This window comes from Paenibacillus plantarum, from assembly GCF_013141695.1.
In the GTDB taxonomy this organism is placed as follows: domain Bacteria; phylum Bacillota; class Bacilli; order Paenibacillales; family NBRC-103111; genus Paenibacillus_E; species Paenibacillus_E plantarum.
Genome location: NZ_WHNY01000069.1, coordinates 1 through 56,285, shown reverse-complemented (window position 1 = coordinate 56,285; position 56,285 = coordinate 1). Strand labels below are relative to the sequence as shown.

At 47.0% G+C, this 56,285-nt stretch carries 48 protein-coding genes and 6 tRNA genes; 39 read left to right on the top strand and 15 right to left on the bottom strand.

Features of this window, described 5'->3' with window-relative positions; translation table 11 throughout:
- Positions 1-25: 25 nt before the first annotated feature.
- From GC096_RS26600 to GC096_RS26560, 9 genes are all read left to right on the top strand, one after another.
- Positions 26-102: transfer RNA gene (locus tag GC096_RS26600), tRNA-Met, on the top strand.
- Positions 103-109: 7 nt separating this feature from the next.
- Positions 110-185 (top strand) — tRNA-Lys (locus GC096_RS26595).
- 20 nt (positions 186-205) lie between these two features.
- A tRNA-Leu gene (locus GC096_RS26590) sits at positions 206-285 on the top strand.
- A 43-nt stretch (positions 286-328) separates the two neighbouring features.
- Positions 329-403 (top strand) — tRNA-Gly (locus GC096_RS26585).
- A gap of 10 nt (positions 404-413) precedes the next feature.
- Positions 414-490 (top strand) — tRNA-Arg (locus tag GC096_RS26580).
- An 18-nt stretch (positions 491-508) separates the two neighbouring features.
- Positions 509-582 (top strand) — tRNA-Pro (locus GC096_RS26575).
- A gap of 130 nt (positions 583-712) precedes the next feature.
- Complete coding sequence (locus tag GC096_RS26570; RefSeq protein ID WP_171634420.1) at positions 713-1,912, top strand: MFS transporter; 1,200 nt, start codon at positions 713-715, stop codon at positions 1,910-1,912.
- 68 nt (positions 1,913-1,980) lie between these two features.
- A complete protein-coding gene (locus tag GC096_RS26565) occupies positions 1,981-2,859 on the top strand; it encodes an aldo/keto reductase (RefSeq protein ID WP_171634419.1) in 879 nt (292 codons plus the stop codon).
- Between the two features lie 122 nt (positions 2,860-2,981).
- The gene (locus tag GC096_RS26560) at positions 2,982-4,991 is read left to right on the top strand and encodes a transglycosylase domain-containing protein (RefSeq protein ID WP_216626271.1); all 2,010 of its coding nucleotides are present in this window, start codon (positions 2,982-2,984) and stop codon (positions 4,989-4,991) included.
- 555 nt (positions 4,992-5,546) lie between these two features.
- On the opposite strand, the gene GC096_RS26555 is transcribed toward GC096_RS26560, so the two are convergent.
- On the bottom strand, positions 5,547-6,401 hold the full coding sequence (locus GC096_RS26555) for a hypothetical protein (RefSeq protein ID WP_171634417.1): 855 nt from the start codon (positions 6,399-6,401) through the stop codon (positions 5,547-5,549).
- A gap of 83 nt (positions 6,402-6,484) precedes the next feature.
- Positions 6,485-7,399, bottom strand: a complete 915-nt coding sequence (gene hprK, locus GC096_RS26550; RefSeq protein WP_171634416.1) for an HPr(Ser) kinase/phosphatase — start codon at positions 7,397-7,399, stop codon at positions 6,485-6,487.
- 202 nt (positions 7,400-7,601) lie between these two features.
- Here hprK and GC096_RS26545 point away from each other — a divergent pair, with 202 nt between their 5' ends.
- The gene (locus tag GC096_RS26545) at positions 7,602-7,898 is read left to right on the top strand and encodes a zinc ribbon domain-containing protein (RefSeq protein ID WP_246302980.1); all 297 of its coding nucleotides are present in this window, start codon (positions 7,602-7,604) and stop codon (positions 7,896-7,898) included.
- 95 nt (positions 7,899-7,993) lie between these two features.
- Here the strand turns inward: GC096_RS26545 and GC096_RS26540 are convergent, their stop codons facing one another.
- The 4 genes from GC096_RS26540 to GC096_RS26525 form a co-directional block, all read right to left on the bottom strand.
- Positions 7,994-8,164 (bottom strand): hypothetical protein, encoded by a 171-nt coding sequence (locus tag GC096_RS26540; RefSeq protein WP_155993910.1) that lies wholly within the window; start codon positions 8,162-8,164, stop codon positions 7,994-7,996.
- A 161-nt stretch (positions 8,165-8,325) separates the two neighbouring features.
- A complete protein-coding gene (locus tag GC096_RS26535; protein ID WP_171634414.1) occupies positions 8,326-9,708 on the bottom strand; it encodes a DUF4129 domain-containing protein in 1,383 nt (460 codons plus the stop codon).
- The gene (locus GC096_RS26530; protein ID WP_171634413.1) at positions 9,689-10,822 is read right to left on the bottom strand and encodes a DUF58 domain-containing protein; all 1,134 of its coding nucleotides are present in this window, start codon (positions 10,820-10,822) and stop codon (positions 9,689-9,691) included. Before GC096_RS26530 ends, GC096_RS26535 begins: the two co-directional genes overlap by 20 nt.
- A 7-nt stretch (positions 10,823-10,829) precedes the next feature.
- Positions 10,830-11,786: an AAA family ATPase gene (locus GC096_RS26525; protein ID WP_171634411.1), complete on the bottom strand. Its 957-nt coding sequence runs from the start codon at positions 11,784-11,786 to the stop codon at positions 10,830-10,832.
- 490 nt (positions 11,787-12,276) lie between these two features.
- On the opposite strand from GC096_RS26525, the gene GC096_RS26520 reads away from it, so the two are divergent.
- The 10 genes from GC096_RS26520 to GC096_RS26475 all read left to right on the top strand — a co-directional run bounded on the left by GC096_RS26520 (position 12,277) and on the right by GC096_RS26475 (position 26,864).
- Positions 12,277-13,935, top strand: coding sequence for a response regulator (locus GC096_RS26520; protein WP_171634410.1), 1,659 nt, complete (start codon positions 12,277-12,279; stop codon positions 13,933-13,935).
- Between the two features lie 69 nt (positions 13,936-14,004).
- Complete coding sequence (locus GC096_RS26515) at positions 14,005-15,759, top strand: sensor histidine kinase family protein (protein WP_171634426.1); 1,755 nt, start codon at positions 14,005-14,007, stop codon at positions 15,757-15,759.
- Positions 15,756-16,724, top strand: coding sequence for a substrate-binding domain-containing protein (locus tag GC096_RS26510; RefSeq protein WP_171634408.1), 969 nt, complete (start codon positions 15,756-15,758; stop codon positions 16,722-16,724). The genes GC096_RS26515 and GC096_RS26510 overlap by 4 nt, the downstream gene beginning before the upstream one ends.
- Before the next feature lie 232 nt (positions 16,725-16,956).
- Positions 16,957-18,033: a galactose ABC transporter substrate-binding protein gene (locus GC096_RS26505; RefSeq protein WP_216626270.1), complete on the top strand. Its 1,077-nt coding sequence runs from the start codon at positions 16,957-16,959 to the stop codon at positions 18,031-18,033.
- Between the two features lie 242 nt (positions 18,034-18,275).
- Positions 18,276-19,793, top strand: a complete 1,518-nt coding sequence (locus GC096_RS26500; protein ID WP_171634407.1) for a sugar ABC transporter ATP-binding protein — start codon at positions 18,276-18,278, stop codon at positions 19,791-19,793.
- A gap of 18 nt (positions 19,794-19,811) precedes the next feature.
- Positions 19,812-20,843: a galactose/methyl galactoside ABC transporter permease MglC gene (gene mglC, locus GC096_RS26495; RefSeq protein ID WP_171634405.1), complete on the top strand. Its 1,032-nt coding sequence runs from the start codon at positions 19,812-19,814 to the stop codon at positions 20,841-20,843.
- Between the two features lie 83 nt (positions 20,844-20,926).
- On the top strand, positions 20,927-22,660 hold the full coding sequence (locus tag GC096_RS26490) for a methyl-accepting chemotaxis protein (RefSeq protein ID WP_171634404.1): 1,734 nt from the start codon (positions 20,927-20,929) through the stop codon (positions 22,658-22,660).
- A 590-nt stretch (positions 22,661-23,250) separates the two neighbouring features.
- Positions 23,251-23,991: a hypothetical protein gene (locus tag GC096_RS26485; protein WP_171634424.1), complete on the top strand. Its 741-nt coding sequence runs from the start codon at positions 23,251-23,253 to the stop codon at positions 23,989-23,991.
- A gap of 16 nt (positions 23,992-24,007) precedes the next feature.
- Positions 24,008-25,693 carry a vWA domain-containing protein gene (locus GC096_RS26480; protein ID WP_171634402.1) on the top strand — a complete coding sequence of 562 codons (1,686 nt, stop codon included), beginning with the start codon at positions 24,008-24,010 and terminating at the stop codon, positions 25,691-25,693.
- 31 nt (positions 25,694-25,724) lie between these two features.
- Entirely contained in the window at positions 25,725-26,864 is a 1,140-nt protein-coding gene (locus GC096_RS26475) for a toxic anion resistance protein (protein ID WP_171634401.1), read from the top strand.
- A gap of 280 nt (positions 26,865-27,144) precedes the next feature.
- Here GC096_RS26475 and GC096_RS26470 read toward each other — a convergent pair whose 3' ends face one another.
- Genes GC096_RS26470 through GC096_RS26455 form a run of 4 tightly spaced genes read right to left on the bottom strand, consistent with a single transcriptional unit; the run spans position 27,145 to position 31,083 of the window.
- Complete coding sequence (locus tag GC096_RS26470; RefSeq protein WP_028557558.1) at positions 27,145-27,609, bottom strand: RidA family protein; 465 nt, start codon at positions 27,607-27,609, stop codon at positions 27,145-27,147.
- Between the two features lie 48 nt (positions 27,610-27,657).
- Positions 27,658-29,262, bottom strand: a complete 1,605-nt coding sequence (locus tag GC096_RS26465) for an N-acyl-D-amino-acid deacylase family protein (RefSeq protein ID WP_171634399.1) — start codon at positions 29,260-29,262, stop codon at positions 27,658-27,660.
- A gap of 46 nt (positions 29,263-29,308) precedes the next feature.
- Positions 29,309-30,418: an alanine racemase gene (locus GC096_RS26460; RefSeq protein ID WP_171634397.1), complete on the bottom strand. Its 1,110-nt coding sequence runs from the start codon at positions 30,416-30,418 to the stop codon at positions 29,309-29,311.
- Positions 30,415-31,083: a helix-turn-helix transcriptional regulator gene (locus GC096_RS26455; RefSeq protein ID WP_171634395.1), complete on the bottom strand. Its 669-nt coding sequence runs from the start codon at positions 31,081-31,083 to the stop codon at positions 30,415-30,417. The genes GC096_RS26460 and GC096_RS26455 overlap by 4 nt, the downstream gene beginning before the upstream one ends.
- A 202-nt stretch (positions 31,084-31,285) precedes the next feature.
- Between GC096_RS26455 and GC096_RS26450 the strand changes: the two genes are divergently transcribed.
- The 5 genes from GC096_RS26450 (at position 31,286) to GC096_RS26430 (ending at position 37,970) form a co-directional block, all read left to right on the top strand.
- Positions 31,286-33,082 (top strand): cache domain-containing sensor histidine kinase, encoded by a 1,797-nt coding sequence (locus tag GC096_RS26450; protein WP_171634394.1) that lies wholly within the window; start codon positions 31,286-31,288, stop codon positions 33,080-33,082.
- On the top strand, positions 33,079-34,635 hold the full coding sequence (locus GC096_RS26445; protein WP_171634392.1) for a response regulator: 1,557 nt from the start codon (positions 33,079-33,081) through the stop codon (positions 34,633-34,635). Before GC096_RS26450 ends, GC096_RS26445 begins: the two co-directional genes overlap by 4 nt.
- 132 nt (positions 34,636-34,767) lie before the next feature.
- Positions 34,768-36,114: an extracellular solute-binding protein gene (locus tag GC096_RS26440; protein WP_171634391.1), complete on the top strand. Its 1,347-nt coding sequence runs from the start codon at positions 34,768-34,770 to the stop codon at positions 36,112-36,114.
- Positions 36,115-36,188: 74 nt separating this feature from the next.
- Complete coding sequence (locus tag GC096_RS26435; RefSeq protein ID WP_171634389.1) at positions 36,189-37,064, top strand: carbohydrate ABC transporter permease; 876 nt, start codon at positions 36,189-36,191, stop codon at positions 37,062-37,064.
- 51 nt (positions 37,065-37,115) lie between these two features.
- Complete coding sequence (locus tag GC096_RS26430) at positions 37,116-37,970, top strand: carbohydrate ABC transporter permease (RefSeq protein ID WP_376769525.1); 855 nt, start codon at positions 37,116-37,118, stop codon at positions 37,968-37,970.
- A 486-nt stretch (positions 37,971-38,456) separates the two neighbouring features.
- Here the strand turns inward: GC096_RS26430 and GC096_RS26425 are convergent, their stop codons facing one another.
- Complete coding sequence (locus GC096_RS26425) at positions 38,457-39,311, bottom strand: SDR family oxidoreductase (RefSeq protein WP_171634387.1); 855 nt, start codon at positions 39,309-39,311, stop codon at positions 38,457-38,459.
- Positions 39,312-39,666: 355 nt separating this feature from the next.
- Between GC096_RS26425 and GC096_RS26420 the strand changes: the two genes are divergently transcribed.
- Positions 39,667-40,122, top strand: a complete 456-nt coding sequence (locus GC096_RS26420) for a GNAT family N-acetyltransferase (protein WP_171634386.1) — start codon at positions 39,667-39,669, stop codon at positions 40,120-40,122.
- An 85-nt stretch (positions 40,123-40,207) separates the two neighbouring features.
- On the opposite strand, the gene GC096_RS26415 is transcribed toward GC096_RS26420, so the two are convergent.
- A complete protein-coding gene (locus GC096_RS26415; protein WP_171634385.1) occupies positions 40,208-41,005 on the bottom strand; it encodes a Cof-type HAD-IIB family hydrolase in 798 nt (265 codons plus the stop codon).
- Between the two features lie 117 nt (positions 41,006-41,122).
- On the opposite strand from GC096_RS26415, the gene GC096_RS26410 reads away from it, so the two are divergent.
- From GC096_RS26410 to GC096_RS26370, 9 genes are all read left to right on the top strand, one after another.
- On the top strand, positions 41,123-41,818 hold the full coding sequence (locus GC096_RS26410) for a DNA alkylation repair protein (protein WP_171634383.1): 696 nt from the start codon (positions 41,123-41,125) through the stop codon (positions 41,816-41,818).
- 87 nt (positions 41,819-41,905) lie between these two features.
- Positions 41,906-42,916: an ABC transporter substrate-binding protein gene (locus GC096_RS26405; RefSeq protein WP_312886348.1), complete on the top strand. Its 1,011-nt coding sequence runs from the start codon at positions 41,906-41,908 to the stop codon at positions 42,914-42,916.
- A gap of 14 nt (positions 42,917-42,930) precedes the next feature.
- Complete coding sequence (locus GC096_RS26400) at positions 42,931-43,971, top strand: FecCD family ABC transporter permease (protein WP_171634382.1); 1,041 nt, start codon at positions 42,931-42,933, stop codon at positions 43,969-43,971.
- Between the two features lie 12 nt (positions 43,972-43,983).
- The gene (locus GC096_RS26395) at positions 43,984-45,012 is read left to right on the top strand and encodes a FecCD family ABC transporter permease (RefSeq protein ID WP_171634421.1); all 1,029 of its coding nucleotides are present in this window, start codon (positions 43,984-43,986) and stop codon (positions 45,010-45,012) included.
- Between the two features lie 237 nt (positions 45,013-45,249).
- Positions 45,250-46,287 (top strand): adenosine deaminase, encoded by a 1,038-nt coding sequence (add, locus tag GC096_RS26390; RefSeq protein ID WP_171634380.1) that lies wholly within the window; start codon positions 45,250-45,252, stop codon positions 46,285-46,287.
- 117 nt (positions 46,288-46,404) lie between these two features.
- Complete coding sequence (locus GC096_RS26385; protein ID WP_171634379.1) at positions 46,405-46,860, top strand: NUDIX hydrolase; 456 nt, start codon at positions 46,405-46,407, stop codon at positions 46,858-46,860.
- 15 nt (positions 46,861-46,875) lie between these two features.
- Entirely contained in the window at positions 46,876-47,319 is a 444-nt protein-coding gene (locus tag GC096_RS26380) for a hypothetical protein (RefSeq protein ID WP_171634378.1), read from the top strand.
- Between the two features lie 46 nt (positions 47,320-47,365).
- Positions 47,366-48,346: an NPCBM/NEW2 domain-containing protein gene (locus GC096_RS26375; RefSeq protein ID WP_171634376.1), complete on the top strand. Its 981-nt coding sequence runs from the start codon at positions 47,366-47,368 to the stop codon at positions 48,344-48,346.
- Between the two features lie 292 nt (positions 48,347-48,638).
- Complete coding sequence (locus tag GC096_RS26370) at positions 48,639-49,397, top strand: (S)-benzoin forming benzil reductase (RefSeq protein ID WP_171634375.1); 759 nt, start codon at positions 48,639-48,641, stop codon at positions 49,395-49,397.
- 29 nt (positions 49,398-49,426) lie between these two features.
- Here the strand turns inward: GC096_RS26370 and mscL are convergent, their stop codons facing one another.
- Complete coding sequence (gene mscL / locus GC096_RS26365) at positions 49,427-49,891, bottom strand: large conductance mechanosensitive channel protein MscL (protein ID WP_171634373.1); 465 nt, start codon at positions 49,889-49,891, stop codon at positions 49,427-49,429.
- A gap of 125 nt (positions 49,892-50,016) precedes the next feature.
- Positions 50,017-51,135 (bottom strand): histidinol-phosphate transaminase, encoded by a 1,119-nt coding sequence (gene hisC / locus GC096_RS26360; RefSeq protein WP_171634372.1) that lies wholly within the window; start codon positions 51,133-51,135, stop codon positions 50,017-50,019.
- A gap of 159 nt (positions 51,136-51,294) precedes the next feature.
- Between hisC and GC096_RS26355 the strand changes: the two genes are divergently transcribed.
- Positions 51,295-53,979, top strand: a complete 2,685-nt coding sequence (locus GC096_RS26355; protein ID WP_246302981.1) for a response regulator — start codon at positions 51,295-51,297, stop codon at positions 53,977-53,979.
- A gap of 56 nt (positions 53,980-54,035) precedes the next feature.
- Here the strand turns inward: GC096_RS26355 and GC096_RS26350 are convergent, their stop codons facing one another.
- Complete coding sequence (locus GC096_RS26350; protein WP_171634369.1) at positions 54,036-54,314, bottom strand: hypothetical protein; 279 nt, start codon at positions 54,312-54,314, stop codon at positions 54,036-54,038.
- Positions 54,315-54,468: 154 nt separating this feature from the next.
- Here GC096_RS26350 and GC096_RS26345 point away from each other — a divergent pair, with 154 nt between their 5' ends.
- The 3 genes from GC096_RS26345 (at position 54,469) to GC096_RS26335 (ending at position 55,973) form a co-directional block, all read left to right on the top strand.
- Positions 54,469-54,690, top strand: a complete 222-nt coding sequence (locus tag GC096_RS26345) for a hypothetical protein (RefSeq protein ID WP_171634368.1) — start codon at positions 54,469-54,471, stop codon at positions 54,688-54,690.
- 67 nt (positions 54,691-54,757) lie between these two features.
- A complete protein-coding gene (locus GC096_RS26340; RefSeq protein ID WP_171634366.1) occupies positions 54,758-55,150 on the top strand; it encodes a VOC family protein in 393 nt (130 codons plus the stop codon).
- A gap of 70 nt (positions 55,151-55,220) precedes the next feature.
- Complete coding sequence (locus GC096_RS26335; RefSeq protein ID WP_171634365.1) at positions 55,221-55,973, top strand: YwmB family TATA-box binding protein; 753 nt, start codon at positions 55,221-55,223, stop codon at positions 55,971-55,973.
- Positions 55,974-56,285 lie beyond the last annotated feature (312 nt).

Genomic DNA, 56,285 nt, shown 5'->3' with positions numbered 1-56,285 from the left:
CCCTAACGGGAGCTTATATGAATGACGCGGGGTGGAGCAGCCCGGTAGCTCGTCGGGCTCATAACCCGAAGGCCGCAGGTTCAAATCCTGCCCCCGCAACCAATTTTTTGAGTCATTAGCTCAGTTGGTAGAGCACCTGACTTTTAATCAGGGTGTCGTAGGTTCGAATCCTACATGACTCACCACTTGCCTTATTTACCAGCATGCGCGTATGGCGGAATTGGCAGACGCACTAGACTTAGGATCTAGCGGGCGACCGTGGGGGTTCAAGTCCCTCTACGCGCATCAAACATCCCCAAGTCGTATCTTACGGCTTGGGGATCCCTATGCGGAAGTGGCTCAGCGGTAGAGCATCGCCTTGCCAAGGCGAGGGTCGCGGGTTCGATCCCCGTCTTCCGCTCCATTTTTCTTAAGCGCCCTTAGCTCAGCTGGATAGAGTATTTGACTACGAATCAAAAGGTCGGGAGTTCGAATCTCTCAGGGCGCGCCATTTTTATCATAATCGTATCGGGACGTAGCTCAGCTTGGTAGAGCACCTGCTTTGGGAGCAGGGGGTCGCATGTTCAAATCGTGTCGTCCCGATCAAGAAAGAAAGCATAGACTGTCAGCTTCATGCTGATGATGTCTATGCTTTTTTTGTGCATCAGCGTCTACTAATAACTGGGATTCAAGTTGGTGTTGGTGTATAGTAGACAGGGAGGAGGGCTACAAGATGGAACTACGCTGGAGACGGAATCTATTTATTTTATGGATTGGGGCATTCTTTTGCGCGATGGCGTACACACTCTCGATCCCGTTTATCCCTATTTTTTTACAAGAAGACTTGGGTATACATAGTGGTTTAGAGGCATGGTCGGGGATCACGTTCTCGGTGAGCTTTCTCGCAAGTGCAGTGATCGCACCTTTTTGGGGCTCTCTAGCTGACAAATATGGCAGGAAACCGATGCTGCTTCGTTCAGGACTGAGCTTAAGTGCCGTCTATTTTCTAAACTATTTCGTGAATGATCCGTATACGTTTATTGTTGTTCGTGTTCTGCAGGGACTTATGGCGGGCTATATCCCCGCATCGATGGCGTTAGTTAGTACGAATACACCAGAGAAGCATGTTGGTTATGCCTTAAGTGTCATGTCAACGGCGACAGCAGCTGGGAGCATCCTAGGCCCATTGTTTGGGGGCATGCTTAGCCACTGGGTAGGGACAAGAGAATGTTTCTTGGCATCTGGATTCGTCGTACTCATTTCTGCTGTGATCGCCGTAGTCGGCGTGAAGGAAGTGCATCACAAGAAGGCAGGCGCACGCCCGAGTGTGCTTCAGGATATTAAGCAAGCGACTGCCAATAAGCAGTTATTATCCATTTTTGGATTAACCGTATTAGTGGCAACTTCGGTGATGATTTTAGAACCGCTTTTAACGATTTATGTCGTCCAAATCGGAGGAAGCGCGAAGGGGGCATCACTGAGCTCGGGTATTATTTTCTCGGCTGCAGGTGTAGCAACCGTCATCATGGGATCAAGATGGGGCATTATCGGGCAGCGAATCGGCTATGACAAGACACTGCTCATTGGCTTAATTGGCGGCGGTATTGGGAACCTGCTGCAGTTGGCTGCGCATAATTTGATCGCTTTTGGTGTGCTTCGTTTCAGTTATGGGTTATTTTTTGCTGCAGTCTATCCGGCACTGAGCGCACTTATTGTGAAAGCTTCCGATGCTGACTTCCGAGGGAGAGCGATGAGTCTTAACCAAACATCGAATCAATTAGGGATGATGATCGGTCCCTTGATAGGCGGATTCCTAGGTGGTCTAGTAGGGATTCATTCTGTATTTTTATTAACAGGATGTGCGTTACTAGTAGCAGCCGGGGTATTACATCTCAATGTGAGGAAGCAAATGAAACAAATATCTGCGGACTGAGGTTTTAATGCGATTAGATTTGTAAATAAAGAGATACATACTCGATTACAGAAGGAGCAAATCTAAGGATGTTGAAGAGAACAGTAGGCCGTTTGAACAGGGAAACCTCTGTGTTGATGTTTGGTGCAGCTAGTCTTGGTCAGGTTACGCAGCAGGAGGCTGATGCCTCGATCGCGTTCGCGCTGGCACATGGCGTAGATCATTTTGATACAGCGGCGAGCTATGGAGACGCAGAAGTGCGGATGGGCCCGACGATAAGCCGGGTGCGGAATGATATCTTTTTAGCTACCAAAACAGGGCAAAGAACGAAAAAGGAAGCAAAGGAAGAAATCTATCGCTCCTTGGAGAGAATGAAGGTAGATTCCGTCGACCTGTTACAACTGCATGCGGTTGGATCGATGGAGGAATTGGACCGCTGCACGGCCAAAGGCGGGTCGCTGGAAGCGGCATTAGAAGCGCAAAGCGAAGGTATTGTGAAGGACATCGGGATCACAGGTCACGGGCATGAGGCACCGGCGGTTCATTTGGAAGCGCTCAAGAGGTTCCCTTTTGCCACCATACTCTTCCCACTGAACTACTACATGTATGGCTTACCGGACTATCGTGAGGCTGTAGATGCACTGATGGAAGAAGCGAACAAGCAGCAGACGGCGATTCGGGTGATCAAAGCGATTGCTAAGGCACCTTGGATCGAAGGGGCGGAGCGTCCATATGCGACGTGGTATGAACCTTTTGATCAGCAGGAAATTATCGATGCCTGTGTGCACTTCGTGTTGTCGTTCCCAAGTGTATGCGGTTTTGCGAGTGCGGGGGATGTGCATTTATTTCCCAAAATCGTGGATGCTGTAGAGCGCTATGGTACGATGAGCAAGGAAGACATGGAGCGGATTTTGAGAGGGATTAGCGGGTATGCAAGTGTTTTTGGCGCGCCGACGTCGATTGCTTAATGTGATAAACCTTCACCCTATCATTGATGGGTTGAAGGTTTTTTTGTGTCTTCCTGCACGCATACGACACTTAATGGAGCTATCATACGAATAGCTATGAGGTACGTTAGGGGGAATGTAATATGTTGAAAATAAAAGGTTTATCGCGGCGCTTTTGGCAAGTTAGTGTTGGCGTAGTCCTAGTCATGGGTGTGGGGATGGCGTTAATGAGCACTTTGTATATAAAAGGACTTGATGTATCGCTGTTGAATCAGCCGCTACCAGAGGCATCCGTAGTGCTTGATAAGAATGGTCAAGTCGCTTCCCAGTTGTCGGCGTCAAAGATCGATGCTGTGCCGTTTAAGGACATCCCACAGGTGCTGGTTGATGCGATTGTCGCGGTGGAGGATCGACGTTTCTTCGAGCATAAAGGGGTAGACATGAAGTCCATCTTCCGCGCTGTTGGCCGGGATGTGCTCAAAGGCAGCTATTCGGAAGGTGCCAGTACCATTACGCAGCAATTAGCTCGGAATCTATTCTTAACAGCGGATAAAACGGTAGGTCGTAAATTGCGGGAAGCGGCGTATGCGATCAAAATAGAGACGAGCTATAGTAAGAATGATATTCTGGAAATGTATCTGAACAAGATTTATTTCGGTGAGGGCAGTTGGGGGGTACAGGGGGCTGCGAAAACATATTTTAATAAAAATGTGACAGACCTCACCTTGCCAGAAGCTGCGGTGTTAGCGGCATTACCGAAGGCACCTAGTCATTACTCGCCTTTTCAAAATGAAGAACAAGCGCTGGAAAGAAGGAATACGGTTCTCAAGTTGATGCTAAAGGAAGGTAAAATAACTCAGCAAGAATACGAGAAAGCCGATGCTTCAGCACTTGGAGCCGTGAAGACGGTCAATACGGACGAGGCCAAAGGGAGAAATCGGGCGTATGTGGATGCTGTGATTGATGAGGCTGTAACTCTCTACGGTTTTACAGAAGAACAATTGCTTACAGGCGGTTTGCGTATTACGACAGAGCTGGATCCAACGGTACAGAAAGCAGTAATTGATGTGGTTAACAATGACAGTCTGTTCCCTGAAAGCAAGCCAGATCAGCTCATTCAGAGTGGTGCTGTTATAGTCGACCAGAAAACAGGTGGTGTTAGAGCGCTAGCTGGTGGACGCGGGGAAGGCGTATTTCGGGGCTTCAGTCATGCCACCCAGTTGAGGAGACAGCCAGGATCGGCTTTTAAGCCAGTCGCTGTGTATGGCCCTGCTCTGGAGTTAGGCTACAAGCCGTCAACCATTCTGTTTGATGGACCGCTGAATATCGAGGGCTATCAGCCGCAAGATTGGGATCACCAGTCAAGGGGACAAGTATCGATGCAAGAGGCCATTACTTCATCCTGGAATGTACCCGCAGTTTGGCTTTTACATGAGATAGGCATCGACAATGGCTTGAAGTTTGCGAAGTCTTTGGGGATAAGTCTACCGGCACAAGACCGGCAGTTGGGCATCGCGCTTGGCGGGCTCTCTGAGGGGGTATCTCCGCTGCAGATGGCGCAGGCGTTTAGTGCTTTTGCAGCGAAGGGAGTCTTAAACCCGGCACATCTGATTGCCAAAATCGAGACAAATGATGGACACCTGCTTGTTCAAGCGAAAGCAAAGGGGCAGTCGGTGATGCGCGCTGAAACGGCCAACACGATGACGGCGATGCTGCAGACAGCAGTAGCGCAGGGGACAGGAAAGAATGCAGCTATGAATCGTCCCGTAGCTGGGAAATCAGGTACGACACAGCTGCCGGATACGAAGGAGTTCGAGGGGATCGGCAGCGGAAGTGCCAAGGATGCTTGGTTCGTTGGCTATACGCCGGAGTTGACGGCAGCGGTATGGGTTGGTTATGACCGAACGGATGCGACGCATTATTTAACAACCTCGGGTGGGGCCGTGCCTGCCGTATTATTTCGTGAGATGCTCAGTCGTGCGTTAGCTCAAGCACCTGTTGTAGCTTTTGATATTCCGATGAGTGTCGACCGACCTCAGAAGGAGATTCAGACTGATCAGTCTCATTCCGCAGAACCGCCAGGGAAGCCTGAGAAGGAGCCGCACAAGCAAATGGAACAAGGACACGGACATGGGAAAGAGAAAAAGAAATAAATGTAGTACGGCCTGATGACGTGTGGCAAGCTGTTGCTAGTGGAGAGGGAGAGGGAGAGGGAGTAAAAGTAAGAGTAAGAGTAAGAGTAAGAGTAAGAGTAAGAGTAAGAGTAAGAGTAGAGTAGAGTAGAGTAGAGTAGAGTAGAGTAGAAAAGAAAAAAATGCATTACGGAGTCAGAATGGTGAGTTGGTTGGGAGTTTCGTCAATCTGCTGTGCTTGAGGCGAATAGATGGGTTATCTACAGTTAAATTCTGAAATATTTCGATCAAACGCAGAATAGATGGAGAAGCTACAGTTAATTTTAAACATATAACCCGATCTGAAAAAAAGAGGCAGTTTTACCTACATGTTTTACAGTTAAATCGAGATTTCGAGGTAATTTCGTATAAATAGCTGTATCTTTTCCAGTTAGTACAAATGTGCCGGGCGCTTGTCTCCCAAAACTTACGAACTCAACCGTTCATCTGGCGATTAGGTGCACCTGAAAAAACCAGTTAACATCCGTAAAGTCGGGCGTTAACTGGTTTTTAACTGTGGTTGACAATCATTGAAGATTAGTCATGTTTATTGTTGTTACCGGGCTTTTTATCATTACTTTTTTCTTTTTGAGGTTTCTTAACATCTTTCTTGTCGTCTTTCTTGTCATCTTCTTTGTCATCAGCATGAACGTTTAGATGAACATTCAATTTGCCAGCTTCTAGATTGTATTGTTTGGCGAGCTGCTGGCTCACGGTCTCCCGAGCACCTGGTGCGGATAAGTCAACAGAACCAAGTAGTTTGGAGATCCAAGCTTGGGCTTGCGATCCTGTGAGATGAATTCTGCCGGCTTGTGGAGACTGGATACTCAGATCATACTGAGAACCTTGAGCTCCTTTGGTTTGTTTCAAATGAAAGTTGAAATGCTGCCCATCTACACTAATATCTACGTCCTTCAGGTCAGAACGGCTACCTGATGGGGAAGCTTCTGGCTTGTTTTCCACCTTCGTAGGAGTGGCTGTTGGCCCCACTGTTGGGCTGGGAGCTGCCAAATCAGGTACAGGGGATACGCTCGGAACAGGAGATACAGGCTGTGCGGATTCAGTAGCGATCGCGGTTTCTGAAGATCCTTTTACATAGGCGGCCTGTTTCTTGTTATTCAGAATGACTTCAATCTCACTCCCAGTCTTCAAATCGCTTAGCTGAGCTTTCTCGTCATTCAGGTACACCCAGACGGATGAAGCCAACGGGACAGTTTGATCACCAGTATCCGTATGTAAAGTAATTGAATCTGCCGTCAGGGTCGTAAGCTTACCTTGGATGGATGTAGACGTTGTCTCGCTGGATGAAGTTGCCGCATAGGCGGTCCAACCACAGAGCATCAAGGTAGCTATGACAATAGCCATAATCGTTATTTTCTTTCTTTTGTGCATTCTAAACACCTCCGCTACAGCTTTCGAGCCGAAGGGAGGTTTTAGGACGGTATACGTAAAACTACAAAGTGAAAGACATGGGACTAATCGGTATCAGATTGCAGGCGTTGCATGAATTCTTCTGCTGCACTGTATCCTTGTTGGCGCAGATACCAGCTATTGGCGGCAGCTTCGATAAGACCGGCTACATCACGTCCAGGCTGGAGTTGGATCTCGATATGGGGAATAGAAATGTCCATATAGTCGGTGAAGGTAGGCTCTAACTCTAAATCATTGTTAAGAGCGTGTTCCTGCCACTTGGTCAGCTCGATATCGAGCACGATGCGTGTTTCATCTTGAAAGGCTTTGCGGCCATAAAGCCGTGAGACATTGATGAGTCCAACGCTGCGCAGTGCGAGGAATTCCTTCGTTTTGCCATTGTGCGTGCCAAGCAGCGTTTCCGGGCTGATCTTCTTGAGAACGACGATATCATCGGCGACTAGGCGATGCCCTCTGCGGATCAGCGTGTGGGCTGTTTCGCTCTTGCCAACACCGGATTTGCCGCGCAGCAGGATGCCGATTCCTGATACATTGACGCAGACCCCGTGGACGGCGATCTCCTGAGCCAATGATTTGCTCAAAAATAAATCAACCAAGTCCTGGAATTTGCTCGTAGGAGCGCTCGTGCGGAGAAGGGGGATTCGTTCTTCTTCGCAGTATTTCTTTAAGTATTTCAAGCCTTCTTGGTTTCTCGTTACGACGAAACAAGGCGGGTGATATTTGACGATATTACCGATGTGCAAATTTCTTTCATTTTCGCTAAGTTTATGCAGGTAGGTGATTTCTTTACGACCTAGTAGCTGCACATGCGCTTGTGGGAAATATTCAAAATAGCCGACAAATTCTAGACCAGGGCGGTGTGCCTTCGTTTTGGTTATAGGACGGTGGAGCTCCGAATGGCCAGCGAGAATTTCGAGCGAAAAGCGTTCAACTAAATCTTTCACAGTGACGGACTTCAAACGGGAGATCCTCCTTCGAGTTGATCGGTAATCAAGTAAACCTAGCGTAAAGATAAGCTTTTGATGATAGGCCTATCTATCTGTCTTTATTAAATTCTCTTTCACCTAGTAACAATCCTTTATTGAAAGCGCTTGAACATGGGATACATAAGCACTTCTTGCCAATCCGAAGCTTTTCGTTACTTTTGGAAGGTATATTGGTATGATGAAAGAAAAGGCTTTAAAGGGGATTAATGAAATGGATGTTGCTTATAAGAACTGCCAGAGCTGTGGAATGCCTCTCGCTCGTGATGAACAAGGCGGCGGTACGGAGAAATCGGGTAATAAGAGCAAGATGTACTGTAGTCATTGCTATCAGGATGGGGCGTTTACGATGCCTGATCTAACGGTTGAAGAGATGAGAGAACTAGTTAAAGGGAAATTAGTGGAGTTTGGCTTCCCGAGATTTCTAACGGGGCTATTTACGAGAAATATCCCTAAACTGAAAAGGTGGTCCTAGACGGAGAAGAAACAAATAACGCTCTGCACCTCGAGGTGTAGAGCGTTTTATAGTTAATCTCTTTACTTAAATCACCTCTCTGTATGTAAAAGCAGCTATCTGTGAAAGCCGCATTTTTTGGCAAGTGTTGGCCATGTCGAGAGGAACATGCTTTCCCACCTGTCTTCAGGTAACACGAGGATCCATCTGGCGATTTGATCCAAGCCCATTTCATAAAGCGTGTGAAGCACTTCTTCTTTTTCTGATCCGGTTTTTAATGCTAACATCTCAAAACCACCTCAATCGGTTGTATTCAAACAATTATGTATATGCGAAGTTTTGAAAATATGTGACGGTTATTTTCAAAATGCTCGTTCGCAAGCCTAGAAAGTAGATTGTTCTTTGTACCAATTGGAAATAAAAGGGTGTGAAATGGAGTAGGCTTGTCTCATTTCAAATGACTCCGAACGCTCGGATCAAGCGTTTGGAGCACCCGAGCTAGCTCCTCGTCTGTGACTGTTTCTCGTCCGTATCTCACACGATTATAAGCTGTGGTAAGCGCATCAACCGAAGCTTCTGCAAGCTGTGTTTGATGCGTGAGCTCCCAGCCTGTTTCGTTGGGGGTTAACGCGCGCTTGAAGGTATAACCGCTCCTGCTCGCCTGCCCAATCAACACGCGGTACAGATAGCGGATACGCTCCTGATTGTTAGGTAGCTGTGACCAAGACGGCTCGCGATTGGATGTTGACCACAGTTTCGAACTTGCTTTACGCCACCATAGGTTAGGAAGCTCTCTCCAATCGAGAAGGGCTTCTTTCTCGTCGGTATAACCGTCAGTTGTATCACCTTGCTCACGACGCAGCGATCGCTTCCAAAAGCGCCGTATGAAGGCGAGAAGCGCTGGTGCAACCTTCATCAAGATCAGATAGAGGCAGCCGAGGATAAGTGCAATGACTAACACATAGCCTACAATTTGCACAAGATATTGCATGAGAATCCCAAACCAACCTGGCTCATGCGGTGCGGCTGGCGGAAGTTCCATTGGAGGCGGCGCTGAAGGGCTGGCTTCAGGAACAGCAGGTGGTTCTTCGGATGACATCAATCCCAGCAGCCAAGCTAGGGTGCCATGCAGAAGGCGCATAAGGGCTTGCTTGACTTGCTGAAAGTAACCGACGGCAGCGATAACCGCAATAAAGCCGATTAACCATATGCGACTGGAACGTTTCACGGTTTGAGACAGCGACGAGGCTGCAGCGCGATCATTCCCTGCTAAGGTAGCGACAAGAAGCTGTGAGCGATTCGTTATAAAGAAGAAAAGGATCAGCGTAGCGAATCCGAGCCCGTTTAAGGCTATTTTGTATGGATGCATAAGTTCCACTCGAGTCATAATGGGTACACCAATGAAGTACATTACACCAGAGATTACGAAGACACCGGGTGGATAAAGGGAGAGCCCCCCATCTTTGGTATACCGAATCCCCCGATAGACGAGGAGTGCACCAATTGCCGCACATAAAGCAACGTGTAAGGGTTCCATTTGGAACACATAGGATAATCCGTAACCTGCAGCAACACAGACAAGGAACTCGTACCCTTTGCGAGAGAGCCATTTCAACTGTCCAACATAAGCACCAATCAAGAAGCAGAGCAGCAGTTGGATGCAAGTTAGAGAAAGTACACTATCGAACACATAAACTTGAGATAACGTAACTAGTGGAGCAAAGATTACCAGTTCGACGAAGCCGAATAAAAGTGCAAGACCGCATACCCGTAGAAAGAAGGATAAACGAGAAGGTGGAGAATTCGTTGGATTAAGCAAGGGCTTGAGCATCGGATGGAGCCGCCTCCTTATCACTGAGGTCAAGAAGATTATGCTGTAAAGGGACAAGGAAGACGGAATGTCCGGATGCTTCAAGTCGTTCGATGCTGCGTGCCATCCCCTCAGAAACGAAGGCGGTCAGCAGGATGATATCCAGCGCCTCACCTTCTACCTCGATGCCATAATCGAGAAAATCTTCACAGGAACGGGCACAAGAGATCGCAAGCTTCGCCATCGTTTGAAAAAGGTGTTCCAACTGCCCCCAGCCGCCTTCAGGCGCACAGTACACGGGAGCACCGGGTTCATTTAGCAGCCAACCGTTATAGCCAAAACCGACAGGAACACCTCGGCTAATGGCATGTTCGGCTAACGTTGCTGCGTAGGAGAGGGCTTTTTCGACTAGTTCAGGGTCGGTTACCGCATCCCACATCGTTTCGGTGACTTGACTGTTAACGACGATAAGTAATCGGGGATCAGCCGTGAATTCTCGGTTGTACACCTGAAGCCGCTGGCTGCGCGCCGTTGCTTTCCAATGAATGCTATTCATCGTATCGCCATAGCGGTATTCTCTTGCACCGGAAACGAGAAATGGATCAGGCATGATCCAGCGCTGAACCGTCACATCGCCTTGCCACCGACTAGACAAGAGTGGAATATCATCGCGATTCACGAGACGCGGGTAAACTAGAAGCTCTACGTGTATACGATGCGTGGTAGAAGCAGCCTGCAAACCGACGAAATCACCCATCGTTGCAGCGATGGTTTCCAGCTTGTACCAGCCGCGTTTGGCTGTATGCACACCATGGCGCCGCACGATGCGGGTATAGGGCATGAGGCTGAATAGACTGCGGTGATTTTGAAAAAGGGAGCCGCTGCTCACTTCCAGATTATTCATTTGCGTGAAGAGAAGTCCGGCATGAATCGTTGACTCCAGGCGCAGCCAGGGAATCGGTGCAAGCTTACGATTCACGATGGTTTCAATCATGAGAATATCATCGCCGACATGGCAATGTGTCGTATTAAAGGTTCGTTCAATGCGAAGTCCGCGAAACCCCCAGCGGGCGAAAAACTGAAACTGGAGAAAGAAGAGAGCGGCAGCGATAATGACAATCCAGCTTATGCTCATCCGTCCGTTACCCCATTTTCACTTCCGTAGGAACGGGGGTCATGGCCAGTATGTTCGTCAGCAGCGCATGTACCTGCTGATCCTGTTGGCGCGAGCGCGTGCGCAGCAGTACGCGGTGCGCCCAGACGGGCGCGACCAGCGCCTTGACGTCGTCCGGCAGCACGTAATCGCGGCCGCGCAGCGCCGCATACACTTGCGCCGCTTTCATCAAGGCGCGCACACCGCGCGGGCTGACGCCGAGCGCGGAGTCCGCATGCGTGCGCGTCGCTTCCGCGAGCTGCACGATGTAGTGCAGCAGCTCGTCGCTGACGCGCACCTGCGTGAACAGAAGCTGCGCTTCGAGCAGCTCCGCGCGGCTCACGACCGGCAGCAGCTGATCCAGCGGATCTTGCTGCTGGTAGCGCTGCAAGATCAAGACCTGCTCGGCTGCCGTCGGATAGCCGAGGGACAGCTTCATCAGGAAGCGGTCGAGCTGCGCTTCCGGCAAGGGAAAGGTCCCCTGATTCTCAACAGGGTTCTGCGTGGCAATGACGAGGAACGGCGCTTCGAGCTTGCGCGTTTCCCCGTCGATGCTGACCTGGCGCTCCTCCATGCTCTCCAGCAAGCTGGACTGCGTGCGCGGCGTCGCGCGGTTAATCTCATCGGCGAGCACGATGTGCGCGAAGAGCGGACCTGGGCGGAATTCGAATTCGCCCAGCTTCTGGTTGAAGAAATTGATGCCGCTTACATCGGACGGCAGCAAGTCAGGCGTGAACTGGATGCGCTTCATGGAGCCATCGAGGGAGCGAGCTAGTGCTTTGGCGAGCTGGGTTTTCCCTGTGCCGGGCACATCTTCAAGCAGCACGTGACCGGATGCGATCAATGCGATGACCAGGAGCTCGACGGTATCGTTTTTGCCTATAATAACGTGACCAACGTTTTCTTTGATGCGGGAAGCGATGCGCTCAATAGGTGCGATATTCAAATGATTAACCTCCTAAATAATGAATGATACGAATGAAATGAGATAGCAGAATAGTAAAGGTGTTAATAAGATAAGGTAGTGTCGACAAAGTTAGTTAATGAGGAACGACGTTCCGCTATTTCACTAATTGTGCTGTTCTTTAGACCCGAAGGGGAACGTAGATCCGCTATTTCACGGAAAAACGGTGGAAAACCTCCATTTTCGACAAAATAGCGGAACCTCGTTCCCTTCAGGTGAAAAAATGAGCTATTTTAAGAAAATAGCGCACTGAGGTTCCCTTTCGTTGTCCGAGTGGTGGGGTGTGGTATGGTGTCAAGATTTACATATGCTCCACGCTTATTTTAACACCTTGCAGGGGATTTTTACCAATGTTTCCTTAGACAAGCATGAATAATTCTATTTGTATATTCGATGGGCAGTGAGTACAATGGTGGTGATATTAGAATACGATATGGGTTGAGCTAAATTGGGGAGTCCTGGGAGGTCAGGCATGTACAAGCTGCTATTAGTGGATGACGAAGAGGATGTACGCGAAGGTGTCGTCCGTGAAATAAATTGGGAATCGATTGGCTTTGAAGTTGTCGACAAGGCGGAGAACGGGAAAGAAGCGCTGGAAATGGTGGAGCGGCTGCAGCCGGATGTGGTTGTGACGGATATTCAGATGCCTTTTATGAATGGCTTGCAGCTTGCTGAAGCAATTAGAGAGCGCTTTCCCACGATTAAGCTCATCATCCTGACAGGGCATGATGAATTTGAGTACGCCCAACGGGCGATTAAGCTGCACATTGATGAATATGTGCTGAAACCATTTTCCGCACAGGAGCTGGTGAATGCCCTTTTGAAGGTAAAAGGACACATCCAAGAAGAGGTTGCGCATCGTAAGGATGTGCAGCTGCTGAAAGAACATTATCGCAAGAGTATGCCGGTGCTGAAGGAGAATTTCTTAGCGACATTAATGAATCGGAAGCTCCCGCGGGACGAGGTGTTTGAGAAGGCAGCGAACTACGGGATTGAGCTAAGTGGCAATAGCTATGTGGTTGCCGTTTTGAGCATCGATGGGGTCTTTATTTCGGAAGAAGATGTGGAGAATCGGGAGGAACTGTCGAAGTCGATATCGTTGAAATATTCAGAGGATCAGGCGTTGAAATATTTCGCCCTTTTAAATATTACCGAAGAAATTGCGGGGAAGCGCGGCCTCGGCCTCGTTTTCATGCATGATGATCAGGTTGTCTTGTTAGCGGCGAGTGAAAATAGGGACAAGGAAGCTGCGCTGCAGGATACGATGAGAGTGCTGGAAGAAATTCGGCAGAGCGTGGAAAAATATTTGAAGTTCACCCTTACTGTTGGGGTGGGCAGTGTGATGAAGGACGTCACGAAGATCAGCTATTCGTATGAAGATGCTGTTCTTTCCCTCGACTACAGGCTAATTCTGGGCAGCAATCGCATGATTTACATTGATGATGTGGAGAAGCGAAGCGTGGATAAGGTTCGATTTGACGATGTGAAGGAACATGCGTTGACCCGGTGTATTAAGGTAGGCACGATGCAAGAGATCCGTGAGACGATTGATGAGCTGTTTCAGGGCATCGAGGCCGGTGTGTCGGTGAAGGACTATCAGATCTATTTGCTTGAAATTCTTACTTGTATTCTCAAAGCAGCCAAGGACTCGAACCTGAATGTTGACGAGGTATTTGGCGAGAGTTTCATCCCTTTTACCGAGATTAATAAGTTCACTTCCTTGGAGGAAGCGAAGCATTGGTTGGCCGAGCTGTGTGCGAGCATGATGAGTCATATTGCAACGGATCGTCAATATACGTATAAAAACCTCGTGGATCTAGCGAAAGATTACACGAAGAGCCATTATCATGAGGGCGATATCACGATCAATAAGGTGTGCGGACATTTGCATATCAGTGCGGGTTATTTCAGCTCCATTTTCAAAAAAGAAACCAAAATGACCTTCGTTAACTATTTGAACCACATTCGGATGGAGGCAGCGAAAGAGCTGTTACGCTCTACGGATATGAAGGCATTAGAGATCGCTGAGAAGGTAGGCTATTCGGATGCTAATTATTTCAGCTTTTCCTTTCGTAAAAATGTGGGCGTTTCCCCGAAGGAGTATCGCAATAACAGCGCCAAGGGGCTGTAGGGACTAGAAGGGGGGAGAGTTGCTTTGAAACGCAGAGTGAGTACGCTGCTGAAGGCTTTATATAACGTAATGCTCGATACGATGCGGGTAAAAAGTATTCAGTTTACCATAACGCTGTCATTCATTCTTATTACTGTAACCGTCATGCTTGTTGTCTCCTTGGTGCTCTATAATAAATTTGCTAAAACAGCAGAGGAGAGCGCCTTTCTGAGTACGGCCCAGGTGATTGAGCAGGTGCAATTCAATCTGGAGCAGTACATCAAGGGGATGTCAGATACGTTCGAAGTTGTAGACGCCAAAATCGCCAAAAGCCGCGGCATTCCGTCGGACAAGCTGCTCGAACAGTTAGACACGATCGCGAGTACGCGTGAGGATATTGTGTCTATTCATCTATTTACCGCGGATGGCGGGTTGGTCACGGGTGTGCCAACGACCGAGATGCGCAAAAATACACGGCTGCTCGAGCAGTCGTGGTTTAGGTCTGCCCTCGATAACCCAAACCATCTCACGTTCTCTTTACCGCATATCCAGAACCTATTCAAAGATCCTTACAAGTGGGTAGTTTCCATGAGTAAAGGGGTCGCGATCGAGCAGAATGGGAAGATGGTTGATGCGGTTATTTTGGTGGACATTAATTTCAAGACATTGGACGATGTGTTTCGTACGGTTTCTCTAGGTAAGAAGGGCTATGTCTATATCATTGACGATTCGGCAGGCAGCATTGTGTATCATCCACAACAGCAGCTTATTTATATTGGTCTCAAATATGAGAATGTGGAGCAAGCACTTAAATTTTCATATGGCCGATATATGGATGAGAGCGAAGGGGAGTCGCGGTTAAATGTTGTGCGGACGGTCAATAACATCGGATGGAAAATTATCGGGGTCTCCTATCTCGATGAAATTGTGACGACCCGCAAGGAAATTTCGACGTTCATGATTTGGCTGTTAGTCATCGTACTGTTCTTCATTTTGTTGATTTCCTCGTTCATGTCTGCACGTATTTCCCAGCCAATTAAACGACTGAAGAAGTCGATGGAAATGGTGGAGAAAGGACATTTCGACACGTACATTCATGTGCGTGGAGCCGATGAGGTCGAGCAGCTTTCGCGGCGCTTCAATTTGATGGTTTCGAGGGTTCGCGAGCTGATGAATCAGAGTATCGAGGAGCAGGAAATTAAGCGGAAGAACGAGCTGGAGGTTCTCCAATCGCAGATTAATCCGCATTTTTTATACAATACACTCAATTCGGTCGTTCGAATGGTTGGCAATGGGAGGACGGAGGAGGTTGTGACGACGATCACATCGCTGTCGAAGTTTTTCCGGATATCGCTCAGCAAAGGCAAAAATATTATTACGATTGGGGAAGAGATCGAGCATATTCGCAACTATTTGATTATCCAGAAGATGCGTTATAAGGACAAGTTTGAATATGAGATTAACGTCTCGGAAGAGGTACTTCCCTACAAAACGCTCAAGTTGATTCTGCAGCCTTTTGTGGAAAATGCGCTCTATCACGGGATCGAGTATATGGTGGATGAAGGGTTGATTGAGATCATTGTCACGATGAATGAAGGGGAAATTCTCTTCGAGATTCGAGATAATGGTGTCGGAATGTCAGAGGAAACACTGAAGAGTATTATGACCGGTCAGGTGAAAAGTGAAAAGGGCTCAGGTGTCGGACTGCGAAATGTGCATGAGCGGATTCAGCTGTATTTTGGCATGGACTATGGGGTCCACGTAAGTAGTGAACTGGAGGAAGGAACGATCGTCCAAATTAAGATTCCAGCCATATTGGAGGAAGAAGGGGGGAGTGAAGGATGAGATGGAAATCACTACTAATCGCTGTTCTCGTCGCTCTTCTCTCGATTTCTTCCTGCACCGAAAGTGTGGAAACCTTGCCAACGGAGCAGAAGAAGCACCTGGAGGTCATTCTCCGCAGTCAAGAAGGTGACTATTGGAAGACGGTAAAATTGGGGGCAGAGGTCGCCGCGAAGGAATTCGATGTGACGTTGGACTTTCGAGCACCAGGTGATGAGGCTGATGTGAAGGGGCAGATTGCCCTGATGGAGCAGTCTATTGCAAGCCTTCCGGATGCGATTGTCTTAGCGGCTAATGACTATAAGGAGCTTTCTCCTATCGTGGATGAAGCGGGTAAAGCGCACATTCCCGTCATTACGGTTGATTCTGAGGTAGAGACGAATAATGTGCGAAGTTTTATTGGCGCGGATAATTATGCGGCAGGCCAATTAGCAGGGCGGCAACTGATTAAGCTGATGGGAACGAGTGGGCAAATTGCTATTATGAGCTTTAGAAAAGGGGAGCGGAACACGGAGCTGAGGGAGAAAGGGCTTTTGGACGAAATATCGAAGTTTCCCGAAGTTCAGGTGATCGATAAGGTATATAGTTTAACGGATCGGGAGCTTTCCGCCAAGCTCACGCATGATGTCATCGACAAACATCCAGAGCTGGATGGGATTGTGGCGCTGAATGAGATCTCCTCAATAGGCGTTGCTAGTGCGGTACAGAGTCGGAATTTGAATGAAAAGGTGAAAATCATCACGTTTGATAGTACCTCTGAGGAGCTAGAGCTGCTCCAGGAGGGGGTCATTCAAGCAACGATTATTCAAAATCCGTTTAGCATCGGTTACTTAGGCGTAAAAAGTGCGGTAGATGCCATTGAAGGAAAAACGGTGCCAAAGCGCGTGGAAACGGGGCTTAAGGCGATTGATTTGAGTAATATGTTCTGGTCAGACAATCAAAAATTGCTATTTCCATTCATAAAGTGATGAGAAAACCTCTATCGAAGCCATTCAGGGATGAGCGACCGCGTTTAGAGGTAAGTTTTATCGCCAATAAGAAAGCGGTTTTCGGGAACCGAAAACTTATACTTTCTTATGTGGTAGAAAAGTGATGAGAATTTCGATAGAAGACATGAGGATATTGCATTTGTTTATGCCCTTTGAACCAGTATAGTAAGGAATGTAAACAAACAATATACCTTTTAGGGAGGGTCTTATCTTGAAAAAATTACTTACACTTGCCGTAGCAGGCGCTTTGGTTGCAACCGTTGCAGGTTGTGGAAATAAAACAGAAACACCAGCAGCAAGCACAGCCCCAGCAGCTTCCACGGGTGCAGCAGCAACGACAGCTCCAGCAGCTGGTAAAAAACCAACAATCGGTGTAGCGATCTATAAATTTGACGATACGTTCATGTCTGGTGTTCGTGCAGCGATCTCCGACTCGGCGAAAGATAAAGCAACTGTTGATATCGTAGACAGCCAAAACTCCCAACCGACACAAAACGATAAAGTTGACCTTTTTATCACGAAAAAAGTAAATGCACTTGCGATCAATGCCGTTGACCGTACAGCAGCTGGCGTTATCATCGATAAAGCAAAAACAGCGAACATTCCAGTTGTCTTCTTGAACCGTGAGCCACTTGATACGGACATGAAGAAATGGGATAAAGTTTACTACGTAGGCGCTAAAGCTGAGCAATCCGGAACAATGGAAGGCCAACTATTGGTTGACTACTTCAAAGCTCACCCAGAAGCTGACAAGAACAAAGACGGTAAAATCCAATACGTCATGCTTAAAGGCGAACCAGGACATCAAGATGCTGAGCTTCGTACGAAATTCTCTATCCAAGCGATCACGGATTCCGGCATGGGTGTAGAAAAAGTTGCAGAAGATACAGCGATGTGGGATCGCGTTAAAGGTCAAGAGAAAATGGCAGCATTCCTAGCTTCCAGCGAAAGCAAAATCGAAGCTGTTCTTGCGAACAATGATGATATGGCGCTTGGTGCAATCGAAGCTTTGAAAGCAAAAGGCTATTTCAAAGACAACAAATTCCTTCCAGTTGTTGGTGTAGATGCAACAGCTCCAGCTCTACAAGCGCTTAGCGATGGAACGCTTCTAGGGACAGTTCTAAACGATGCGAAAAACCAAGGTGCTGCAACAACAAGCGTAGCAACAGCTCTTGCTAATGGTTTAGTGCCAAGCAAAGAAACAACTGGCTATGATATCACTGACGGTAAATATGTTTGGATTTCCTACAAAAAAATCACAAAAGCGAACATGAACGAAGCGAAGTAATTGTGAGAGTGGGCAAGAGAGGCGATCACTGAGCAATAGTCGCACTTTTGCCTTCCTTTTTTGGAAATATAAGAAAGTATAAGTTTCACTCTTATATTATGCTTATATTTTTGGATAAACGCTCCCGTCAAGGTAGACGGCGTAGCAGTTTATTTCAAAACCCGTGCAAAGATAAAGAGAAATAAGCTTCGAATAAAGGCTTCACTTTGTGGGGATTATCGTGAGCTGTAGGGGGAGTTACCATGACTGTACATGACTATTTACTGGAAATGAATCAAATCTCCAAAGAGTTCCCCGGCGTCAAAGCGCTGGATAATGTCACCCTCAAAGTTCGTCCAGGAAGCGTACATGCGCTAATGGGAGAGAACGGTGCGGGTAAATCGACGCTCATGAAATGCTTATTCGGCATTTATAAGCCAGATGGTGGAGAAATTAAGCTGAATGGAGAAGTCGCTTCAATTACGAACTCCAAAGATGCATTAGCGAATGGTATTTCCATGATTCATCAAGAGCTTCACCCCGTTCCACATCGCAATGTGATGGAGAACATTTGGTTAGGAAGATTCCCGCTAAAAGGTATCGGACCTTTGAAATTAGTGGACCACAAAAAAATGCGTACAGATACAGAGAGTTTGTTTAAACAACTCCAAATGGACATTAAGCCGGATACACTGGTTGGTACCTTATCGGTATCCAAGGTGCAATCCATTGAAATCGCCAAGGCTGTTTCTTTCAATTCGAAAGTTATTGTTATGGATGAGCCGACTTCCTCCCTTACGGGTAACGAAGTTGAGCAGTTGTTTCGGATCATTCGCGATCTGAAGAGCCGCGGTGTTTCGATCATCTATATTTCACATAAAATGGAAGAAATTCTGGAAATATCGGACGAAGTAACGATTATGCGTGATGGTACCAAAATTGGTACATGGGCATCTTCCGAACTTACCACAGATATGATCATCTCCAAGATGGTTGGACGTGATTTAAAAGAGCGCTTCCCTGAGCGCAGTAATGTGCCAGAAGGCGTATTGATGAAGGTAGAGGACCTGACTTCGGTCGTTCCTAAATCGTTCAAGAATGTGTCTTTTGAGCTGAAAAAGGGTGAGATTCTCGGTGTCGGCGGCCTTGTAGGGGCACAACGGACAGAGTTGATTGAATCCCTGTTCGGGATGAGAGGTATCGCTTCAGGAAGCATCTCTATTCATGGGAAGCCTGTGAAGCTGAAATCGCCGATGGATGCGATCAAACAGAAGATTGCTTTGCTGACGGAAGAGCGCCGCGTAACAGGTATTTTCCCTGTGTTATCGGTTTTGGAAAACACGGTCATTGCCAATTTGGGACGATACATGAATCCATTTGGTTTTATTCAGGAAGCGAAACGTAAAGAAGAAGTGAAACAGAGTATCGAAATGCTACGCGTAAAAACGCCGAATATGCATGCGCTGATTAAGAACTTGTCCGGTGGTAATCAACAAAAGGTTTTGCTGGCCAGATGGCTGTTAACGGAACCTGATGTACTTCTTCTCGATGAACCAACGCGGGGAATTGACGTAGGAGCGAAATTCGAGATTTACTCCATCATTGCTGACCTTGCGAAGCAGGGGAAAAGTATTATCATGATCTCTTCTGAAATGCCCGAGCTTCTTGGGATGTCAGACCGAATTATGGTTATGTGTGAGGGACGTCTTACGGGTATTGTAGAAGGAAATAAAGCAACAGAAGAAGAGATTATGCGCCTTGCTGCACAGCATATGGCATAATGGAGGGGGCCTAGAACCATGACTACCAAAACAGAAACATTGAAATCCAGAGACCTTAGCGGGTTCATTACCAAATACGCTATCTACATCGTACTAGTTGTTCTAGTTATTGGGATCGCGATTTATGATCCACGCTTTTTATCCGTAAGTATTCTACGTGATATCTTATTGCAATCTTCCACTCGCGTCATTATCGCATTGGGTGCAGCGTTCATTCTTATTACAGGCGGAACGGATTTATCCGCAGGGCGAATCGTTGGTTTATCCGCGGTTATCTCCGCTTCTATGCTCCAAACAGAGGAGTATGGTAGAAGATTTTTCCCAGACTTACCGCAATTGCCAATGATTATCCCGATTCTAATTGCTGTTGTAGCGGGTTTAATCGTGGGTTTAATTAATGGGATTGTCGTTGCTAAATTCAAAGTCCCGCCATTCATTGCGACATTAGGAACGATGGTAGCCGTGTACGGTGCCAACTCCTTGTATTTCGATATGAAGCCAAATCAATCACAACCAATCGGTGGATTGAGAGGAGACTTTAGCAGCCTGGGAACGGGAGCAATTGGATCAAGCTCAACGTACTCGATTCCTTATATCGTTATTTTCGCGATAGTTGTCTCGGTCATTGTTTGGATCGTATTTAATAAAACAAAGCTTGGCAAATACATGTACGCAATTGGTGGAAACATTCATGCTGCAGTCGTTTCTGGGATTAACGTAAATCGCTACTTGATCTACATCTATGCGATTGCTGGTGCGCTTTACGGACTTGCTGGGGTATTGGAAGCAGCTAGAACGGGTGGAGCAACGAACAACTATGGTAACATGTATGAGCTTGATGCGATCGCGGCTTGCGTTGTCGGCGGTGTATCAACTTCAGGTGGTATCGGTACGGTACCAGGTGTGCTTGCAGGGGTATTGATTTTCAGCGTTATCAACTACGGTTTGACGTTTATCGGTATCAGCCCATACTGGCAGTTAATTATCAAAGGTGTGATCATCGTTGCTGCAGTAGCGTTTGATATGCGCAAATATATGAATTCGAAGTAAGTAATGGAGGCTGTCGATATTCTCGGCAGCCTTTTATAATCTAGTTATATGTAAGCGTTTACGAATTGTCGGAGGGATAAAAAATGAGTAATAATCACAACAGGCCGGATTGGAAAAAGCGACATTTATTCACCTCTTTGCAAACGAAGCTAGTAGGGGCCTTTGTACTCGTTTCCTTACTGGTGGGCATCACGAGCGGATTATCTTACATATATATCAAAAAAGTGGACAACTCCTACACGGTGTTGCTCGATACGAATGTGAGATTACTCCAGGACGTTGCAGAAATAAAAGAAAAAACACAGATGCAAACGAGTTTATTGTTTGGTTATGTGCTGGACCCCACGAAGGACAGGGAAAAGCTTTTAACAGATATGAATGGGAAGCTTTCCTCGATCATTACGAAAATGCAAGATACGGACGGGAACGAGGAGGAACAATCCGCAGTTGGGTCCATGCTGGAGGCGAATCACACTTTCGCTAGGTTGGTTCAAAAGGTAGTTGCGTACGGTGAAAAGGGTGACGCCTCCTTGGCAAAAGCGGAAGCTATGCAGTGGGCGATTCCAACAACGGACACATTGACGCAAGCAGCGGCTAAAATCGAAGAACTCGAAGCCGTCATTCAGGCAGATGCTTCTATTCAAAATCATCAGACCGTCTCGGCGACGATCAAGACATTGATTTGGGTGAGTGGAGCGGCTTTAGTATTCGCACTAGTTATAGGTTTTTTGGTCTCGCGTTCAATTGTGATACCAGTGCGCTCCATGGTGAGAGCGGCAGAGCGAATCGCGAATTGCGATTTATCTGTGGGTGATATTGGGGTGAAAAGCCGCGACGAGCTGCAGGATTTGGCGATAGCTTTCAATCAGATGAAAGGTAACCTGCAGGGCTTGATTCGCCAAGTGGGCAGCAGCAGCGAGCAGGTTGCTGCGGCTTCGGAAGAGCTTAGTGCGAATTCCAATCAGGTTAGTGAGTTATCAGAGCGGATCACGGGAACGATTCAACTCATTTCGCAGGGCACGAATGCTCAGGTGGGCAGTGTCCATCAAGGTGTTGCGATCATGGAGGAAATGTCAGCGGCGGTTACGCAGATTGCTAGTGTGACGCAAACAGCGAATAAGCAATCTGTGTTTGCGCAGCAGGAGGCGGGGGAAGGTACTGCGGCGATTGAGACTGCGATGCTGCAAATGAAGGCTATCCATCAGAAGATGGATGAGTTGGCCGTTTCGGTCGCTCGTTTAAGCGCCCGTTCCGAGAAAATCGTCAATGCGAACGCGATGATCGCGGGTATTGCGCGGCAGACGAATATGCTGGCGCTCAATGCTTCGATTGAAGCGGCACGGGCAGGCGCCGCGGGCAAGGGGTTTGCTGTGGTTGCGGAGGAAGTCCGCAAGCTGTCCATGCAGACCGGCGCAGCGGCGGAGGAAGTGGCTGCTCTCGTCACGAGTATCCAGGAGGAGACGAGGGACGTAATGCGCTCCACCGAGGCGGGCAGCCGTGAGGTGGAGACGGGGCTTGAGGTCGTCGGCGAAGCGGGAGCGACGTTCCGGCGCATTCGTTCGGCGATGGACGAGGTCGCTCGTCAGATCGAGGAAGTGGCAGGCTGCTCGGAGGCCATCTCTGAGAAGACGCTCGTCGCTGCCCGCGTGATCCGCGCCATCGACGAGGTGGCGGGGCAGACCGCCGCGGGCGCGAAGAACGTCTCCGCGAACATCGAGGGGCAGTACGCGAGCATGGAGGAGATCGTCTCCTCCGCGACGGTGCTGAGCAGCATGGCTGCGGAGCTGCAGGGGTTGATTGGGCGGTTTCGGGTGTGATGTGGGTATCCATGATTTAGCATTTATAGCGTTGTAGAAGTAGTTTAATCGCGGTGCAGATCACCCCATACTGACAAGCGTAGTTCATACGCCTGCCAGTATGGGGTTTTTGCATTGACTAGCATTTAGAAGGACTTGAAAGGGAACGTAGATGCCTTATTTTGCCAAAATCGGATGAAACGAGATCCAAGGGGAACGTAAAGGCGCTATTGGGTCAATTTACGTAAGATATAACGGTTTTCAAAGGAATAAGATACTGTAGTTCCCTTTGGATGATGATATTACCTATTTTTCCGCAAATAGAGTATCCTCGTTCCCTCTTCGTGGGGAACTCATAGGACGACCCCGTTTATTTTGGGCAAGTAGCAAGGGGGAGCGTTCTAACGGGGACCATAGTGCTACAAAGGGATCTACGTTCCGTAAATTTGGTATGGAGAGGAAATACTGTGATCGAACAACAGAAAGCAGATATGTCCTAAATGTCTTGCATATAATCCAATATCAGCATTTTTCGTACAATAACAAACTTACATGTGTTTTCTTGTGAATTCGGGGAGTTGAGATTGCGAAGAGAGGAGTTATTCCCTTTGATGGAAGCCGCAAGCAAAATAATGAAATTATTTGTGATAACGAGTGGGGTCGCCTTGTTTGATATTGTCATGCTTTCACCGGGATTTATAGGCATTGGAATCGGACACAGTGCGTTACAAACGGCACTCACCGTTTCCATTCTGCTCGGAAGCACCCTGGTATTGCTATTTGGCATTTATAGCATAGTCATGAAGCCGAACGTTCGACTTCCCGTCAAACAGATGAAGAGCCCCGAAGATTTAGAGGGTGCTTTGAAACAATTCAAAAGTGTCAAATCCCTTGCCCAGGAAATTGCGCTTGGCTTGCACCAATTGGAGCGGATGCGTAAAAAACAAGAGACCATACGAAGTGTCCTCACCCAGAGGTTTGAACCGAGCGGACTTAGCTTTCAGAAATTTGCTTCTACGACGCAGGAGGTGGAGAAGTTATTTTTTCACAATATACGGAGTATGATAAACCGTCTCCATGTGTTCGATGAAGAGGAGTTTCAAAGTATCTCTAAACAGAATACCAGCCAGTTATCTCCTGAGCTTTTGCAAGAAAAAAGAACCGTGTATAAAGCACATATGTCGTTTGTTAAATCCTCTTTACATATAAATGAAGAAATTTTGCTCAAATTGGATAGGTTGCTGCTAGAAATTTCTCGACTAGATAGCCTGGAGATTGGTGATATCGGGCAAATGCCGGGTATGCAAGAGATTGATGCTTTGATCAAGCAAACACAATTCTACAAACAGTAGAGGTGGTGCTCAAAACATGAATAAAACGAAGTTCTTTTTTATATCACTTCTTATTGTGATGATTGTATTTATCGGTGTCTATGCGGGCGTTTCCTTCACGGCCAATTTAGGCAAATCTACAAATCAAGTGACAACGGAGAATGCTGCAAAGCAATTGAACAAGATGTACGACAAGATTTCGGTGGTGAACGGAACACCAGTGAAAGGACAGATAGATATTAATCCGGCCGATGTTGCTTCCTCTCTGCCTGATATCTCGAAATTTCCAATTACGGTGAATAATACAACCGATTATTTTGTAGAAATTTTCTCCTCGACTGAGAAATCCGGCAGTGGTGTGGATGGTTGGTTAACCGATGTAGCGAATGAATTTAATAAAGCGCAGATTGTGGTTAACGGGAAGACGGCCTCTGTGAAAATTCGCAATATTGCTTCTGGTACGGCGACAGACTATATCAAGTCAGGGAAATATGTGCCAGATGCTTTTACACCTTCGAATGAGTTGTGGGGGGAGATGATCAAATCCGGCGGTCCGAAAATACAACTAGTCACCAAAAGTCTGGTAGGCAATGTCCCTGGCATTGTGATTTCGAAGAAAAAATATGATGCCCTCGTTGCCAAATACGGCTCCATCAATGTAAATACAGTAACACAAGCGATCTCTAATAATGAATTTGCTATGGGCTATACGGACCCTTTCGCGAGTTCAACCGGCCTCAATTTTCTCGTAACAGCTTTAAGTACTTGGGATAATAAAAACCCAATTAGTGAGAAGGCCGTTCAAGAATTTGAGAAATTCCAAACGAACGTGCCCTTTATCGCATCGACAACGATTCAAATGCGAGATGCTGCGAAGTCGGGGATGCTGGATGGCTTCGTGTTGGAATACCAGACATTCCAGAATGCGCCGGAGCTTACGAATGACTATGTGTTTACACCTTTTGGATATAGACACGATAGCCCACTCTATGCGCTTGGTGATCTGCCGGTCGTGAAACTTGATGTGATTAAGCGATTTGCTGAATTTGTTACACAGGCGAAATATCAACAAGCAGCCAAGGAAAAAGGGTTTAATGGGCTAGAAAATTACAAGAGTGAGCTCCCTGCGATAGATGGCAATACACTTTCTTCTGCTCAAAAGGTTTGGAAAGAAAAGAAGAATGGCAGCAAGCCTCTAGCAGCTGTTTTTGTGACGGATGTATCTGGCAGCATGGACGGTAAACCCATTAGTCGATTGAAAGAGTCCCTGCTCAAAGGCCAGAAATACCTGGGTAAAGAAAATAGAATTGGTCTTGTATCCTATTCGAACGGGGTGACGATTAATCTCCCCATTGCCAAGTACGATACGAATCAGCAATCGCTGTTTGTCGGTACCGTAGGTACGCTCCAAGCAGGGGGAGGAACAGCGACGTTCGATGCCATTGCCGTTGCCATGAAAATGCTGCAAGACTATATGGTAGCAGATCCGAATGTGAAGCCGATCATCTTCGTTTTGAGTGATGGGGAAACCAATGCAGGACATTCTTTGAAGGACATTCGAGGATTGATCGAGACGTTGCAGATTCCCATCTATACGATTGGTTATAACGCGGACATTCAAGCGCTTCAGAGTATTTCGAGTATCAATGAGGCTGCGAGCATTAATGCGGACACGGATGATGTTGTTTATAAAATAAGTAATTTGCTTAACGTCCAGATGTAGGGTTAACTTACCGACCAAAGGGGGAGCAACGATGTCATTTTCGATGGAAATTGTTGGCGACGAGGTGCTTAAAGCCGTTGTAGAGGAACAAGTGAAGCCTGTTCCTGAGGAAGTTGTGAAGCTGAAAGCACAAGCGGAACAGAATGTGCAGACGATCATGGAGATCGATCTCGATTCATTGGAGAAGCGAAAAAATATTTTGGCAGCGGTAGAAAACTTCGGTATTGAGACGATGCGAGCATCCTCACAGAAAAATGCTTTACTCCAAGTAACGATAGGGCAGCTTTCGAGGGCGGGTGACGAGGGTGGAATCGTTGCCAAGGGACTCGGGGAGCTGCAGCTCCAAATGAAGGACCTCGATCCTAGCGGGATCGACTTCGTCAAACGCGGGTTTCTGGGGAAGTTTTTTAACCCACTTCGCTCCTACTTCCATCAGTTTGATAAAGCGGACATGGTCATTGCCGAGATTATCGAAACGCTGAATAAAGGGAAATCAGGGCTGAAGGATGACAATACGACACTTCTTCTCGAACAGCATGCACTGCGTGATCTTACCAAAAAACTTCGTAAAGAGATCCAGCTAGTTTCCTATATGGATGAAACGATTGAAGCTCAAATCGCGCTCGCCAAAGCCCGAAATGATGATCCAGAGAAGATTCAGTTCATAACCGAAGAGGTGCTTTTTCCACTTCGTCAGAGGACGCTCGATATGCAAGCGATGATGGCGGTCAATCAACAAGGCTTTATTACCTTCGAAGTTGTTATCCGGAATAATAAGGAGCTTATCCGTGGGGTAGATCGTGCAAGTACAGTAACGGTAGCGGCTTTGCGCGTCGCGGTTACGGCGGCAAGTGCGCTAGCCAACCAACGAGTGGTGCTGAAGCAACTAAATGCGTTGTACAATACAACCAATACGTTTATTGAACATACGGGGCAGATGTTGAAGCAGCAAGGCGTGGATATTCAAAAAGGCGCCATTGAGGCAAGTATTTCAGCAGATTCGCTCAAAAAAGCATTCGCTGACAGCTTTGAAGCCCTGCAGGCGATCAGTACCTATAAGCAAGAAGCGCTTCCGAAAATGCGTGAAACGATTACCCAGTTCCGTGAGCTGGCTGAAACGGGAGAGAAGCAGATTCTGCGGCTTGAAAGAGGCGCGGCTGTGAGGTTATAAGGGAAAGGAACCTTGGACTTGTTAAAGTCTGAGGTTCCTTTTTTGTCGTTCGGTGCTGGTAATGGATAACTGGATTTCATGTAGTTAAATCTTTAATAATCGATCTTAAATACTAAATAACTGGATTTCCTGCAGCTAAATATAAGGAATTTATCGAATTCGGGCAAAATGGGATAAATTAGCTACCTATTTTCCATTTAAATTGAAATTTCGGAGAGTTGCCTCCAGAATAGCTGTACATTTTCCAGTTAATTGGATTAAGATGTTTTCCTAGCGATTCCTAGTCCCGAATTTCCACAATCAACTCGATTTCCACAGGCGTGTGGAAAGGAAGATCGCTCGTGCCGATCGCGGAACGGGCATGTTTGCCGTTTTCGCCAAAGATCTCAACAAGCAGGTTGGATGCACCGTTGATCACATAAGGCTGGTCGCCAAAGCCGGATTCGCTGTTGACGAAACCGAGCATTTTGACGATTTTGACTACACGATCCAAATCGCCTAAATAGCCTTTCATCACCGCTAAGCAGTTGATAATCGTCTGACGAGCTGCCTCTTGGCCTTGCTCAATCGTGACTTCACGACCTAGTTTACCTTCATACATGAGCTCACCGTTAATACGGCAATCTTGGCCGGACAAGTAGATTAAGTTACCTGTTTGATTGCATGGAATATACGTGAAACGCGGTTCTGGGGAAGGGGGAAGCGTGATACCAAGCTCTTGCAAACGTTGTTCAATAACGGACATGTGAATGACCTCCAAGTCAAAGTTAGGTTTTAGGTTTTATTAGAAAATTTAGTGCTTACAGCAATGCTGTGCGCGAATGAAGCTGCCTTCTCGCGCATGCGTGTGTTGACCGCCGGTCAACGATAACGCGCCATTCACGACAACATGCGAGATACCATCCGGATACTGCCTCGGATTCTCGAATGTCGCATGATCCTGAATCGTATCCGGATTGAACACCGCTACATCGGCGATGTAGCCAGGAACAATCAGCCCCCTTTTGCCCAGCTTGAAGCGCTGAACAGGGAACGATGTCACTTTGCGCACCGCCTGCTCTAAAGTCAAAATTCCATGCTCGCGGACATACTTCGCAAATACCCGAGGGAACGTCCCATATAAGCGTGGATGCGGCTTCCCGGTATCACAAGTGAGACTATCGGATGCGATGAGCGATTTATCGTAAGCAACAACTTGCTTCACATCTTCGTCAGACATATGGAAGTAGACGATGGAGATTCGGCCTTCTTCTTCCAAAAGAAGATCCATCATGCATTCCGCTGGCTCCTGCCCGCGAATTTCGCTGATCTCGGCAAGGTGCTTGCCTTCGAGGTGGCGATTGCGCTCCGTGTGCATGGCGGAAAGGAACACACTATGCCAGCCTGTGGAACAAACCAAGTTGTCCCACGTCGTCTGTTCGTGACTCAATTCTTCGCGAACACGGGCACGAAGCGAAGGATCACGCAGCACTTCAAGCGCACTTTCGATTCCGCCTTCGAGAACCCAAGGGGGAAGAATCGTCGTTAATGAAGTCGAGCCAGCATTATACGGATACACATCACAAGTGACGTCCATGCCACGAGAGCGTGCATCCTCAATGAGCTCTAGCGCATCGGTAATTTGCCCCCAATTGCGTTTGCCGGCTGCTTTGAGGTGAGAGATGTGCAGGGAAACGCCAGCTTTCTCGGCAATCCAGATGACTTCTTTCACAGAAGGTAACAAATTGTTCCCTTCACCGCGAATATGCGTAGAGAAAAGTCCGTTATACTTCGGTAATACGGAGCATAACTCGGCAATTTCTTCCTTGCTCGTATAGCTACCTGGTGCGTAGAGCAGCCCGATGGAGAAGCCAATCGCACCGGCCCGCAGGCCATCTTCGAGCATAGCCTTCATCTGTGCGATTTCTGGCTGGGTTGCTGGGCGATTGGCGAAGCCCATCACCGCGATACGCAGTGCGCCATGCGCCACATAGGTAGCCATATGCTCAGATGGACGCGAGTTCGCGACGGCATCCATATATTCGGCAACCGTTTCCCATGGCCATGGCCATTTGGTTTGACCTAACACCGGCTGAACATAGCTTTGGAGAAGCTCAGCTTGGGAAGGGACGAAGGGAGCAGGAGCGAGCCCGCAGTTTCCGACGACTTCGGCCGTAACGCCTTGACGCATTTTGATTTCACTATGTGGATAATCGAAGATCATCAGATCGGAATGGCAATGGCCATCAATAAAGCCAGGTGAGATGACTTGCTTATTGACATCGATGACCTTTAAAGCATCCTCATGAAGCTGACCAACAGCGACGATTTTGTTGCCTTGGATGCCAACATCGCCAGCAAACCAAGGATTACCAGTACCGTCGACGATGCGTCCGTTTTTCAAAATAAGATCCAACATGATGGGGCACCTCCCAAATGTATTCCAACAATTCCAGCAATTTCAGCTATTCCAGCATGCCTCGTGCAAGCACAGGCACGCGCTCAAATGTGTCACCGCGTTGCATCACAACATGATTGTGCAGGTTAACCGTACTGCAAATATGATTCGGAATAATGCGCAGCTGGTCGCCGACTTTCAGGTCAGCGGCTTGCGCCATAGGGCCAAGCTCGACCATGCCATGCTCCTCGGTCATCCGGACGAGAAGCGCATCTTCCAGGCCATGAATATGGCCGAAACCGCGAAGCTGCAAGGGATGCGTGCCTGGCTGCACATCGGTGGCGAAGGTTTTGCTGCCGCCGTCGACGATCGCCAGATCCGCCGATGGCCGGCTCACGACGGTGACAAGCACGCTGCCGGCGCAGTCTTCAAGCTCGCAGACGCCAAGCTGCGCCTGCATCCGGTCTTGATAGACGTAGGTGCCGGGACGGACCTCCGTCACCCCTTCGATAGCTGCGGCATACAAAGCCGTCGGCGTCGAGCCCACGCTGACATCCGCGATGGCGATGCCAGCGGCTCTAAGGCGGTCGGCCAGCTGTACCATCTGCTGGCCTTCTTCTAAGCCGGCGGCCGCCACGTCGAGCGTGGGCTTGCCGGCCAGCAGGGCGCCGCGGAACGTGTAGATGCCGGTCAGCCGCAAATGCGGCATGCCCGCTATCTCCGCTGCTAGCGCGGCGGCTGCCTCGTAAGGCACACCGGTTCTGCGCAGCCCGGTGTCAATCTCTAACCGAACCTGCAGCGTATGACCATGCTTGGCTGCGGTCTGCTCCATCAACTGGGCACCAGCCAAGCTGTCGACCCCAACAATAAGCTCGATCTGCTCACTGATGCGAATAGCTCGTTCAATTTTGCTCGCCGTTACGAGGGGATATGCGATGAAGATATTGCGAATCCCATGTGCCGCCATAACCTCGGCTTCTGACACTTTCGCCACAGTGATTCCAACAGCACCGGCGTCAATTTGTTGCTGAGCAACAGAAGGAAGCTTGTGCGTCTTGGCATGCGGTCGTAATTTCACACTGCGATGTTGCTCGACTCGGTCAGCCATGATCGCAATATTACGAGCCAAGATGTCCGTATCAATGATCAAGCAAGGCGTTTCTAAGGAGATCGTCATAGGGATGCACTCTCACTCTCTTTGGCATTACTTTTGCCCTCTTCCAGATGGCTGTATAGGGTGTATTTGGAGATGTTGAGATAGGTGCAAATTTTCTCGCCGCCTTTTTTAATCAGGAAAGCACCTTTGGCATCGAGAAGTTGAATCATTCGCATCTTATCTTCTTTGGTCATAACGGCAACAGGCTTGTCGATGACTTCCTGCGCTTCTTGAATGAGTGCATCCAGCAGATCGCTAACACTTGTTACGAAAGATTCCCTCACTTCGGATTGCTCACCAGCGGGGTTTATGAGGTTTTTCAATGTTTTCTCAGCGACCATGAGATCCGTGATGTCCATGTTAATGCAGAGGGAACCGATGATTTTGCCTGCTTTATTCTTCATATACATCGAGCTCGAGCGCAGAATGCGGCCGTCCTTCGTTTGGGTTAAATAGTTAAATTTGTTGCCGTTTACATGATTGCCTCGCAACAGCTCAAGACCAAGATTCGTGCCGGGATCCCCGACTTTGCGTCCTGTGATGTGACCGTTTGCAATGGCGACGATGGAGCTTTCGTATGACCCCGTCAAATCGTGCAGCACAACCTCGCAATTCTCACCGAACTGAGCGGCAAGGCCTGTCACCAAATCGGTCAAAAAAACGAATTCATCCTGAATGGATTCCATACCGGTTATCCCCCTAACAGCTTGTAGGTTATTCTGAGCAAAATGGTAACACAAACTTTTCGAATGTCAAACAAAAAGTTTGTTAGACTAAAAAAAAGTATGATTTTCCAGTATTGCTCGTGATACTATGGTAAAAAGATCAAGGTATGTGGAATGCTAAGTGTTGCCAGAAGATGGATCGCTAGATGAATGGAGGTCTCCTATGAAGCGGTGGTTTGCCAAATCACTCAATCGCAAGCTCTCATTGCTTATTTTATTTGCTGTTGTACTGCCTTTACTTACGATGGGAACGGTCTCCTACCGGATTGCAACCTCGGTGACGGAGGATAAAGCGAAGCAAGCAGGGATGAATACCCTGAAGCAGGTGACCGATAAGCTTGATTTTGTTATTCAGGACGTCGAGAACATGTCGATCTTTCTGATCGGTCAGAAGGATGTCCAGTCCTACTTAGGCAAGGAAGAAAGCGATATCAATCTCTATTCGCAGCTTGTCGGGACCTTATGGAACTTATCCTATTCCAAAAAGTATATTGCCAACATTACGATTATTCCGAAAAACAGCAATCCTGCGTTATTTACGACGACGATAACGAATTCAGGATTAGCTCCACTTTTGCAACAGTACGAAACAACGAATAAATCAGCTCCCAAATGGTGGTCACCGCTCTATGACATTCAAACCTCCGATGGTTTGCGCAAGGTCATTTCACTGGTCAGACCGATTCGAGATTTCAGCCTGTTCAAAACGTTGGGCACCTTATCCTTTTCCTTAGATCAATCAGAGATTGAGCATTATTTGACGGAGGCAGGCTGGGAAACGAGCGGATTTGTCGTCTTGGTAGACGCGAATAATCGCATTATCGCTGGAGGCGATCGAAAGTGGCTGATGAAGGACATGTCCGATGTATTCCCCAATCTGCATGGACTTACAGAAACAAGCGGCGTGTCGAATGTGCTGCAAGGGATGCATCCTTATACGGTTCTCTATAACGGACTTCCACGCGTGGGTTGGAAATTAGTCGGGTTCATTCCGACCAATATTTATCAAAAGCAAAATGGCTTCGTTCTGACCGTAACAGCCGTCACCATTATCATTGCGCTCTTACTGGCGATGGCGCTGGTTACTTATTTCTTGCGCTGGGTAACGAATCCGCTGATGAAGTTGACCAAATATTTAAAGGATCTGAATCCAGATGAGACGATTCCTACGTTTGAAGTGAAAAGCGTAGATGAGGTTGGCCTGCTCGTTCATAGCTACAATAAGCTCAGCGACCGAATCAGCCGTCTGAAGATTCAAGTTCAGATCAACGAAGCGATGAAGAAGGAGGCGGATATTATGGCGCTGCAAGCACAGATTAATCCGCATTTTTTATATAACACCTTGTCGTCTATTCACTGGATTGCCTTGATGAACAAGGATCGACAAATTGCCGAGATGGTCGGCGCGCTCAGTGATTTCTTGCGTTTTAGCTTAAATAAGGGGGAGGAGTTCTGTGTTGTTCAGCAAGAGGTTTCCCATGCACAGAATTATGCCTATATTCAGGCGATTCGGTTCCCGGAGCAATTCGAGATTGAGTTTTTTATCGACCCCGCTATGACGCAAAAAGTGATGTTGAAGCTGCTACTGCAACCCCTGATTGAAAATAGCCTGATTCACGGCATTCAGAAGAAAAAAACCAAAGGGCACATTTATGTACACGGCGAGCTGCGTGAGCATGATATGAAATTCGTGGTGGAGGATACGGGAATTGGGATGGATGAAGCGAAGCTGAGAGATATTCATGGACAGCTGGCTTTGGCCAATCAGAAGCTCGGTATTCGAAGTGAAGCGGATGAAGAACGGAAAAAGGTTGTGACCAGTTATGGGCTCATTAATGTGCATCGCAGGTTACTGCTGCATTATGGAGCGGGGGCAGGCCTTGTGCTGGAAAGTACACTAGGAACAGGTACTCGAATTACATTCCTAATTCCGCGAGAGAGAGGAGAGTCGTCGGTATGAGAATTTTGATCGTGGATGACGAAGTTATTATTCGGACCGGTCTATGCACCGTGATTGATTGGAAAGAGCTTGGTTTGGAACTGCTGCCTGCCGCTTCGTCAGCGGAAGAGGCTCTGGAGCGCATTCCGCAGGAGAAGCCCCATATTGTTTTGACCGATATTCGAATGTCAGGGATGGACGGTATTGAACTTGCCCGTGAAATAAAGCTAATTCTACCGGATACGGAGATTGTTATTCTCACGGGATATGATGATTTCAACTATGCGCAGCAGGCTTTACGTGGCGGGGTGACGGATTATTTGCTGAAAACCAGCCGTCCGGAGGAAATTATCAAAGCGGCGCTGAAAGCGAAGCAGAACATCATGGATAAATGGGAGTCGATGAAGCAGGACAATCGTAGACAGGCGGCGCTGCGCTCACAATTGCTAGAAAGAGCTCTGAATCGTGGCTTGCACGATGATGATGAGGCGCGAGCTCAGCTTCACCAGTGGTTTCTCAAAAATGGCGTCGATGTGGCGGCAACGGAGGAATCAGCTGGGATTGCAAGGCAAGTGCTTCTCGTATCCTGTTCGGGTTGGGTAACGTTTGCTGATCTGCTGCAAGGAGCCGCAGAGAATATGTTGTACGAGCTTCTCCCTTGTGTGACGCTGATGAATAAGGATCATTTCGTACTTGTCGCCCGATATGAAGTTGGTTTAACGGATGCCGCGGGGTTGCGTAAGGCGCTTCAACGTGTCACTGAAACACTGAAATGCGCCGTTTTCGCTGCGCTTGGACCCGTTGCGCACGATGATGAGGGACTGCATGAGTCCTATCGCGCTGCCAAGGAAGTTTTCGCCTATCAGGGTCTGCTGGGCTCAACTGGACTTTACACACCACAAGATATTCGGGATCGAAGCGGGAGCCGCACGGTGTGCACGGAGAAAGAGGAGTCGGAGCTTGCGGCGATTCTCATGAATGATAATGCGACAGACCTCAGACACTGGGTCAATCACAAGGTTCGCGCACAGCTGGAGGATGCTACGGCTACACCGCTTTCCGTTCAAGGGTACATACAGTCTCTTGTAGTAGCCGGTCATCGCTGGTTAGAGAGAGCTAGTACGGCAGAGCAAGATCTGTCGGCACTAAGCGCGCTATCTAAGCTAGAGGGGGAAGGCCGTCCTGAAGAGGAAGTATTCAAGGTGTTGTCAGCGCTCATGAATATTTTCCATCAGGGACTCGATCAGAATAAGTATGCGTACATCCATAAGGCGATTGCGTACATTCGAGACAATTTGCATCAGCCCATTTCGCTCCAGCAAGTTGCAGGTTTTGTTCATATCAATCCCAATCATTTTAGTGAGGTATTTAAGCGGGAGACCGGCTGCACCTATATCGAGTTTGTTACTCGGGAACGGATGAAATTAGCCACAGATATTGTGAAAAGTACGCAAATGAAAGTGAGCGATATTGCTAGACGAGTGGGTTATGAGGATATCAAATACTTTACGCAACAGTTCAAAAAGCATACGGGAAGAACACCATCCGAATTTCGACAAGGTGGCAAAGACTGAAAAATGTCCCCCTTCGCACCGAAGTCTCTCCCGTACCAGGGCAGAGAAATGTCCCCTATACTAAAGGAGTAACGAAGAGCGCTCGCAAGTAAAGGAGCTAGTTGCTACGAAACTTTTAGGAGGTCCGAACGAATGAAAAAGTCATTTATCGTTACACTGGCGGCTGCGATGTCACTTTCGTTGATAGCAGGTTGTGGGTCGAATGGAACTACAGATGGGGCGAAGGAAAGCACGGCACCAGCTAAAACAGAGACAGCGAAGCCTGGAGAGAAAGTGAAACTATCGATCTGGCACAACTATACAGGCGAAGATACACGTGCCAAAACGATGCGTGAATATATGGATAAATTCAAGAAGGACCATCCGAACGTGGAGTTGGATATTCAGGGGATACCACCCGATGGCTACCGTCCTCGCCTGAAAACCGTAGCAGCAGCGAATGAAATGCCGGATCTGTTCGTGATGTGGCCAGGTGTCATGACGAAGGAGTTCGTCGGTGGCGATTTGATCCAACCGATCAATGAGCTTCTGGATAGCAAGGCAGAGTGGAAAGGCAACTTTATGCCAGGTTCCTTCGATGATTTCACGATTTCTGGCAAAACTTATGCAGCACCTATGGCCTTATCGCCAACATCTATTCTTTATTACAACAAAGAAATATTCAACAAATATAACGTACAGCCACCGAAAACGTGGGACGACATGATGAAGTTAGTAGATACGTTCAAAAAGAATAATGTAACGCCAATCGCACTTGGTAACAAAGCAGCTTGGGTTGCACAATCGAGTATCCTGAGCTCATTAGCTGACCGCGTGACAGGAACAGAATGGTTCTTGAAGGCTGTTGATCAAAATGGTGCGAAGTTTACGGATCCTGAATTTGTTCAATCCCTGACGTATCTGCAACAACTTGGCAAAGCCGGGGCTTTCCAAGAAGGCTTCAACAGCATTGATAACACACAAATGGAGCAAATGTTCGCACAAGGGAAAGCAGCAATGATGATCGATGGTGGCTGGGCATTACCGAACCTAGCAGCTAGCGCCTCCAAAGAAGCATTAGCGAACATGGCTGTTACCGTTTTACCTTCCGTACCGAATGGTAAGGGAGATCCGAACACACTATCCGGTGTTGTTGGAACAGGGTTAGGTATGAGCAAAAAAGTAACTGGCGCACAGAAAGCAGCTGCTTACGAATTGATCTATGCATTGTCTGGTCCAGAAGCACAAAAAGCCATCTTAGAAGGCAATCAGCTTGTTAGTTACAAAGTAGCTTTGGATACAAGCAAAGTAACATCTTTATTTGCAGAGGTTTACAAAATGATGGGCACCGTGAAAATGACGCCTGTTTATGACGGCAGACTGAGCTCATCCAGTGCAGATGTGGTGAACAATGGACTTCAAGAGCTTCTAATGGGCGGTAAGCCAGAAGATATTGCTAAGAAAGTGCAAGATGCGCAAGCGAAAGCTATCGGGAAATAAGGATAGGCCAAAGGACTCCAGCCTCAGCTCGGCTGGAGCCTTTTTTCCAAAAAAAGCTTACAAGGAGGGGCATCATGAACGTGTCCGCAAGAATGAGAGGATTCATTACCATAGGGCTCCTTCCAGCCTTAATCATCTATTTGTTTTTTGTTATCCTTCCACTGTTTTGGTCGGCGTACTATGGCTTTTTTGACTGGAAAGGCATTGGCGCAGCGAAGTTTATTGGAATGGACAATTATATCGAAGTATTTACAGATCCGATCTTTTGGAAAGCTTTTAAAAATAACATGCTTATCGTTGCTGCTTCCGTCTTCGGACAGGTTCCGATCGCGATGATCCTAGCACTTCTCTTGATGCGCAGCACGCCTTTTCAACGAATCATTCGTGCTTCAGTCTTTATGCCCATGGTATTGTCTTCTGTCGTTGTCGGGATTATCTGGGGATATATTTATCACCCGCAAATCGGTATTCTGAACTTCTTGCTTGATGGGGTTGGCCTTGATAGTTGGAAGAAAGCTTGGCTCTCCGATCCGAAAGTATCGATGTTCGCACTGATGGTGCCGATCATCTGGAATTATATTGGTCCTTATATGATTATGTTTATTGCTGCGTTACAAAATATTTCTCCTGAAATTGAAGATGCTGCCCAGTTGGATGGTGTCGGACCGGTACGTAAGCTATTTGCTGTTACACTGCCTATGATTTGGGATACGGTGAAAGTGGCGATCGTGCTTTGTATTTCGGGCTCCTTGAAGGCGTTCGATCTGATTTACGTCATGACAGGCGGCGGCCCTGCGCATTCCACGGAATTGCTGGCTTCCTATATGTATAACAGTACCTTCAATGTGTACCGCTTCGGATTCGGTAGTGCACTTTCCACAGCGATTATTATTCTTAGCCTGCTCTTGATTGTGGGCAGTCAGTATCTAATGAAGCGAGACTATCGCTAACACCGATCATCTAATTCGTCAGGAGGGACATCTATGAAGCAGGTTGTAGCGATGCAGACGGGTTTTCCCGCTGGAGCTAAACAACGTAAAGTGTGGACGCGTGGCGCCATCAATACCGTTCTTTCCTTATATGCACTGGTCACGTTGTATCCATTAATATGGTTATTTATTAGTGCCGTTAAATCCAATGAAGAGTTTTATTCCCGGCCTTTTCTGCTGCCAACCGTCTGGAAGTGGGATAACCTGGTCCGCGCATGGAAAGTTTCGGGAATGGGACTCTCCTTGTGGAACTCCACAGTTGTAACGGTGGCTTCCTTAGTGCTAACGCTGATTCTAGGCGCATTGGCGGCCTTTGTTATCGCGCGGTTTGAGTTTAAATTGAAGGCATTCTTCACAGGACTATTCCTGCTAGGCATGCTCATCCCGATTCACAGCACATTAGTACCTCTATTTATTATCATGAAAAAAATAGGGCTGTTGAACACGTACGGCGCACTTATTTTGCCCTACGTCGCATTTGAGTTACCATTAGCGATCTTCATCGTAGCTGCTTACTTAGTCAGTATTCCAAAAGAAATCGAAGAAGCCGCGCTTATTGATGGTACGGGCTACTGGGGCATTTTCTTCCGCATGATGCTTCCGCTAAGTGTACCTGCACTATCAACCGTAGCTATTCTGGGCTTTCTACGGTTCTGGAACGACTTCGCTTTCGCACTTGTCTTCATTAGTAAGCCAGCACTCAAAACCGTACCGCTTAGCTTATCCGCCTTCGCCACGGGATATATGACGGATTACGAATTGACGATGGCTGCGCTTGCGATTGCTGTGCTTCCAACGATTATCGTGTTCTTGCTGTTCCAGGAGCAGATTATGAAGGGTATGACGGCTGGCGCGGTGAAGGGGTAGGTTCGGGGAAATCGTGAAATAACACCACATTAGTGATGTAAAACAGACGTACAGATGCTAAGGTTTGCATCTGTACGTCTGTTTTATTAAAAGTAGTGTGTAAATTAGAATTAGAAGCACCAGTGGAAGAGTGCGAGCGGAAGTGTGGAAGAGCAGAAGTGTAGAAGTAGTGTAGAAGTAGTGTAGAGTAGTGTAGCAGAGTAGAGCGTGCTTTTTGAGTAGAATAGTAGTTTGGAAGTAAATTAGCAAGTACAACAAGACGGAGGAGCCCGCCCGACGAAATAGCTGGAAAAAATCCAGCTATTTCTGCCCAATTTCATCGAAAAAAGAAGATAACTGGATTTTCTCCATCTATTTTTGGCCTATTTCAATGAAACCCTATTAATCGTCTAGATTAGATGTATGTTTTCCATTTATTTCACTTTTTCAGCCAAATCACATCAAATTAGATGTAGTTTTTCCAGTTATTCCTCCAAACGGAGGAAGCTACGATTTCCCCTTGCGGGTCATCTCCGCAAGTGAAACCCACTGCTCGTCGGTGACCTCGAGCAGATCGTTGAACTGCCCGGCGCCTTGCAGCCACTCGCCGCCGTCAATCGTGATCACTTCGCCGTTAATATAGCCGGCGAAGTCCGAAATCAGATAAGCGGCGAGGTTCGCCAGCTCATCTTTTTCCCCGACGCGTCCCAGCGGGACGCGGTGCAAGAGCTTCTGCGACAGCTCGGGCGTAGGAGCCAGTCGGCTCCACGCGCCGTCGGTCGGGAACAACCCCGGCGCGATAGCGACTTGCCGGATCCCGTACCGCGCCCACTCGACGGCGAGTGAGCGGGTAAGGGCAAGCACGCCGGCCTTCGCGGCGGCGGAAGGCACGACAAAGGCGGATCCAGTAGAGGCGTAGGAGGTGACGATGTTCAGCATCGTACCTCCTACGCCTTGCTCGATCCACCTCTTACCTAACTCCAACGTGGTGTAGAACGTCCCGTGGAGCACAATGTTCAGCACCGCATCGACGGCTCGCGGTGATAAGTGCTCAGTCGGGCTGGCAAAGTTGCCAGCCGCATTATTAATCAGCACGTCGATGTGACCGAAGTGCTCCTCCACGGCCGTGATCATGGCAGCAACCTGCTGCGGATCACGTACATCGCAGGGATGGTAGAACACATCCCCGCCGACATCCGTGCTCATTTCTGCCGCAGCTTTCGCGAGCACTTCTTCACGTCTACTCGTGATAGCCAGCTTAGCTCCGAGCGACAGGAATTTCTCACCCATCGCGCGGCCAAGTCCTGTGCCGCCGCCAGTAATAAGTACTACTTTATCTTGTAGTAATGCGCCATCGAACATAGGATTCACGCTCCTTTTTGAAATATAGAGTTTATATGTTTCACTTAATAAGTAGGCTGTATTTTTCCATAAACGCTCCGTCCTTGTTGGACGGGGGAGTCGTTTATTTTACCTCATGGGTATGGATATTAAGCTCATGAAATTTTTATGCCCTTCATGTTATGGATAGCGCTTACATTAATGCGGATAACTCATGTTCTCATACCAATAACCTTGCTGTCTAGTACCAATAGATGCGTTGTCACCGTACACAATCCCTGCACTTCAAGTTGTGCAGAAACCCAATAACAGTTGAATTGACCGATGTAATGTTGTATTCTAATCAATAAAAATTAGAGACAGAGGAGTGGCAAGAGTGGAGATTAAAGTAGACGATTTATCCGGTTCTGAAGTAAGAGCGCTCATTATGGAGCACCTTCTACATATGCAATCATTATCCCCGCCTGAGAGTACACATGCCTTAAATTTGGATGGATTAAAAAAGCCAGATGTTACTTTTTGGAGTGGGTGGGAACAAGGGGAAATAGTTGGTTGCGGAGCTCTCAAGGAGCTGGACACTCAACATGGCGAGTTAAAATCAATGCGAACATCCTCCGCACATCATCGGAAGGGCGTTGCGAAGCGAATTCTTGAACACATTATTAATGAAGCGAAGCAACGCGGCTATACGCGAATCAGCTTGGAGACGGGCTCCATGGAAGCTTTCGAGCCAGCCAGAAAGCTATATGAAAATTTTGGATTTCAATACTGCAAACCGTTCGCGAATTATACGGATGACCCGCTAAGTTCATTTATGACGTTGGAATTATAAGTTGATCTTTTCAAAAATAGACGTTCTGCCCACAAAAAAGAGGTCCCCAAGGACCTCTTTTTCTCATTTTGCTTTTTCCCCACACTTACTCCGCTAAAACAAACTTTTCCAGCACATGTCTTACGCCATCATCATTGTTACTCTTCGTCACGAAGTTCGCCAACGCTTTCAGCTCAGGCAGGGCATTCTCCATGGCAACGCCGAGGCCAGCGACTTCAAGCATTTCCCGATCATTCCATGCATCGCCTAGTGCAATTACTTCATCTAATGAGCATCCGATGTGCTCAGCAAGGAACGTGATCGCATGTCCCTTCGTACCTTCCTTATGCATGAATTCCAAATAGTGTGGCTTGGATTTCGTGATATGCAGCTTGTCACCCAGTAGGGGCAGTAGTTCCTCACGGATTTGGTCACAAACTTCAGGTTTATCAACAATCAGCATTTTCGGCTGTGGAATATCGATCCACTGACGCAAATCACCAATAATATAAGGTGTCTTGGACAAGCTCACGTATTTTTTGATCTTATCGTTATCCTCAGCTGCATAAAGCTCATCCCCATGGTAAAGCTGAAGATGATAGTTGTTCTTCTCACAGTAATCAAGCAGGAAGCGGGCGCTCTCGACAGGGACAGTGCGCTCGTAGAGGACTTCTTCGTCTAGCAAATTTTTGATCAAAGCCCCTTGATACGTAATGATGGGGACGTTGAGTCCGATGCGATTGGCAATTTTGGCAGCAGAAGGGAAGCTTCTTCCTGTGGCGATGGTGACCGTTACCCCTTTGGCAACAGCTTGATGCATGGCATCAACCGTCTCTTGTGAAATCGTCAAATCATCACGCAGCAGCGTATCATCCAAGTCAGCAGCAACTAATTTATACGTCATGTTTCTCACCGATCCTATTCATCATCTCTATTAAAATTCTGCTAATAGCATACCCGAATTGCTAGCGAATTGCTACAATAAGCACATAGGATTTAGCTAAAAGGAGGCACTTTCACGATGACATCCTCATACACGAATGACTTGGAGAAATGGCTTAGATCGCATACGAACGAGGAAAATGCATCTAGCATGGAAGCTTATATGAAGAATCATTTTCCATTCCTCGGTATTCGTAATCCAGAGCGCGTTGCGCTGACCAAACAATTCACGAAGGAGCATGGCTTTCCGAAAGGGGAGGAGGCCGTCCGCGTCGCCCAGGAATTGTGGCAGTTGCCCGAGCGTGAATTTGCTTACACGGCAATTATTATGCTTTTGCAAGTTCGAAAGACCGTACCAGCGGAACACATCGAAATACTGGAGCATTTCATCGTAACCCAATCTTGGTGGGACACCGTAGATACGATTGCGGATCACTTGATCGGTTTTCATCTCCAACGATTTCCCGAGCTAATTCCTGCTTATGTGGAAAAATGGTTAGCTTCCGAACATATGTGGCTGCAACGAACCGCAATCTTATTTCAGTTGAAGTATAAAAAGAAAACCGACGTCCCGTTGTTATTTCATTGCATTACGACGATGGCCCATTCGAAAGAGTTTTTCATCCGCAAAGCGATCGGATGGGCGCTGCGTGAGTATTCCAAGACGGATGCTGAAGCCGTACAATCCTTCGTTGCTAGCCATGACTTATCACCGCTAAGTGTACGAGAGGCACTGAAGGTAATTCACAAAAAACAAGAAAATACTGGGATATAGCCGAATGTATTGACATTGATAATCATTTTCATTATTATATGTTGAGAATCAATATCATACATAAATAGCTACCCAGGAGGGTCCAAAGTGATACATTTCAACAAACAAAAAACTACTAAAGTTACATTCACTGTCCTTTCAGTGTGCATGGCAGCTTTACTTGCAACAGCTTGTGGAAGTGACAAGGATGCAGCAGGCACAACAACACCTTCAACTTCAACTGCTCCGGCAGCTACTGCAGCAGCGACAGCAACACCTGCGCCTGCTGTTGATAAAGTTTTAAAAGATAGCATGGGCCATGATGTTAAGGTTCCTGCGAACCCGAAAGCGGTTATCGCGTCCTACTTGGAAGATCCGCTTCTTGCTCTTGGTGTTAAACCCGTTGTTCAATGGTCCGTGAAAGGTACAACTGTTCAAGAGTACCTACAAACACAACTTGCTGGCGTACCAACGATTGGTTATGATCTGCCAGTTGAATCGGTTTTGAAAGCTGCGCCAGATTTCATGATCGTAGGAAACGAGTCTGCTGTTGAAAAAGGTCTATACGATCAGTACTCCAAAGTCGTGCCGACATTCGTATTAGGCAGCGAAGTAACAGCTGACTTCCGTAAGACGCTTTTGAAAATGGGCGAAATTCTTAATAAGTCAGATGCAGCGAATGCCGCGTTGAAGAAATATGATCAAAAAGTAACAGATACAAAAGCGAAACTTGCAGCAACTGTTGGTGATAAAAAGGTTGCGATCCTTTGGTTAACGAACAAATCTTTCTTTGTTGTTAACGGTAAAGTAGCAAGTGGCGCGGTTGCTTATGGCGATCTTGGTTTGAAAATGCCTAATATTCTAGCTGTCTTGCCAGATGCTAAAGCGAACTGGACACCAATTTCCTTAGAAAAGCTTGCGCAATTGGATGCAGACTACATTTTCTTGGTTAACAGTGATAAAGGTCAAGCCGGGAACCTGGAAGATCCATTATGGAAGAACGTTCCGGCTGTTAAATCAGGCAAAGTATTCGAGATGGACACGAAGAGCAGCTGGTTGTACAACGGTGTAATTGCTGGCGAGCGCGTGATGGATGATATCGTTAAAGTCATTAAATAATGGGGGGCTAGGGTATGACGGGTTCAGTTAAGCAAGTTCCCTCTGTCAAACCTCCATTGAAATCCCGTCCATTAGCTGCATCAGCCATTATATTTGGTGGACTGGCTTTGTTGCTGATCAGCCTGATTGCTTCTATTTCGGTTGGGGCAGCAGATATCTCCTTCGGCGAGGTATGGCAAGCTATCTTTCAATTTAATGCTGATTCGACACAGCATTTGATCATCCAACAATTAAGGCTTCCGCGAGCAATCGCTGGAGCTTTAGTTGGGGCTGCTTTTGCTGTGGCAGGGGCGATTATGCAAGGTGTTACACGCAATCCGTTATCGGACCCGGGTATTCTTGGTATCAACGCAGGTGCAGGCTTTATGCTTGCCCTGTGTTTTGCCTTTTTACCGCAACTGCCTTTTCACTATGTCATTCTATTTTCATTCCTCGGTGCTGCAATAGGAACGGGGCTTGTCTATGGCATTAGTGCGTTGGCGAAGGGTGGCGTAACACCTGTTCGAATCGTTCTGGCAGGGTCTGCTGTTAGCGCTTTACTTTTGGCGCTCAGCGAAGGGATTGCGATTTCCTACCATATTGGTCAGGATCTCGCTTTTTGGTTTGCAGGAGGGGTTGCAGGTACGAAGTGGTTGCAAGTTGATATTATGGCACCTTGGATTATCGTTGCCTTACTAGGCGCTTTTTTCATCTCACCTTGGATTACGCTGTTAAGTATGGGAGAAGATGTGGCAACAGGTCTCGGTTTACGGACGGGACTTGTGAAGCTAGCAGCCTTCGTGCTGGTTCTGGTCCTTGCCGGTGCAGCCGTGGCAACGGTGGGAGCTATTGGGTTTATTGGTCTCATTATTCCTCATATTGTCCGCTATCTTGTTGGCGTTGACTATCGTTGGATCATTCCAACCTCAGCGGTATTAGGCGGGTTGTTGGTCGTGCTGGCTGATATCGGAGCCCGCATGGTCAATCCGCCATTTGAGACGCCGATAGGTTCGATTATTGCTCTGATTGGTGTGCCATTTTTCCTTTATCTAGCCCGTAAAAAGGGGAGGGATTAGGCAATGACATCCATGCAATCTGGAAGTATCAAGAAACCGAGATTGACTAAAGCGATCACGGTGATGTCGATTTTAATGGTCCTTATAATCATTGTATTTATTATTAGTATGAACACTGGCGTAATTCGTTTGAGTCCTATTGAGGTGCTTCGAACGTTTTTTGGAGGCGGGACAGCGAAACAAGGCATTATTCTATGGGATTTCCGACTTCCACGTATTGTGATTTCAATCCTGGTAGGAGCGGGGTTAGCGGTTTCTGGAGCCATCTTGCAGGGGATTTCACGAAATATGCTAGCTGACCCAGGTATTCTGGGCATTAATGCAGGAGCAGGACTTGCGATCATTCTGGTCGTATCCTTTTATCCGAATAATGCTGGGGCGCCGTTGTTCTTCATGCCGATGATCGCTATGCTGGGTGCGGGTTTGGCCGCTTTTCTGATCTATACGCTTTCGTATGTCAAAGGCAAAGGGATCTCGTCATCCCGATTGCTCCTTGTGGGTATCGCGGTTTCCGCGGGTATTGCTGCACTGATGATGGTACTTAGCATTCGTTTGGATCCAACCGATTTTCAGTTCGTTCAAATCTGGTTAGCGGGTAGTATTTGGGGAACCAACTGGAAGTTCGTTCTGGCCTTATTACCGTGGATCGTCGTTCTCATTCCTTATGTCATATTCAAAGCGAATGTCCTGAATGTGCTGAATCTGGGCGAGATGACGTCCATTGGACTCGGGATACGAATGGAACGAGAACGACTTGGATTGCTGGCCGCAGCAGTTGCGCTTGCAGGCGCATGTGTGGCGGTCGGTGGTGGTATTGGCTTCGTTGGTTTGATTGGTCCGCATCTGGCTAGAAGGCTAGTTGGACCTAAACATCAATTTTTGATTCCAGCCTCAGCGCTTACCGGTGGGCTGATACTTATCGTCGCGGATACGATAGCACGGGGGATGTTTCAGCCAACAGAGGTTCCGACGGGGATTGTAGCCGCTGTTATCGGAGCGCCATATTTTCTGTACTTATTAGTTCGAACGAGAGCTTCGTAAAAGGACAAACATAGAAATCCACAGTAGAATCCACAGTAGGCTTAGTAGCCTGTTGTGGATTTTTTTTCATTTTATATATGTGACAGGAAATATTACATGATACAGCGCATATACTAATAAAATAAATATTTGTCATATATATTGACATGGACATCACATTCGTTTAAAGTAATTAAAATTCTTCTCTAACGCGCTGGCGTCAAAGAGAGGCAAAGGGAGAGATGGGAGATGGCTCACATGCGAACAAATGATTTGTTAGCACGATTACCGAAAGTGGATCTTCATTTACATTTGGATGGAAGTGTGAAGCCTGAGACGATTTTGGAGCTCGCTCTCGAACAAGGTATATCACTCCCTGTCTACGACAAGGATGGGCTGATCCCGCATATGCGTGTGACGGACTCTTGCGGCAGTCTGATTGAATACTTAGGGAAATTTGATTTTACGACACGCTTCCTACAAACAGGTGCAGCCTTAGAGCGTGTAGCTTATGAAGTCGTTGAGCAATCCGTGGAGCATAACTGTCGTTATGTGGAGGTGCGCTTCGCGCCTCAACTGCATCGGAACATGGGGTTAACCCTCGAAGAGACGTTCCACTATGTCACGCAAGGATTAAAGCGTGCGGGGCGCGATTTTGGAACGAGATTCGGTGTTATTGCCATTTGTATGCGGAATCATCCTTGTGCAGATAATTTGGAAGTCATCGAAGCAGCCGCCAAGTTCATAGGGAAGGGCGTTGTTGCTGTTGATTTGGCTGGCGACGAGGCGAATTATCCGCCTGAGTTTTTCCGAGAAGTGTTCGCTAGATCACATAAGCTGGGCATTCCTGTTACCATTCATGCCGGTGAGGCAGCGGGTGCGGTTAACGTCTACGAGGCGGTCACGCATTTAGGGGCAACCCGAATCGGGCATGGGGTAAGACTTCGGGAGAATGCCGCTATTCTGGCATTGATCAAAGATCGCCGCATTCCATTGGAAATGTGTCCGATCTCCAATATCCAAACGAAAGCTGTGGCTTCGTGGGAGGCTTATCCGATCCGGGAGTACTTGGATCAAGGTTTGATCGTAACAATCAACACCGATAATCCTAGTGTCTCGGGAACCGATATTACGAAAGAGTATCGCACGATCGCTGATCGATTCGCTTTTACAACACCAGAACTAGTGAAGTTGATCATGAATGGTGTGGAGGCTGCTTTTATGGAAGAACACGATAAAGGGATATTCAGACAAGAGATGGAAGCTGAGCTTACGAGCTTAGGTGTGTATAATTAGATAAAGGTGGAAGAGGATCTGTTGCGATTACGCAGCAGATTTTTTTGTTCAAGGGGATCCTTGTTATGCTAAAATAAGGGATATTTTCAAATCCTTGCGGTCGGAGGTGTAAGGGTCATGGAGTATTATAAGCAACTTAGACAGTTCGTAGGGCATCATCCGATCATTTTGCCTGGAGCCGTCGTGATCTTGGTTAATGATACGGGACAGGTTCTCCTACAACAAAGACCGAATGAGACCTGGGGGTTGCCAGGAGGACTTATGGACTTGGGAGAGTCTTTAGAAGACACAGCTCGACGTGAATTTTTTGAAGAAACAGGTCTGACAGTGGGGGACTTAGCATTAGTAGGCGTGTTTTCTGGCGCTCAGTATCATTACACGCTTTCCAATGGAGATGAATTTTACGCAGTAACGACGGCCTATATGGCTAGCGAAGCTACAGGTGAGATAGCCATGGAAACAGCTGAAACCCGAGATTTGCAATACTTTGATTTGCACGATCTACCGGAGACGATGGGTCAAGTATACAGGGATAGTATAATGGCTTATCTACAAAGTGTATCAAAAAGATAGGAGGCGAACATCGTAATGATTTCATATGTGATCGTTCTTGTCTATGTTTTGTACATGGTATTTAAGAGTTACAGATCTAGTAAAGCTAAGAAACAGATTGGGACCGTTACGCTTGTTGGCTATAGTGACTACAAAAAAATATTCATTACGCTGCTGAATTTATTTTTCTTACCCTTTATTGTCACGCTAGATAGCAATGGGAAGTATGGGGTGCTATTCCTCCTTATTCTCCTATCTGCCGTGCTGGATCGAGCGTATATTGGAGATAGAGGCATTAAGTTACATGATGAATACATTCCTAAAGAAGATATTCTGCATTACTATATGGTTGAAGGGAAAGTTAATCAGTTCGATATTTTTATTAGGGGTAAGTTAGACGTAGTAAATATTACAGTTAATAAGCGGAAATTGAAAAGGCCGTTAGAAGAAATGTTGGCAGAATGGAAGACGATGGTGTAGCATCATCGTATACAAATATATGTTTAAAAGGGGTCTCATTCTCATTATGAAAAAATTAGTTATTTCTGCTTTGTTCATTTCGACACTTGGGCTTGGTGTAGGTGTAGGCGGGTATGCCGCTGCGAACATCGAGCAAATTCAGGCATTTCTTAATCACGAGATTAAGTTTACGCTGAATGGAAAATCGTGGACGCCAACAGATTCTGATGGCAAGGTCATAAGCCCGATTATTTATGAAGGTTCCTCTTATGTTCCTTTGCGAGCGGTAGGTGAGTCGGCTGGACTCATGGTGGATTGGGATCAAGCGAGTAAAACGATCATTTTACAAAACAAAACTGCTGGTGTAAGCACGTCGGAAGGTGTTCCATATAAAGATGCAAAGGATTATGGCAGCGCTCCAACGCAGACGCCAGTCCCTACGCCGAAACCAACACCTCCACCTGTGAATACAGCGCCTTCACAAGCGAATGATTTAGAAACAACCTATTCTACTTTTAATGTTCATACGAATACCAAAACGGCTGAATACAAGGCGGAAATGGAGGAGGCTGCGCGAGAGGGTGCTGTTTATTTAACCGAATTACCGTATTCGAAAATCGTGGGCTCTAACGTGTTGAAGCGCGTTCGCATCGATGCAAGTTCCGTCGATTCCGAAGTGTACCCGTTGCAAAGAGAGGGCAAGCTATACGCACATGGGATCGGTGCCAAATTAGATGGACAACACGCACGGCAATCCATTACCTATGATTTAGGTGGAAGCTATAAAACTTTTGCATTCAACTATACCTTTGATGATAAAAATGGAAATTTCAACCGTCCGGCGAAAATAACGGTGTACGGTGATGGAAAGCTGCTGGCAACCAAAACAGATTTCATGGTGAGTAATGGCAAACTCCCTTATGAAATTATGGATATTAGCGGTGTGAAGCAGCTTCAAATTGATTTTGAGCTTACCCTATACGAAGGAAAAGAGAATAGCTACGTTTCCGTACTTGCCATCTATAAGCCTAAGCTTTTCAAAAATTAGTTGTTTATACGCGAGGAAGGCTGTTAAGGGAACGTGGTTCTGCTATTTCGGCAAAAACAGCCGCTTTCGGGTCGAAAGGGAACATCAGTACGCTATTTTACTCCGAAACGTGGATTATAGCCGGAAAGCAGGGGGATAGAGGAACCACGTTCCCTTCGGCAATGAAAACTGCCTATTTTCATCAAATAGCGGATCCTCGTTCCTCTTGGCTGTCGTGCAAAGTTCTAAGACAATGAAATAGCAAGGCTATGAACCTAGTAAGGCTAAACCGGATAAAAGAAAGGCATACCTTATGGATACTTACATCATTACGGGCGGGTCCAAAGGCCTCGGCGCTGCCATCATCCGGCAGCTGCTCGAGCAAGGCGCTGCGGTTCACTGCATTTCCCGCAGCGAGAACGAGACCTTGCGCCAAGAGGCGCTGCGCATGGAAGGTCAGCTGACCTTCCATGCTTACGACTTGGCGCAAACCGAAGGCATCGATTCGCTCATGGAGCGAATCCTCGCGAAACCGGATGGCGTGGCTTCCGTCACGCTCATCAACAATGCGGGCATGATAGAGCCGATTGTCTCGATCGGCCGAGCAGCCCCAGACGACCTGCAGCGCAGCCTGCAGGTCAATCTCGTCGCACCCGCGGTGCTGACGAACAGCTTCATTCGGCTCACGCAGGCGTGGCCGATGGTGAAGCGGGTCGTCGGGATCTCCTCGGGCGCGGGGCGCAAGCCCTACCCTGGCTGGGGTGCCTACTGCACCGCCAAGGCCGGGCTGGATATGCTGACGCGCTGCGTTGGCGTCGAGCAGTTGAAACAGCCACACCCGGTGCTGATCTGCAGCGTGGCTCCGGGTGTGGTGGACACCGATATGCAGCGGGAGATTCGCGCTGCCTCGGAAGAGGACTTCCCGCAGGTGGGGCGGTTCGTCCAGCTTCAAGAGCAGGGGGAGCTGCGCTCCCCTGAAGATACCGCCAAGCAGCTGTTGCACCTGCTGCAAGCGAATGCGTTCGAACAAGGCGAGGTCGCCGACTTGCGTACGAAAGAGCCCGTGTCGTAATCCGACACGGGCTCTTTTATCACAAAGATCTATTGAATGCTGCCGCTAACCTTGCCACCAGACGAAAGTTCCGAAGTACAGAACTTACAGCGTGATGCTTGTGCTGGAATTTCAGATAAGCAATGAGGACAATCTTTGGTTGTAACTGCTTTTTCCTTCGGTGCTTCCTTCTTGCGGAACTTGCCGATTTGACGAACAACCATGAAGATAACGAATGCCACGATCAAGAAATCCAAGAAAGTTGATAGGAATTGTCCGTATCTAAAGACTGCAGTGCTCTTAGCGGCTTCCTCAAATGTCTCGTAATGTTTCCCATCCAAAGCAACATACAAGTCATTGAAATTCACTTTGCCAATGAGCAAACCAACGAGCGGCATAACCAAATCATTTACAATGGACGTAATGACTTTACCGAAAGCCCCTCCGATAATAACCCCGACTGCAAGGTCGAGCATGTTTCCTTTGAATGCAAAATCTTTGAATTCTTTTAGCATGATGTACCCCCAAGAGACTATAATTGATAGCATTGTACCATAGTTGATAGAGACCAAACAAATAAGCTCCCATCAGCTAAGGTGATATTTTATCTATAAGTAGGGGAGCTTCATCTACCAGATTTCTAGGCCTTCACTGCGACAATTTCCTTCAAAGCCTGAACAAGTACGGCATTCTCTTCGGAAGTTCCAATCGAAATTCGAACATGATTAGGAAGATTCCAACCTCCGCCATATCGAACAATAACTCCGCGACTCATCAAATTATCATAAATGGATTTAGCTTGTGTTCCTAGATCGACGAGTACGAAATTACTCATGCTTGGCGTGAAAGGGATAGCTAGTGTACGCAATTCGGTGTAAAGTTCATCCCGTACCTTCACATTATTCGTACGTGTTGCTTCAAGATGCTGATCATCCTTGAGTGCGGCTATAGCGCCAACTTGTGCTAGCGTGTTCACGTTGAAAGGTTCTTTGACCTGGCGAATCCGCTGCAGAATACCTGCATCTGCGATGCCATATCCCACACGTATGCCCGCTAAGCCATAGATTTTAGAAAAGGTTTGCAACACAACAACAGGATAGCCTTCTCGTACTAGCGCAAGTCCATCGCAATAATCATCAGCTGTAACGAAATGGCTATACGCACCATCGAAGATGACTAGCACATGTGAAGGTAAGCTCTTTACAAGTCGGTGCAAGTCCGTTTTGGTCATATAAGTACCCGTCGGATTGTTCGGTGAACAAATATAGAGCATTTTCGTGCGTTCAGTGACAGCCTCGAGAATAGCTTCTACTTCATAGCGATAGTTCTCCCCGAGTGGCACGTTAATGATGCTAGCCCCAAGCAAGTTGGCTCCGAATTCGTACTCGCTAAATGTTGGTGAGGGCACGATGACTTCATCGCCAGGCTCCAAGTAGGTTTCAGAGAGTAGCGTAATCAGTTCATCACCACCGTTAGTAACAAGGACTTGATCAGGCGAGAATCCGCGTTTTTCTGCAATAGCTTCTCTAAGATTTACGGTCTCTGCATCGGGATAGCGATGAATGTCAGTTAAATAAGCTTGTATTGCCTCAAGAGCGAGAGGGGAGGGACCTAATGGGTTTTCATTGGATGCTAATTTGGTAACGGATGTTAGCCCGAATTCACGTTGAACCTCCCAGATGGGTTTGCCGGGCGTGTATGGCTTCATTCGTGATAAAATGCTGCGTGGATTAATATTTTCAACACCTGGACCTTTCATATAAAACACTCCTTATTGTCGTATTTACTTTATTTAGATAATACATTAACTTGGTAAAGTAGTAAAGTGAAAAGTTTGCATACCAGTTAATGGTTGTTTGGTATATGATACATCTATTAGGCGTTGATCTGTAGAAGGGGTGGCAGTGGATTGAGGCAAATGAGATTCGGTATACGTGCCAAAATTATGATTGGATATGCGTTCATCATTTTCTGCTTAACCCTGTCTTTTGTGCTTGTTAATCAACAGTTAGCTGCCATGCAGCGAGATCGCAATTATGTCATTGAGCATGATTTCGCCGTCAATAGAGAGGCGAATCTTCTTGAGAAATATGTCATGGATATGGAAAATGGGCAAAGAGGCTACTTACTCACAGGCGAAGTTAAATATTTAGAACCTTATACGACCGGGCAGACCAAGTGGAGAGATTCCTTCAATCAACTGAAAGAGCTAACGAGTGATACACCAGTCCAGGAGAAAAATTTAATCGCGCTCAAGGAAACTATCGAGAATTGGCTTATACAAACAGGCGGGACCATGCCGACCATGAGAAATGGTCTTGAGAATGAGAGTTATTTTAATTTTACCTTCTTTATTACTCATCAAAATATTCTAGATATTCGTTCGCAATTGAGTCGATTTCGCAGTCTTGAAATGGGATTCGTGAAGGAGCGAGCGGCACACCTTGATGCGCAAAATAAAATGTTGACCAACTCCTTATTCGTCATGTTGGGATTGGTGCTCATCTTTTCGCTGCTAGCAGCGTTAGTTATTTCGAGATCCATTGTCGGGACGATCAAACAGGTTACCAAGAGCATCATCAAGCTGAGCTCCATGAAGCGGGATCGTTCCAAGCGTATTCATGTCACAATGAATGATGAAGTGAAGGATCTGGCCGACGCAACCAATGCGTTGCTAGAGAGCCAAGAAGAAATCGAGTGGCAGCAGCGGAAGTTGACAGAGGTTGTCCATATGCTGCAAGGTATTTCCGATTTGGAAACGCTGGGGACGTGCTTTATTCGTAAATCAGCAGAATTATTTGGAGCTTCCTTCGGCGTTTTCTACATTCGAAGCGTACATGAATCCAAGGCTGGCATGATGAGGCTGGCGGCCTATGCGGCGATGGAGGAAAGTGCTGAAGCAGGTAAACCTTTTTTTCATATTGGGGAAGGCTTGATTGGTCAATGTGCGATTGAGAAGCGAATTGTACATCTCACACATGTCCCTGAAACGTATATCCGTTTAAAATCAGGACTGGGGTCAGCGAGTGCGCAAAGTGTTCTCATCGTTCCGATTATCCATAATCAAGAAGTCATCGCCATTATGGAGCTGGCTTCTTTTGATAAATTTACGTCGCTTCAACTGAGTCTGATGGATGACATCTTAGAGGTGTTAGGAACAATCGTACACAGCGTGCAAACGCGTGTTGAGGTAGAGCGTCTTCTTCGAGAGTATCAGGTGATGACCGAGGAACTTCAAAGTCAACAAGAAGAATTGTATCGGACCAATGAACAGCTAGAGGAAAGAAATCGCTATGCGGATGAAAGGTCGAGGGAGCTTGAGTACATGAAAGTCTCCTTTGAAGAGCATGCCATTCAGCTGGAACTGAGCTCGCGGTATAAATCGGAATTCTTGGCGAACATGTCTCACGAGCTGCGAACGCCGCTTAACAGTATATTGATTCTTTCTCAGATGCTTCAGGAAAACAATAGCAAAACCTTAACGCATGATGAGCAAGAGTATGCCCGTGTTATTCATTCTTCGGGAAATGATCTACTGCTCCTTATCAATGATATCTTGGATTTATCCAAAGTTGAAGCGGGTAAATTGGATATTCATATCGGTGAGTTACGTGTGGACTGGCTCCCCGAGCTCTTGCTAAGTCAGTTCGAGAAGGTCGCAGAACAACGCAAACTAACATTCCGGATCGAGATGGATGCTCAAATGCCGAAGATCTTCAATACGGATGAACAGAGACTCAGCCAAATTCTCAAAAATTTGCTTTCTAATGCATTTAAATTCACGCATGAAGGCTCTATTCACGTGGAATTTCGCATGTGCAGCGTGGAACAAATTGTGGAACTACTGCCTTCGGCCATGCACAGGCAGGTTATGGCAGTTTCCGTTAAGGATACGGGTATAGGTATTCCAACTGACAAGCAAGAAGTCATCTTCGAGCCCTTCCTTCAGGCCGATGGCACAACGAATCGGAAGTATGGAGGGACAGGGCTAGGGTTATCGATTAGTCGGGAATTAGCCAGACTTCTTGGAGGTTGTATCCTGATGCAGAGCGTGGAAGGCGAAGGAAGTACATTTACGTTATATGTGCCTTCGCTGCCTCCTTTAATTGGGGGAACTAACGCCACGCATAAGGAAGTAGCGGCAGCAACTGCTAACACGATCAGTGACTATATCATTCGAGAAAACGGTAAAACCATTTCTGCACGCGAGGATGGCGACGGCAATCGATTTAAGGATAGAAAAGTTCTGGTTGTTGATGATGACGTGCGTAACGTATTTGCCCTTTGTAATGCATTTGAACAAGAAGGAATTATCGTGAGTGTTGCTCAGAATGGACAAGAATGCTTAGAGCTATTGGGGAAGGATCCTAGTATTGAGCTTATTCTCATGGATATTATGATGCCGGTGATGGATGGCTATGAGGCGATGCGGCTCATTAGGAAAAATAATCAATATGCTGATGTTCCGATCATTGCACTTACGGCCAAAGCTATGAAACAGGACAGAGAAATCTGCTTGCAGGCCGGAGCATCTGACTATATTAGCAAGCCGCTGCATATGAGCCAACTTCTATCGCTTATGCATGTTTGGCTTAGTAAATAAATCAGAAAGACCTTTAACTACCTCCCGATGATGGAAGTAGTCAAAGGTCTTTTGTGTTAATGGACATCGCGTTCTGTAGATACTTCAAAATGATAAATCGTGTTGCGCGTCAATACACGGAAATCCAGTCCGTCTTGATCAATCGCTTGCACACGTGTTGTTTTGAATGGTGTATGTTGCCGAACCCCTGATAACGTCATTGGACATCCTACCTCGGTGGGGTTCACTTCACGAAATGTTTGCCCTTGAATCTCATCGAAATCGAATCGATCTGACCGATGTTTCGGCGTAATCCCATCCACCTCATAGATTTGCAGCAGCTTTAACAACCTCATTATGGCCCCTCCCGTCCGTGGCATTCGTTTTCATTATACACGGACACCTCATATTTGGCGAAGTCTACAAACCTAACATAAACCTAAAGAAGTCTTCATACTTTCCTAGCTTCCAAAATATACAATTGTTCTATCTGAACCGGGGGTGTTGCGAGTGCTGCACACGAAAGTGATCATTGGGGAAAAAGAAGTGCTTATTTTTTTCGAATCCATGTACCAAGAATATTCATACCGAGCGGTTGAAGCGATAACAAAACATTTAAATAATGCTCAGATCAGAGAAGTATTTGATAATCTGGGATTAGTACATACAACCAATACAGAAGTAACGCTCTTCTCGTTAAATGGAGAGATGGAGACAATTCCGATGTATTGATCACGGTCTAGCCCTTTCCTTTATTTTTAGCTAAAATGAAGGGATTAGAACAAGGAGGCAGATACATATGACCGTTATGAAATTAGAGCACGTAGGCGTCATGGTAGCAAACTTAGAAGCATCTATTGCATTTTATGTTACTGTAATCGGACTTAAGCACAAAGGAACGTTACTCCATACGAATGGCGTTATCCGGCTTGGTTTTCTTGGCTTTGAAGCCTCAAATGAAACAGAAGTTGAATTGATTGAAGGCTATAATGCGAAATTGCCACAAGAAGGCAAAGTGCATCACTTGGCTTTTACCGTAGATGATATCGATGTTGAATTCGCAAGAATTCAAGCTTTAGAAGTTGAGCAATTGGATGCGGAAATTACAACACTTCCGAACGGTTCTAAGTATTTCTTCTTTAATGGACTAGATGGGGAGCGAATTGAATTCTTTCAATCGACACGTGGATAGGTTTAACATTTAATAGATACGGGCATCCTTTTACTAGAGTGATAGATTCTAGTAAAGAGGTGCTTTTTTCATGTCAAAGCGTTGGACACAAATAATAATAGGCATCACGATACTAGGTTTATTCTTCGGCTGGATACGTCATGTGGATGCACAGGCAGAACAAGATGCACAGTTATTACTCAGTGTGGCAAAGCCCTATATGCAATCGAATGAACATATTACCTTCAAATATACAGGCTATTTCGGTACATGTGACGGTGTGGATGCCAAAGTGATGGATGCGGGTGAACGTTTATCCAACAAGCTTGGCTTTCAATCTCATACGTCGAATGAATCCATATCTTTAAAAAGCGGTATCTATACGGTTAAGTCAGAAGTTGCTGAAAGCGCGGTCGTGACATTAACCGTTGCTAGTCCAGTGGGACAGTCGGCTTGTTATGCTGTAGTACGATTAGATGCGCCAGGTAGTGCAGACCAATCCCAGCTTCTGAAATGGCAGGAGCAAGTGACCGCGCAATTAACCGAACAGGGCATTCAAGGTATGTGGAACGTGATGATACAAGGGAATGCTGCTGAAGCCATAAGCATATCGAATGACCCTAAGGAGTTCCTATCTGAGTTAGTTCAAGCTTATAAAGGAAAGGTTGTTGAGCGCTACGAAGATGGCACTACCTTCAGTGCATCAGTGGTATCATCTGAATTCGAAGCTTCAATACGAAGCGGCAGTCAAAAGGTGAATGTCCAAATCGCACTTCATCTAGATACGACTTCGGGCCTCTGGCGCTTAACGATTGGAACACCGATTATTACAATGGAATACTAAACCGAGAAAAAGGGTGCAGGATGCATTCTTTTTTTTTTGCGTGCACTTGTAGGAACAATTCGAAACAATTGCAATAGTGGAACTTTTCCAAAGGGGTTGTAATTGATTTCTAGGCATGGTACATTAGTCCTCGTTGTTCTGAAGCAAATAACCACGACAAGCGAAATCGAAGTGGACTTGCTTTCAAGCGATGAGGTATGGTAAGATGACTTTCCGACAGATGCTGACATAAATTGACGAGAAAAAAGTGCTTGCAATTGAGAAACGATCTGTGGTATATTACATCTCGCTGCTCCGGTAACACGGCAGTGA

Bases quoted from the DNA above. Each gene is read 5' to 3' on its own strand.
- GC096_RS26570 (WP_171634420.1), top strand. From the start codon at position 713: ATGGAACTACGCTGGAGACGGAATCTATTTATTTTATGGATTGGGGCA.
- GC096_RS26565 (WP_171634419.1), top strand. From the start codon at position 1,981: ATGTTGAAGAGAACAGTAGGCCGTTTGAACAGGGAAACCTCTGTGTTG.
- GC096_RS26560 (WP_216626271.1), top strand. From the start codon at position 2,982: ATGTTGAAAATAAAAGGTTTATCGCGGCGCTTTTGGCAAGTTAGTGTT.
- GC096_RS26555 (WP_171634417.1), bottom strand. From the start codon at position 6,401: ATGCACAAAAGAAAGAAAATAACGATTATGGCTATTGTCATAGCTACC.
- GC096_RS26545 (WP_246302980.1), top strand. From the start codon at position 7,602: ATGATGAAAGAAAAGGCTTTAAAGGGGATTAATGAAATGGATGTTGCT.
- GC096_RS26540 (WP_155993910.1), bottom strand. From the start codon at position 8,164: ATGTTAGCATTAAAAACCGGATCAGAAAAAGAAGAAGTGCTTCACACG.
- GC096_RS26535 (WP_171634414.1), bottom strand. From the start codon at position 9,708: ATGCTCAAGCCCTTGCTTAATCCAACGAATTCTCCACCTTCTCGTTTA.
- GC096_RS26530 (WP_171634413.1), bottom strand. From the start codon at position 10,822: ATGAGCATAAGCTGGATTGTCATTATCGCTGCCGCTCTCTTCTTTCTC.
- GC096_RS26520 (WP_171634410.1), top strand. From the start codon at position 12,277: ATGTACAAGCTGCTATTAGTGGATGACGAAGAGGATGTACGCGAAGGT.
- GC096_RS26515 (WP_171634426.1), top strand. From the start codon at position 14,005: ATGCTCGATACGATGCGGGTAAAAAGTATTCAGTTTACCATAACGCTG.
- GC096_RS26510 (WP_171634408.1), top strand. From the start codon at position 15,756: ATGAGATGGAAATCACTACTAATCGCTGTTCTCGTCGCTCTTCTCTCG.
- GC096_RS26500 (WP_171634407.1), top strand. From the start codon at position 18,276: ATGACTGTACATGACTATTTACTGGAAATGAATCAAATCTCCAAAGAG.
- mglC (WP_171634405.1), top strand. From the start codon at position 19,812: ATGACTACCAAAACAGAAACATTGAAATCCAGAGACCTTAGCGGGTTC.
- GC096_RS26490 (WP_171634404.1), top strand. From the start codon at position 20,927: ATGAGTAATAATCACAACAGGCCGGATTGGAAAAAGCGACATTTATTC.
- GC096_RS26485 (WP_171634424.1), top strand. From the start codon at position 23,251: ATGGAAGCCGCAAGCAAAATAATGAAATTATTTGTGATAACGAGTGGG.
- GC096_RS26480 (WP_171634402.1), top strand. From the start codon at position 24,008: ATGAATAAAACGAAGTTCTTTTTTATATCACTTCTTATTGTGATGATT.
- GC096_RS26475 (WP_171634401.1), top strand. From the start codon at position 25,725: ATGTCATTTTCGATGGAAATTGTTGGCGACGAGGTGCTTAAAGCCGTT.
- GC096_RS26470 (WP_028557558.1), bottom strand. From the start codon at position 27,609: ATGTCCGTTATTGAACAACGTTTGCAAGAGCTTGGTATCACGCTTCCC.
- GC096_RS26465 (WP_171634399.1), bottom strand. From the start codon at position 29,262: ATGTTGGATCTTATTTTGAAAAACGGACGCATCGTCGACGGTACTGGT.
- GC096_RS26460 (WP_171634397.1), bottom strand. From the start codon at position 30,418: ATGACGATCTCCTTAGAAACGCCTTGCTTGATCATTGATACGGACATC.
- GC096_RS26455 (WP_171634395.1), bottom strand. From the start codon at position 31,083: ATGGAATCCATTCAGGATGAATTCGTTTTTTTGACCGATTTGGTGACA.
- GC096_RS26450 (WP_171634394.1), top strand. From the start codon at position 31,286: ATGAAGCGGTGGTTTGCCAAATCACTCAATCGCAAGCTCTCATTGCTT.
- GC096_RS26445 (WP_171634392.1), top strand. From the start codon at position 33,079: ATGAGAATTTTGATCGTGGATGACGAAGTTATTATTCGGACCGGTCTA.
- GC096_RS26440 (WP_171634391.1), top strand. From the start codon at position 34,768: ATGAAAAAGTCATTTATCGTTACACTGGCGGCTGCGATGTCACTTTCG.
- GC096_RS26435 (WP_171634389.1), top strand. From the start codon at position 36,189: ATGAACGTGTCCGCAAGAATGAGAGGATTCATTACCATAGGGCTCCTT.
- GC096_RS26430 (WP_376769525.1), top strand. From the start codon at position 37,116: ATGCAGACGGGTTTTCCCGCTGGAGCTAAACAACGTAAAGTGTGGACG.
- GC096_RS26425 (WP_171634387.1), bottom strand. From the start codon at position 39,311: ATGTTCGATGGCGCATTACTACAAGATAAAGTAGTACTTATTACTGGC.
- GC096_RS26415 (WP_171634385.1), bottom strand. From the start codon at position 41,005: ATGACGTATAAATTAGTTGCTGCTGACTTGGATGATACGCTGCTGCGT.
- GC096_RS26410 (WP_171634383.1), top strand. From the start codon at position 41,123: ATGACATCCTCATACACGAATGACTTGGAGAAATGGCTTAGATCGCAT.
- GC096_RS26400 (WP_171634382.1), top strand. From the start codon at position 42,931: ATGACGGGTTCAGTTAAGCAAGTTCCCTCTGTCAAACCTCCATTGAAA.
- GC096_RS26395 (WP_171634421.1), top strand. From the start codon at position 43,984: ATGCAATCTGGAAGTATCAAGAAACCGAGATTGACTAAAGCGATCACG.
- add (WP_171634380.1), top strand. From the start codon at position 45,250: ATGCGAACAAATGATTTGTTAGCACGATTACCGAAAGTGGATCTTCAT.
- GC096_RS26385 (WP_171634379.1), top strand. From the start codon at position 46,405: ATGGAGTATTATAAGCAACTTAGACAGTTCGTAGGGCATCATCCGATC.
- GC096_RS26380 (WP_171634378.1), top strand. From the start codon at position 46,876: ATGATTTCATATGTGATCGTTCTTGTCTATGTTTTGTACATGGTATTT.
- GC096_RS26375 (WP_171634376.1), top strand. From the start codon at position 47,366: ATGAAAAAATTAGTTATTTCTGCTTTGTTCATTTCGACACTTGGGCTT.
- GC096_RS26370 (WP_171634375.1), top strand. From the start codon at position 48,639: ATGGATACTTACATCATTACGGGCGGGTCCAAAGGCCTCGGCGCTGCC.
- mscL (WP_171634373.1), bottom strand. From the start codon at position 49,891: ATGCTAAAAGAATTCAAAGATTTTGCATTCAAAGGAAACATGCTCGAC.
- hisC (WP_171634372.1), bottom strand. From the start codon at position 51,135: ATGAAAGGTCCAGGTGTTGAAAATATTAATCCACGCAGCATTTTATCA.
- GC096_RS26355 (WP_246302981.1), top strand. From the start codon at position 51,295: ATGAGATTCGGTATACGTGCCAAAATTATGATTGGATATGCGTTCATC.
- GC096_RS26350 (WP_171634369.1), bottom strand. From the start codon at position 54,314: ATGAGGTTGTTAAAGCTGCTGCAAATCTATGAGGTGGATGGGATTACG.
- GC096_RS26340 (WP_171634366.1), top strand. From the start codon at position 54,758: ATGACCGTTATGAAATTAGAGCACGTAGGCGTCATGGTAGCAAACTTA.
- GC096_RS26335 (WP_171634365.1), top strand. From the start codon at position 55,221: ATGTCAAAGCGTTGGACACAAATAATAATAGGCATCACGATACTAGGT.